Origin of the sequence: Streptomyces sp. NBC_00557 (assembly GCF_036345995.1) — a bacterium.
Taxonomy (GTDB): Bacteria; Actinomycetota; Actinomycetes; order Streptomycetales; family Streptomycetaceae; genus Streptomyces.
In genome coordinates this window covers 7858635-7915175 of the sequence record NZ_CP107796.1, presented here as the reverse complement: position 1 = coordinate 7915175, position 56541 = coordinate 7858635, and the positions used below count along the sequence as shown (strand labels likewise).

The window sequence follows — 56541 nt, the reverse complement described above, 5'->3', positions numbered from 1 at the left end:
CGACCGCCGCTCAGGTCCCCTCGGGGAAGGGAGCCTGAGAAGCGGTCAGCCGCACAGCCGTCGCACAGGCCCGCTCTGCCCGGCGGGAACCCTGCCACCGCCAAAGTCACCTCGCGGCTGGCCGCCTCTCACAAGCGCACTGACGCGAGGCTTCCCTGATGGCGACTCAGCGCCCGGCGACTCGCCCGGCCAAGCGCTGTCTCGTGACTCCCGCTCTCCGCGCGCGTGACCCGTGAGATGTCTGTCGCACCGGTGCAGCCCTCGGCGTGCGGTGACGGGGACGCCATGCCGCGGGCCGGCCGGGTCGACCTGTGGCATAGGCCCCTGGCCCATACGGCGATCTTGCGGGATCGCGCGTATGGTTGTGGATGCGGCACTGGTCTGCGCGCCCGGGTTCCCGGCAGCGACACCACTCGCCGCTTGACCATAGAAAGTCCCCAAGAACGATCTGCGCTCTGCTGAGCCGTGCCTCCGGCATGCTCGCGCCGGAATCCCACGTACTCGTGGCGGCGGCCCATGAGCGCACTCGATTCCCGCCCTTTCCCCCCAGCGTGATCAGGAAGCCGGCAGCAGGCCGGATCCGACGGATCCGCTTGAAAGGTGACGGAGTTCGGAAATGCCCGAGTCCCCCACGTCCGACATGCGCGCCCGCGCCGAACGGCCGTCCGGCGCTTCCCGAGCGCAGGCCGGCGCCCAGGCCTCCCGTCCCCCCGGGACGCGGTCGGTCTGCCGTCGCTCGTGCCGATCACGCACCGGGACATCTCGTCGATCATGCGCGGGAGACGGCCGGCGACGGTTTCGATTTCAGCGATCCTCGGCCGCCGGGTGACCCCTTCCTCGCCCGGCCTGGCAGAGGCGCGCCGACGTCCTCGGCGGTGGCCGTCACCGCCCGGACGGCCGCCGGTGAGGCCATTCTTGAGCGCCGCCTTTCAGCACAGCGACCACACGGAGCCCTCCGAGCGGTTCGACGGCACCGCCGGCCGCCGGTGCAGCGTGCGCAAGGCGCCGCGCCGCCCACCCGTCCGCCATGCAGCCAGGGCCGAGAGCCTCCGACGGTGACCGGCCGACTCGAACGCCGGCCGCCGCGCCCGTCCCGGCCCAGCCTGGCAGAGGAGGATTGACTGCCCCATGTACGAGAAGTTTCCCCAAGGGGCGGCGAAGCGCACCGACCCCGTGTCGGCGGCGGAGGACGTCTACGACGCCGTCATCGTCGGCGGCGGGATCTGCGGCGCTCTGATCGCCTTGCGGCTCAGCGAGGCGGGCAGGAGAGTGCTGATCCTGGAAGCGGGTCCGGCCGAAGACCTGACCCTGAGGGGCTACGAGGACTACCTGAACCGGTTCTACTCGGCCATCAGCAAGGACAACCAGGCTCCCTACCCGGCCGTCCCCAACGCCCCGATGCCCCGCGGCACCGACGTCCGGCGCATCACTCCGGGTGCGCCCGACGCCTCGTCCTACATCGTCCAGAGCGGGCCCTTCGCCACCGACACGACCTATACCCGAGTCCTCGGCGGCACCACCATGCACTGGGAGGGCAAGGCGCTGCGGATGCTGCCCGAGGACTTCCGCATGCGGACGCTCTACGGCCAGGGGGCGGACTGGCCGCTCACCTACGAGGACCTCGCCCCGTACTACAACGAGGCCGAACGCGAGATCGGCGTCTCGGCCGACGTGGAGGACCAGGCCTATCTCGGGATCACCTTCGACGAGGGCTATGTGTTCCCCATGAAGGGACTGCCCCTGTCCTTCCTGGACCAGACGGTCGCAAGGGATCTCGACGGGATGCCGGTCGAGCTCGACGGAGAGCGGCGGGAGCTGCGGGTGCGGCCGTTCCCACAGGGCCGCAACGGGATACCGAACCCTGCTTACGACGGCGGGAAGGGCTATGTGCCGCAAGGGGCGGTGAGCGCGTACCAGGTCGAGGTCGGCGAGCGGTGCCAGGGCAACAACAACTGCGTGCCCATCTGCCCCGTGCAGGCCAAGTACAACGCCGGCAAGACCCTCGCGGTGGCCCTGCGGAGCGGCCGGGTCGACCTGGTGGCACAGGCGGTGGCCCACAAGGTGCACATCGACGAGCACACACACCGGGTGACCGAGATCGAGTACCGCCGCTACGACCGGCCCGACCGTCCCGGCTTCACCACGATGAGAGCCCGCGGCCGGCTGTTCGTGCTCGCCGCGAACGCGGTGGAGAACCCGCGGCTGATGCTGGCCTCGGGACTGCGCGGTTCGAGCGGCCTGATGGGGCGGAACTTCATGGACCACGCCTATCTGCTGGCGTGGGGCCTGCTGCCGGAGGTGGCCGGCACCTTCCGCGGCACGATCTGCACGGGCGGCATCACCGACCTGCGCGGCGGCCGCTTCCGCAGCCACCAGGCGGCGTTCACCGTCGACATCCACAACGACGGCTGGGGCTGGGCGCGGGGCGCGCCGATGACGGATCTCCTCGAACTGGTCGACTCCGGTGGACGCTACGGCGAGTCCCTCCGCCAGGGCCTGGTGGACCGGGTGTCCCGCCAGCTGCAGCTGGCTTTCATGGTGGAGGTCCCCGCCGACCCGAGCAACCGGGTCACCGTCAGCCCGGACTTCACCGACGCGCTGGGGAACATGCGGCCCGTCCTCACCTACGACATCCCCGACTACACGATGCGCGGCGTGGCCTACGCCCGGCAGCTGTCGAAACGGATCTTCGCCCGCCTCGGCGCCGAGGACCATACGGCGTACAACCCGAACTTCTGGGGCTACGCCGTGCACGACGGCGAGGGGTACGAGATCCGCGGGGGCAACCATCTCGCCGGAACCCACGTGATGGGCCACGACCCGTCGGCCTCGGTGGTCAACGCCGATCAGCGGTGCTGGGACTACGAGAACCTGTACATGGTCGGCGGGGGAAGCATGCCCACCGTGGGCACGTCGAACGTGACGCTCACCGTCGCCGCCCTGTGCCTGCGCAGCGCCCGCGGCATGCTGGCCCAGCTCGACGACGAAACCGCGCCGTTCCACGTCACCTCCCACCCGCGCAACGCGGCGACCATGGAGGAGGTGGCCCGATGACCGCGACGACCATCGAGAACCGCGACGACCTCATCAGCTACCTGGACGCGGCGCTGGCGCTCGAGCACGCGACCATTCCCCCGTACCTGACGGCGTACTACTCCATACGCTCCACCACCAACTCGGACGCCGCCCACATCATCCGGGTGGCCGTGGTGGAGGAGATGCTGCATCTCACCCTCGTCGCCAACGTCATGAACGCCATCGGCGGGAAACCCGACCTGAGCCGCCCCGGCTTCGTGCCGTCCTATCCGGCCTACCTGCCCGACGGGGAGCAGGACTTCACCGTCGACCTGCGGCCCTTCTCCCCCGAGGCGGTGGAGACGTTCTGCAAGATCGAGCGGCCGGCCAGGGCCCCCAGCCCCGGCTCCCGGCTGACGAAGACACCGGACGGCGGTACGGGGCATCTGGTCGTCAGCCCCACGACCCAGGGGATGCGCTTCTACAGCATCGGCGAGTTCTACGAAGAGATCATCGAAGGGCTCGAAAAGGTGGCGGCCGACGATCCCGGGCTCTTCCGCGGAGATCCCGCCTCGCAGGTCGGGCCCGAGTACTTCTACTCCGGCGGCGGGGAGGCGATCATCGTCTCCGACCTGGACTCGGCCCAACGGGCGCTGCACTTCATCGCCGCCCAGGGCGAAGGCCTCGATTCGGGCATCTACGACGCGGACGGGGAGCTGGCCCACTACTACCGGTTCCGGCAACTGCAGCTCGGGCGCTACTACCAGCTGGGTGACGAGCCCGATGCGCCATCGGGGCCCGCGCTGAGCATTTCCTGGGGCGATGTGTACAACGTGAAGGTCAGCGCCCGGCTGACCGACTTCCCACCCGGATCGGAACTCGCCCGTGTCGTCCGGGACTTCAACGCCGAGTACGGCGCCCTCCTGGCCCTGCTCACCAAGGCGTTCAACGGGCGGCCGAGCCTGATGCAGGACGCCGTCTGCGCGATGTTCCGCCTGCGCGACGGGTTCAACCGGCTGGTGTGCAACCCTCTGCCGGGCAGTGACGGCCTGCACGCGACCCCCACCTTCGAGATCCCGGCCGCGGTCGGATCCGAGACGCCGACCTCGCCGGGCGCCGGTGCGAAGAGCCAGGCGGTGACACGATGACCGGCCCGTCGTTCGAGGAATTCATCTCCCTGTCGGTCGACCTGACCGCCTTCGCCGAGACCGATCTGCTCGGCACCGGCATGGCTGACGACTACCTGGCGAAAGTACGGTCTGCCTGCGGCGACGAGGTCGTCTCCGCCCTCCTGGACGCCCACCGGGCAGCCCGGGCCGACGCGGCCGTCGATGTCGCGAGCAACGCCCGAACCCCGATCGACGCGGCTCTGTTCGACCGGGCCCTGCGCCATCGGATCTTCAGCGACGACCGGCTCGGTCCGGTGGCCCGCAATGTGATCAAGCTCTGGTACGCCGGGATGTGGTACGCGCTGCCGCCCGAGTGGATCGACCGCTTCGGGACCGACACCGCGTCAGGCACCGCCACGGTCACCGCCGCTTCCTACCAGGAAGGGCTGCTGTGGCGAGCCATCGGCGCCAATCCGCAAGGTGCCAAGGCACCCGGATACGGCTCCTGGGCCCAGCCACCCCGCATCGCGGACCGGTACCTGAAAGGGGCGACGAGATGACGGATCTGGCCGACCGCCTCAGCCCGGAGAAGGTGAAGCTCGGCGTCTGCTGCACCCTGTGGTGGAACGACGACTTCCCCGCGATCGACGCCGGAATCTCCTTCGGCCAGGCCGTCAGCGAGATGGCACTGGCCGGCTTCCAGGGCTGCAGTATCGGACACAAGTACCCCTCGGACGCCGCCGAGCTCCAGGCCGCCCTCGCTCTGCGCGGCCTGAGTGTGTCCGAACCGTGGACGAGTACGTACTTCACGATCGGCAACATGCGGCAGAAGACGATCGCCGCGTTCGAGGAGACGCTGGCCCACATCAAGGCGCTGGGCGGCACTGAGCTGGTGGTGGCCGAGTTCGGCGCTTCGTCGCACCTGCTTCCCGTGGACGTGTTCGCCAATCGCCCGGTCTTCACCGACGCCCAGTGGGACGCCCTGACGTCCGGCCTGGACGAGCTCGGCAAGATCGCCGGCTCGGCCGGGATGAAGCTCAGCTACCACCACCACATGGGCACGGGCGTCATGACCCGGTCCGACATCGGCCGGCTGATGGCCTCGACCGATCCGGACCTGGTCCACCTGCTGCTCGACACCGGCCACCTGGCCTTCGCCGGCGACGACCCGCTGGAGGTGGCCCGGGCCTACGCCGACCGCATCGGCCACGTCCACCTGAAGAGCGTCCGGCCCGAAGTCGTCAGCCGGGTACGCGAAGAAGGCCTCTCGTTCCAGGACGCCATCGAGCTGGGCGTCTTCACCGTGCCCGGAGAGGGCGCGATCGACTTCCGGCCCATCCTCGAAGTGCTGGCAGACGCGCATTACCAGGGGTGGCTGGTCGTGGAAGCGGAGCAGGATCCGAACAAGGCCGTCCCGCTCGAGTACGCCAAGAAAGCCCGTGCCTACCTCGCAGATGTCCTGGGTTGGTGACGATGAACGCGGCACTCGGACGAGACGTCTACTTCAGCTTCTTCATGTTCACGGCCGATCTGCGCCCGCTGGACACCCAGTACACGCGGGTCCTGATCGATCACCTCGAGACCCTCACCGACATGGGCTACGACGGCTTCGACGTGCACATCGCCGCCCAGCCCACGACCGTCGATCACAAACTCAAGGTCGACCGCTACATCGGTCTCAAGAAGGAGTTCGACAAGGCGGGGCTGGGGGCGGTGAAGTTCACCACCAACGTCGGGACCACCCGGACCTTCGACCCGACATCGCCCTACGAGGAGCAGCGCAGGCAAGCCCTGTCGTACCTCAAGTCCCGCGTCGACATCACACGGGTCCTGGGCGGCGACTCGATCATGTCGGGGCCGTTCATCTATCCCTACGGGGTCTTCCCGGTCACGGACACCGATGAGCCGATCTGGAGCGACGCCCTGCAGGACTGGATCAAACCTCGTTTCGACGCAGCCCGTTCCGTTTTCGAAGAGCTGGTGGAGTACGCCGCGGCGCGCGAAGTGAGGCTCGCCGTCGAGCCCGTCAAGAGCTGGGAGACGCCGCCGCCCAACATGGTGTCGGAGGTACTGGACTTCCTCGAGGGCCTCGAGCATCCGCAAGGCGGCGTGACGATCGACACCGCGCAGGTCGTGATGGAAAGCCAGGGTCCCTCGGTCTTCAAGAAGAACGTCGCGCGAGCGATGCGGCAGAACCGGCTCTACTACGTCCACATATCCGCGCCCGACCGGGGAGCGGTGAAGGACAGCTGGATCCCGTGGGACATCATCTCGGACGAGATCGAGCCGGTGTACCGCGGGCCGTATCTGATCGAAGTGTTCAACGCGATCCCGCCGTTCGACAGCTCCATGCGCATGGCACGCCGGCGTTTCTGGCGGCCCGGCGAGGACGACCCCGTGCCCGGCAGGGACAGCGCCTACGACGTCGCGAAGGCCGCGTTGGAGGAACTGCGAGAGCGGACCACACAACCCCGAAGGGGCCTCGAATGCTAGCCCAGGTGTCAGATCCCATCGCCATGGTCGTGAAGCAGACGGACGATGTCCGCATCCACACCTTCGTCGCGTCCTTCGCGTACAGCAACATCGCGAACGCCACGCACATCATAGAAACCCGGAACCAGCTCGTCCTCGTCGACGGACAGTTCCTCGTCCCCTATGCGAGGGCGTTCAGGGACTACGCCGACAGCCTGGGCAAGCCGATCGAAAGGCTGTACCTCTCTCATCGGCACCCCGACCACTGGTTCGGCGTGGGGACTGCGTTCACCGACATCACGGTCTACGCGTTGTCCGAGACCATGACCTTCATCCAGGAGCACGGGGAAGAATCGAGGAGCGACCACTGGAAACTCGGCGACCTCGCCCCGGAGCGCATCGTCGTTCCCAAGGAAGTCGCCAGGCCCGGTGAAGAGACGATCGACGGGGTCAGGTACGTCTTCGACCGGGTGACGGACACCGAGATCGACTACCACCTCACCATCAGGCTTCCCGACACAGGCGTGTACTTCACTCAGGACCTGGTCTACAGCGGCACCCATCTGTACCTGACGAAGCACATGGACCACTGGATGCGCGTGCTGCAGAAGATGCTGGTGTCGGACTACGAGCTGTTCATGCCGGGCCACGGCCTGCCGGCCGACAAGAACGAAGTGGCGCGCAACATCGAGTACCTTGCTGCCGCCCGGCAGGCGATCGGCAATGGGCTGACGGACGACGCCTTCAAGAACTTCATGCTGCAGCGGTACCCGGAACGCAAGTGCCCGGGGATCTTCGACATTTACATGCCCCGGCTGTTCGGCGGCGCGAGCGACTACTGACCACGGAGGTGTCCCCACCATGAACGAGGGCTGCACTGTAGGACGGTACCTGGTGGACCGGCTCCGCCAACTCGGGTTGGACCACCTCTTCGCCATCGCGGGTGACTATTCCATCCAGTGGCTGAACCACTACGTCGCGCCGAGCGGCGTTCAGATCGTCGAGGAAGTCAACGAGGTGAACGCCGGCTACGCGGCGGACGGCTACGCGAGGCTGAAGGGAATCGGCGCGCTCTGCGTCACCTACTCGGCAGGCGCCTTGTGTGCGGTGAACGCGGTCGCCGGCGCTTATGTCGAGAAGGTGCCGCTCGTGCTGATCAACGGCACGCCGAGCGTGAAGAAGACCATCACCTTCGAGCAGACCGGCTACAGCGCGCACCACTTCATCAGCGGGCGCCAGACGGATCTTCAGTCGTTCGAGAACCTGACCGTGGCAGCCGTAAGGATCGACAATCCGGACCTGGCCCCGACGCTGATAGATTACGCGCTGACCCAGTGCATCACCGAACGGCGCCCGATCTATGTCGAGCTGCTCCAGGACATGGTCGACCTGGAGTGCGAGCCGCCGAGGGGCACGCTGAAGCCGGCCCGGACCCTGTCGGACGAGACCAGCCTGCAGCAGTCGGTCGCACGGATCTCCGCACAGCTCGAAAGCGCCGAGAACCCACTCATATGGCTCGGCGTGGAGATCGACCGGCTCGGCCTTCAGGACAAGGCCATGAGCCTGATCCAGCAACTGAACGTCCCGTTCGTCACGGAACTCCTCAGCAAGTCCGTCCTTTCCGAGGACGATGCGCTCTTCGTCGGCGTCCTCGACGGCCAGGCGTCATCGACCACCGTGACGGATCTGGCCGACGCCTCCGACTTCATACTGGCCCTCGGCGTGTGGCTGACGGACATCAACTCCCTGGGCTGGGATCCCGATTACGGCAAGACCGCGTTCGCGTCCTTCGACGCGGTCAAGTTCGGAACGTACTTCGGCGGCCAGGTCGCGCTTGAGCACCTGATCGACGGCATCCTGGCGGAGAAGATCGCGCCCAAGGAGCGCAAACTGCCGGAAAGGCCGGCTCGCAGTGTGCCGGCCGTGGGCGAGGCCGAAGCCATCACGTACCAGGGGTTCTACAACCACATCCAGCAGTACATCGACAGGAACACCATCGTCAGCGCCGACGCGAGCATGAACTACTTCGGGAGCCTGCTTCTCGACATCCCCAGCCCAGGAGGGTTCATCGTTCAGTCGTCCTACTCGTCGATCGGTTACAGCGGGCCCGCTGCGACGGGCATCTGCCTGGCAAAGGGTCCCGGCCACAAGGTGATGGTGTTTTCGGGGGACGGCGGTTTCCAGATGACCGCCCAGTGCCTCTCGACACAGACCCGGTTCGGGCTCGACCCGATCATCTTCGTCATCGACAACGGCGTGTACGCGGTGGAGCAGTGGCTGGCCGACGCGGCGGTGTTCCATTCCGAGGAGCCGTTCTACAAGCCCTGCCTGCTGCACCGGTGGGAGTACAGCAAGCTGGCCGACGTCTTCGGCTGCCAGGGATGGGAAGTCGGCACGTACAGGGAGCTGAGCGATGCCGTCGAGGGTGCGCTCGAGAACTCCGGCGGCCCGTCCATCATCCAGGTGCGAGTGCCTGACAAGACGATTCCGGACAATGCGAACTGGAAGGCCCACTGAAGGCTTGTCCTGCAACGAGAGGACCCTGCCTTCATTGCTTTCGCGGTAGTTCCACCGTGGCGCGAAGCCCGCCGGTGGCGCGCGGTGTGAGGGTGAGTGTCCCGTCGTGTGCGTGGGTGATGGTCCTGACGATCGCCAGGCCGAGGCCGACGCCCGCGTGGTCGGTGTGTACGCGCTCGGTGCCGCGCCGGAACGGTTCGGTGAACGTGGAGACCTGCTGCGGGGTGAGCTTCTCGCCGGTGTTCTCGACGGTGAGGACCACGGTCTCGGGGCGGACGCTGGTGGTGACCCACACGGTGCCCTGTTCCGGCAGGTTGTGGACGATCGCGTTGTGCACGAGGTTCGTGGTCAGCTGCAGCAGGAGCGCCTGCGATCCGGTCGCGGGGGCGATGTCTCCGCCGGTCTCGACGCGGACGCCGTGCTTTTCCGCGAGGGGGAGCAGTGTTTCGGCGGCCTCTTCCGCCATCAGGGACAGGTCGACGGGTTCCCTGGTGAAGGACCGCTGTTCTGCGCGGCTGAGCAGGAGCAGTGCCTCGGTGAGGTCGATCGCCCGGGCGTTGACGGTGTGGAGGCGGTCGATGACGTCCCCGGTGTCGCGGTCCGGATCGGTGCGGGCCACGTCGAGAAGCGCCTTGGAGATCGCCAGTGGTGTCCGCAGCTCGTGCGAGGCGTTGGCGGCGAATCTCTTCTGTTCGTCGACATGCGCTTCGAGCCGGGCGAGCATCGCGTCGAAGGCGTCGGCGAGTTCACGGAACTCGTCCTTGCGGCCGGGCAGCCGGATCCGGTGGGAGAGTGTTCCGTTCGTCGCCAGCCGGGTGGCATCCGTGATGCGGGTCAGGGGGGCCAGCATGCGGCCGGCGAGAATCCATCCGCCCAGCAGACCGAATGCCAGCAGGAATGCCAGGACTTCGGCTGCCCGCGGAGCGAAAACACGCAGGAGGTTGGACCGTACGGGAAAAACACCATGGGTCGGGGTGCCGGCGGACACGATGAGCGCGCGTTCGGGGACGTAACGCAGGAGAAAAACCCACACCGCCGCGAGCAGGAGAGCGCCGGCAAGCATGAGGAACCCGGCGTAGCTGAGGGTGAGTTTCGCGCGTACGCTCAACCCGGGTGCCCTATCCACGCCCGGCTCCCTCGTGTTCTGGCGGCGTTTCGATGCGGTAGCCGACGCCCGGCACGGTGGCGATGATCCACGGTTCACCGAGCCGCTTGCGCAGGGCCGAGACCGTGATGCGCACGGCGTTGGTGAACGGGTCGGCGTTCTCGTCCCACGCGCGTTCCAGGAGTTCCTCGGCGCTGACGACACCGCCCTCTGCGGCGACGAGGATTTCGAGCACCGCGAACTGCTTTCTGGTCAGCGGGACATAGCGACCGTCCCGGTAGACCTCTCTGCGGAACGGGTCCAGCCGCAGCCCTGCGATCTCCCGCACGGGAGGCCTGTGGTGGGCGCGTCGGCGGTCGAGTGCCCGGAGCCTGAGCGCGAGTTCACGGAGTTCGAAAGGCTTGGTGAGGTAGTCGTCGGCGCCGAGTTCGAACCCGGAGGCCTTGTCGTCGAGACGGTCGGCCGCGGTGAGCATGAGGATCGGCATGCCGCTTCGGGAGGCGACGATGCGTTTGGCGACCTCGTCTCCGGAAGGTCCGGGGATATCGCGGTCGAGTACGGCGATGTCGTAGGCGTTCGTGCTGAGCAGTTCCAGAGCGGTGTCGCCGTCTCCCGCGATATCGGCCGCGATCGCTTCCAGGCGCAGGCCGTCGCGAATGGCTTCTGCCATATAGGGTTCGTCCTCGACGATCAGCACACGCATGCAGGTGATGCTACAAGCCAACACATATCGTCGACGTATCGGAAAACGGATACTCCCCGGCAACGCCAGGCCGCGTTGACTTGCGGCATGCACCAAGCAGCGCCCTCAGGACGAACAACGCCCCACCGGATTCACCGGCTCCTTCCCACCGGGCGAAATGACGAACCGCGCCCGGAAGCGACGGTTCCCGGACGCTCGACCGGCAGGAAACCGACAGTGGCCAGCGGTGAGCGACGAGTGACGCAGGTGGACACGGCGGAGACGGGGCAGGGCGGCGCGTCGCGCCGGGTTACCGGCGCCGGCGCCTGGCGCGAGCGCGTCCGCCGGACCATGCGCGCCGCCTCCCGGCCGGGCCCCTGGAAACGGGGTCCGGTGCTCGCGGCGCTCGCGCTGCTGCTCGGGCTGCTCCTGCTGCTGCACGCGAAGATCCCGAACCAGGGGATCGGGAACGCCGGCAGTCTGGTGGAGACTTTCCTGCCGTGGTTCGGCCTGTTCATCCCCGTGCTGCTGGCCGGGGCGCTGTGGCGCCGCTCCGCCTCCGCGGTCGTCGCGCTCCTGCTGCCGGTGGCGGTCTGGCTGAACCTGTTCGGCGGGCTGCTCGGTGACAAGTCCCACCCGGGCAGCGACCTCACCGTGGCCGAACAGAACGTCGACGCCGACAACCCCGACCCGGTCCGCACCGCCCGCGATCTGGCCGCCTCCGGCACGGACCTGCTGGCCCTGGTGGAGCTGACCCCGCGGGCCACGGGCACGTACGAGAAGGAGCTGGCGAAGGCGTACCCCTATCACACGGTGCAGGGCACGATCGGGCTGTGGAGCAAGCTGCCGCTGTCGGACACCCGGCCGATCGACATCGTGGACTACGGACCGCTGGCGGCCACCAAAACGGCCGACGCCAAGATGGCCCCGAACCGGGCGCTGCGCACCACGGTCTCCACGAGCCACGGCCCGCTGACGGTGTATGTGGCCCACCTGGGATCCGTCCGGGTGACTCCGAGAACGGGTTATTGGACGGCCTCGCGGAACATGAGCGCGCAGACGCTCGGCAAGGCCGTCGCCGCCGACCCGAGCAAGCGGATGGTGCTCCTCGGCGACCTGAACGGCACCCTGGACGACCGCGCCTTGGCCGGCCTCACCTCGCACCTGCGCTCGACCCAGGACGCCGCCGGCAACGGTTTCGGCTTCACCTGGCCGGCACGGTTCCCGGTGGCCCGGATCGACCAGATCCTGGTCAAGGGCGTGCAGCCGAAGAGCTCCTGGCTGCTGCCGGCCACCGGGAGCGACCACCTGCCGGTGGCGGCCGGCATCAGCTGGTGAACACCGCCCAGGGGCGGATCCGTCCGGTGACGGTTGACGGCCTCGACGCGCAGCAGCCCGGCCGGCTTGGCGGCATGCCGGGACAGCTCACATGGCCGGCCGTACGCGCCTCCCGGCCGTGCAAGGCGCTTGCACTCGCTTGCCGTCGCTCCCGGCTGAGGGCCCACGCCTCGGTCGGCTCGCGTCAGCAACGGATCGTCGGGATCACCGGCTGGGATCAGCGCGCGTCCGTCTCCTCGCCCCGTCTCAGCCGGCGCGCCGGCCGACCCGCAAGACGCTGAGGTAGCGGCGCGGGACTCGGTCGCCCAGCCGGGTGCGGACGCGCTCGGCGATGGCGTCGAGCAGGGGCTCGCGGACGTCGCGGTCGAGCTTGCGGTACAGCGATGTCGACCGGAGGAGATCGGCGAAACCGTCTCCGTCGAACCACTGGACGGTGGGATACCAGCGCACGATCGTCGGGCCGAACAGTTCTCCGGGATCGTCGACCAGGCCCCAGCCCTCGCCGGTGGCGCGCACGTCGGCCTCCAGGGGCGGATGACCCCAGTCGGGGTTCCCGGGGCAGAAGCGCTCGTGCAGGTCGGCGGTCTCGGCGTAGACCTCCGGCTCTCCCGGCCGGCGGACGACGACGTTGCCGAGCAACGCCATCCAGCCTCCGGGATGGAGCACCTCGTGCGCCCGCTGCCAGCCGGTCGACGGGTCGACCCAGTGCCATGACGACGCGGCCGCGAGAACGCCGAAACGCCGCCCGCGGTCGTCCCACTCCTCGAACGTCGATGTCTCGATGCCGACGTTGGGGAAGGAGGCGACACGCCGACGGGCGAGTGCGGCCATCACCCGTCCCGGCTCTACGGCGGTCACCGAGCATCCCAGCGCCGCCAGGGAGCGCGTCGCCTGACCGGTACCGCAGCCGACCTCCAGCACCGACGATCTCTCGTCCAGGCCGGTGAGGGCGCACAGGTCCGCGAAGAGTTCGTCGGGGTGTCCCGGGCGGACGCGGTCGTAGAGCTCCGCCACCTCGTTGAACACCCGGCCGAGGCCGGGTCGTTTCGGGGGTGTCCTCGGATCGTCGGTCACGGACGCACAAGCTATGGGGCGCGTCCCTGGAGACGCCACTGGTTTGTCATCGGCCCGACGGCACGCTCCGGGGCGTACGCGTACGACCGGCCGCACGCGGGCGCCTGCAGCCGGAGACGCCGGCCGCCGACGTCGCCGTACCTCAGGCATGTGTCGCGCCCGGGTCGGCGTGGGCGGCGATCCAGTGGTCGACGCTCGTCCACTGGCCGAGCAGCCAGTCGCTGCGGGCGTCGTCGTCCGGGGGGACGCGGTGCGCGGGGATGCGCCACCAGCGGGCCCGCACGCTCTCGCGCAACGGCAGCCTGCTCCACACGGTGCGGGCCGAGTGGAGGACGTCGAGGCCGGTGTGGGCGACGAACACCACGTCGGCTGTGGGTGCGGCGGCGAGTGCGGCGAGGGCACCGGTGTCCTGGGGCGGCAGGACATGGTGCATCCGTTCGGCGCGGGACGCCCGGCGCGGCAGGCCCCGGCGGCGCAGCGAGGCGATCACGCGTCGGCGGCGGCGCGGTGTGAAGTTGCCGCCCTCCGGAAAGATCACCAGGGCGTCGCCCGGGCCGAGCCCGGCCGCCAGCTCGGCGATCGCCTCCTGCGCCGCCCGGCCGTGGCGGGGTGGGAGGAAGCAGTGCGGGACCCGTCCGATGAGGACGTCCAGAGCGGGGTCCGCGCGCAGGGTCCGCTTCAGGACGGTGTGGGGTCGCAGTCCGGCGTCGCTGAGCAAGGTCTGAAGCAGCAGGAAGGAGTCGCCGACCCCGGCGTGCCGCGCCAGGATCAGGACGGGCGCCGCCGTGTGTCCCTTCTCGCCCGGCAGCGGGGGTGTCACCTGGACCCGGAGTCCGAAGACCTGCTCGCCCGCGCGTCGCAGCAGCCGTAGCAGCCGCTCCAGCAGGGCGAACGCGTCCGCGGTGCGCCGCTGACGACGGTTGCGCCGGTCGGGCAGCCGCCGGAACCACAGACCGGCGGCTGCCACCAGCCCGGACAGGTCCACCAGGAGGTACAGGAGGACGAAGGCGGTGATGCGTACCGGTCTCCACGGGCCGCGCGTGGCGAGCGACACCGGCGCGCAGAGCACGCCCGCCGCGACCAGGAGCGCGGTCGCCGCGGGGACGAGCCCGAGCAGCAGCGCGGTGGTGGTCGTGCGGCGCAGTACGGTGACCGCGACGCCGGCCGGCCTCGTCGCGCGTCTTCGGTCCACGCCCGTCATGCTCATGGCGCGTCGTCGGCCGCGCTCAGCGCGGTCTCGAGGTACCGGGAGGAGGCAGCGTAGGCACGCTCGATGCGCTCGGCGGTCCGGCCGAAGGTGCGGTGGCGCAGCTGCCGGAGCGTGGTGCCCTCCTCGGGGGCCGAACCCGACGGCAGCACGCGGACCGTGACGCCGGGCGGCAGGTCGGCCATGTCGCGGGCGAACCGGTGCCTGCGAGCGATCTCGAACGCCACCAGTGCCACCTGCCAGGGAGCCCGCGGAGGGGAGAGGGCTCGCTCGACTCGGCCGACCTGCAGGACGTAGACCTCGGTCGCGCCCAGGGCCACCGCGCGGCCGACGGGGATGCTGTTGACCAGGCCGCCGTCGACGAAGTGCTCGCCGTCGAGCCGTACGGGCGGCAGCAGCCCGGGCACCGCGCACGAGGCCAGCACGGCGTCCACCAGCGGCCCGGCGGCGAACCAGTGCTCGGCGGCCCGCTCGATGTTCGCCGCGACGCACTGGAACGACAGGGCCAGATCCTCGATACGCGTGACCGGAAGGTGGGAGCAGAGCAGTTCCCGCAGCGGTGTGGGCTGGTACAGGTGGGTGCCGCTGCGCACGGCGGTGCCCAGCCGCCCGAGCAGCGATCCGGAGAACACGCCTGCGCGTCCCAGGCCGGTCCACAGGTCGGCGAGCCGGGTCACCGTCGCGGCCGAGGGGTCGGCCGCGACGGCGGCGCCGTTGATCGCGCCGACGGAGGTGCCGACGACGAGATCCGGGTGCACGCCGGCGGCGAAGAGCGCCTTCAGCATGCCGACCTCGTACGCCCCGAGCGCCCCACCGCCTCCCAGGACGAAGGCGAGGATCGGTGGGCGGGTCGGCCGGCTGTCCTCCATGGCCGAAGAGTGCCCCGGCACGGCGCCACCAACCGCCGCGGGACACCTCACCGACAGCAACGGCGGGCAGGACGGAGGCGCTGTCCTGGCTGATCTCTCCCAGGGCGATCTGCGGTCCGGGATGTGCCCGCGCGGGGCCTCGTGGGAGAGCTGGACGCCGGCCGAACCTGCCTCTACGACCCGGCGGTTGGCAGCTGTGTCACCACGGAATCGCTCCTTCGTCGTCGAAGAACCGGCCGGTCGGGCCGTCGTCGGGCAGAGTGGCGAGGCGGATCGCGATCGCCGCGCCCTGTTCGGGAGTGCGGACGCCGCGGAAGCCGTTGAGATCGGTGGCGCAGAAGCCGGGGCACGCCGCGTTGACCAGGATGTTCGTGTCGTGCAGTTCCTTGGCGTACTGCACGGTGACGGCGTTGAGGAACGTCTTCGACGGCGCGTAGGCGACGGCGATCGGGCCTGTCTCGGCGCCGGGTGTGGTCTGGAGAGTGAGGGACCCGACGCGGCTGGACATGTTCACGATCCGAGGCGACGCCGAGTGGCGCAGCAGCGGCAGCATCGCGTTGGTGACGCGGATGACTCCGATCACGTTCGTCTCCACGACGGCCTGCACTGTCGCGGTGGCCACCACGGTCGGTTCCTGTGGCGCGCCGCCGGTGATCGCGGCGTTGTTGACGAGGACGTCCAGGCGTCCGGCGCGTTCCTCGATCAGCTTGGCGGCCGCGGCCGCGCTCGCGTCGTCGGTCACGTCGAGCGGCACCTCGAAGGCGTCGGCACCGGCCGCGCGCAGCTTCGCCACGGCTGCCTCGCGACGCCGGTCGTCCCGGGCGCCGACGCCGACGCTCCAGCCGAGAGTGCCGAGCCCGGCTGCGATCTCATACCCGATGCCCTTGTTCGCGCCGGTCACCAGCGCGATCTTCTGTTCGCTCATGTGGTCGATCCTGTTCAAGGACCCCGGGGCGCCGCCAACACCGATTGGGTGGGCAGCAATACCGCACCGGTATCGCGCCTGGTCGGCTCTGGGTAAGGTGGCGGGATGGAGACGCGGGAGTTGCGGTACTTCGTCGCCGTCGCCGAGGAGTTGCACTTCGGGCGAGCCGCCCAGCGGCTCGGGATCGCGCAGCCCCCGCTGTCGCGGGCGATCCGCCGGCTCGAACGGCGCCTCGGGGCGACGCTGCTGGAACGCGGCAGCCGCGGGACGGCCCTCACCGAAGCCGGGTCGGTGCTCCTGCGGGAGGCCAGGGCGGCGCTGGAGGCGGTGGAAGCCGCCGAGCGCCGCACCCGCCGTGCCGCTCTCGCTGCCGCCGGGCATCCCGCCGTGGTCCTCGCGACGAAGGCGGGCGCGTCCAGCGAACTGCTGGCGAAACTGCTCGACGCCTACGCCGCCGAGCCGGACGCGGTCACCGTCGATGTGCTCCTCTGCGGGCCCGGTGAGCAGGAACGGCTGCTGCGCGACGGGCGGGCGGACGTGGCCCTGTTGCACCGGCCGTTCGATTCGACGGCCGGGTTCGACACCGAGGAGCTCTCCGTGGAGGGGCAGGTCGTCGTCCTGCCCGCCGGGCATTCCCTCACCGGCCGGAGCCATGTGCGGATGGCGGAGGTCACCGCGCTGCCGGGCCTGCCGATGCCGCGCTGGCCCGGCCCCGACGGCACATCCCCGGACGGCCCTGGTCCACAGGTCCGGGACCACACGCAACTGCTCCAGCTGATCGCGCTCGGCCGGGCCTGCGCCGTCCTGCCGGAGTCATCCCGAGCTCACCTGCGCGGCGAGCACGCCACCGTGCCGGTGCTGGACGCGCCGCCGGTCACGACGGTCATCGCCTGGCCGCCGCACAGCCGGTCCCGAGCCGTCGCCGCTCTCGTCCGAACCGCGACGGCTCTCTGACGACTCGTCAGGAGTTCTGCTGCCGAAGCGCGTTGGCCGGTGACGCCGCAGGACGGCCGGGCGGTGTGGGGGGCTGGGGAAGCTGTTCCCGCAATACGACCAGACAGGCCGTGGTCGTCATGACTGCCGGCCACCGGCCGCGCTGTGGCGAGCCACCGGCCGCGCTGTGGCGAGCCACCGGCCGCGCTGTGGCGAGCCTGCGGCCGGCGTCGACAGGGGCCTGGCCGGCCGGACCGCGCTTCCGACGAAGGCGGAACGGCTGACGGCGACGACTTCAGCGACGTCGCGCGGCGCGCACTCAGCGAGGTGCAGGCAGCCGGCGCCTCGCTGATACAGACGGAGCCGGTGCGGTGACCGGGAACACGCGGTGCCTGATGAGCGGGGCGTGGCCGGTCTCCCGGGGCGGAACAGCGAGCTCGACGGTTAGCCCGCAGGCGTGATTCAGCGGCTCCGCAGGGTGAACCGTGCGCGGTTGCTCCGCGTCAAGGACGGTCGCCGGTGCGCGGCCGTTAGCGTCGGCTCCTGTGCCGCTGAGCTATGCATTCGTGAACCTCAAGCCCGGGGTGGGGAAGACGACCAGTGCCGTCTGGCTGGCCCACGCGCTCCACGCATCGGGCCTGTCACCGCTGCTTGTGGACAGCGATCCCGCCTCATCCGCCCTGCGCTGGAGCGAACTGGCGGGCGGTTTTCCGTTCCCCGTGCTCGCCCTTCCGGTGAGCGACGTACACCGGCGCGTGAACGACTTCCTCGACCAGCGCCGGGCCGTGGTGTTCGACGCCCCGCAGCTGGAAGACCACGCCCGCATCGCCCGGGGCGTCATGCGGTACGCGAGCGAGTGGATCGTGCCCGTGACACCGGCCCCGATCGAGCTGGACCGCATGGCGTCCATCGACCGCGAAATGGACGACATGCAGTCCCTGCGCTCCCGCCCGGCCCGTGCCGCCGTCCTGTTGAACCGCACGAACCGGCCTGACGCCACGCGCACCGGTCCTGACGCCGACGCCCGCGAAGCCCTCACCGAGCGGGGCTTCGACGTGTTGTCCACCCACATCCCGCGGCTCGACCTGTACTCCCAGTCCTTCGGCAGCCCGGTCAAGGTGAAGGGCACGGCGTACATGGATCTCGCCGAGGAACTCATCAACCGTCAGGACGACGCATGAACCAGCGCAAGGACACCTATCGAGCCGCACTGCAGCGCCGGCCGGACGCGACAGCCCCCGGCGCCTCCTCCACCACCAAGATCACCCGGCTGGACACCCGCTACGTCAAGGTGCTGATCGAACTGGACCTCGGCTTCGCCCGTGACCTCACCGACTGGGCCGGACCACCGCTCTCCGCCCTCCTGCGCGCCGGTGAGGCAGTCCTGCGTCCGCTGCGGCAGGCCCGGTGAGGCAGCCTCACCTGTGGTGCCGCGAAGACATGACACCGAGTCTGGTCGCACGCTGCGGCGCCCCGGTCAGAGGTCCTGTGCGGGCAGGCGGGCCAGGCCGGTGTCGTGCATGATGCGGTCGACGGTCCGCTGCAGGGGGCTGTCGGCGCCGATGACGGTCTCGATGCCGCCGGGCAGCAGATCGCGCGGCCGGTACCAGTCGCGCAGTTGCGCCTCGTCGACATCATCGGCGATCGGCTTGGTGGCGTGCCGGGCGAGGGTCTCCTCGAAGGGCACGTCCAGGTAGTAGGCGTAGCTCGGACCGCGGTGGTCGGCGCGCAACTGCGCGAGCATGTCGCCGTAGCGGTCGGCGTAGAGGATGCCTTCCACCACGACGTGGTAACCGGCGTCCAGAGCGTAGCGGGCCGTCAGGTCGATCAGACCGATGTTCGCCGCTCCGGGCCGGTCGTGCTCGCGCAGCACGATGCGGCGCAGATTGTCCTGGCCGACCAGGGCCAGACCGCGGCCGAACCTCTCGCGAAGGCCGAGTGCGACGGACGACTTCCCCGAGGCGCTGTTGCCGCGCAGCACGACCAGCCGGGTTTCCTCAGTGCCCACCATCACGGCGGTCACGCTACCGACGGCGGCGAACGGCGTCCAAGCCGTCCGCCGCTCCCGGGCAGCGCCCACGGCTGACGGCCGCTCTCAGTCGGTGTCCGTCGCTGCCAGTACGGCTATCCGGCGGCGGTCCGGGGAGAGGGCGGCTATGCCGTAGTCGGAGCCGATGTCGTTGTGGAACCACTCTGCGTCGGCTTCGAAGTGGAACCAGGTGCTCTGCCGGGCCTGCTGCTCCACCTCCGCCGCGCCGGCGTCCGCCGGAGCGCCGCTGAGGCCCGCCATCGAGCGCCATGCCCACAGTCTGCCGTAGGCGCCGTGTACGCCCGCGGTGTGGCTGCCGCCCATGGAGGCGGTTTCGAAGAGCAGGTGCCAGATCTCGTCCATCGGGCGGGCCGCGACCTCGAAACGATCCGTCGGGCCGAGCCCCGCCACGCAGGCCATGGGCAGGGTCGGCAGCAGGGCGGGTACCTGCTCCGGCGTGAGGGCGTGGTCCAGCAGGAAGACCCAGGCCCCGCAGGCACCCCAGCCGCCTGCCTGCGGGGCAGCGACGATCGTCTCGTGGACGTCGACGGTGGCGACGTCCCGGAGGGCGGACGGCTGGGACGGGCGTGGTGTGGGCGGGTCCAGCCGGCCCGTGGCGGGCAGCTGGGAGGACACCCCGCTGGCGGAGCCGCGTACGGAACGGCTGGGGAATCTCGCGTCGGCTTCGAAGTCACGGCGGTGTGCCGGAAGCCAGGCCAGGGGGTGCCAGCCGGGTCGTACATGAGTCCAGTCCCGCAGAGGGCCGCGGGTGCCGGTGTCCGCGCCTCGGAGCAGCAGCTCGTGGAAGAGGCAGGCGCGCAGTTCGTCCAGCTTCTCCCACTCGCGTCGGTCGAAGACGGTGGCCACCAGGTCGGGGACCAGCTGGTGCTCCGCGAGGAGAGAGGCGATGAAGGACGTTCGCAGCCCGGGGTGCGTTCCGGCGGGGGGTGTGTCCTCCAGGAGCCGAAGCAGTTGCGTCAGGCTGTCGCGGCCAGGGGTGAGCGCGAGTATGCGTATGACGTGGGCGAGTTGGCGTTCGTAGTCCCGCGCCTGTTCCAGGGCGGCGGCATGCCGTCCGGCCAGCTGTGCTGCCAGTCCGCGTACGAACGACGGGTCACCGTGCGCGGCGCGCTGCTCTGCCTGGCCCCATACCAGCAGGGCCAGATCGTCCTCGGCCTCTTCCATGATCCTGGACTTTACCCGGACAAGGGCGCGCCTCCTGGACGGCCCGGGCGTCGTAGGCCTCACGTGCGCGGCGCGGCGTACCCTGCACGGCGGTCGGCGTCGAGGCCTCCGGATGGGTCAGTCCGGCGGGCGGGTGAGGGCCCCTGCCCGGGATGCTGGTATCACCGTGGTCTGCCTGGTTGCCCAGCCGACTCCTCCGTTGGCCGGCCCTCTATGCAGGGAAAATGGATGAGCCGAGAACCGACGTACGTAGCGGTCGTCTCCGACTGTCCGCTCCTTCTGCACGGCCTCACCCACGTCGTCGACAACGCACCGGAGCTGCAGCGGCTGCATGCGGCGGGCGGCAACGGCACACTGCCGCACGAGGTCGGCGAAGCGGAGGTGGTCCTGCTCAATCTGCGGGACCCGGTCCGCGAGGTCTGCGACATCGTGGCCCAGCTGCACCGGAAGGGCCGCAGGGTGATCGTGCTGTCAGCCGCCGCGACGCAGACGGACCTCGTCCTGCTCATCGAGGCGGGGGCCCGGGGATACGTGAGTCAGTGGGCGAGGGAAGAGGAGCTGCTGACCGCGCTGAGCACCGTGGCCTCCGGACGCTGCTATTTCTCCACGAGCTTTTTCGGCGACCGCGATGTTCACCACACCCCGCTGCGCATCACGGACCGTGAACGGCAGATTCTGCAACTCGTCGCGAACGGTGCCACCGACCGGGAAATCGCCGCCGAACTGAGCATCAGCGAGCACACCGTGCATTCCCATCTGGACCGGCTGTACAGCAAGACCGGTTACCGCCGCCGGGCGGATCTGACGCGTCTTGCGCTGAAAGACGGGATGACGGCCGCGGAGCCCGCCGAAAAGGGGTAGTTCTCCCCACACCGGCTGGGTCGTTCTGCCTCTGGTTCTCCCGTGGACCGCGCGCGACGCTCGAGTGTGTCCCCGCGTCGAGCGCGAACAGGAGTTTGGGTACATGAAGAACAAACTCAGGACAATCGGTGTCGCGGTGACGGCCTCCTCCTTTCTGGCGGCCGGCGCCTGGGGCATCTCAGCAGCAGACGCCGGTGCGGCCTCCAAAGCACCCGATCTCGCCCCTGGCGCGAAGGTCATCAAGTGCTACCGGACATACAAGGAACCGAAGAAGATCCGCTGCTACGAGGTGAGGCAGCGCCACGAGCACCACAACGGCCGCGACGTGATCGTGATCGCCCTCGTGCAGGTTCCCACGCCGAAGAATCCCCCGACCGTCATCGTCGTAACGTCGCTGCCGCAGCCGACCACGACGACATCGGGGCCGACCACGAGCCCGCCCGGCTCCTCGACGTCACCGGGCTCATCCCCGACCGGCAGCACATCGCCGACGGCGGGTTCCACTTCGCCGACGGAATCGCCGACCGGCTCGCCGACGGAATCGCCGACCGGCTCGCCGACGGAATCGCCGACGGAATCGCCGACTGGCTCACCGACCGCATCGGAGACCGGAGGCACGCAGACCGGGTCGCCGACGGCAACCGAGACCGGAGGAACCGACACCGGGTCGCCGTCAGCGACGGAGACCGGAGGAACCGACACCGGGTCGCCGTCAGCGACGGAGACCGGAGGAACCGACACCGGGTCGCCGTCTGCGATGGAGACCGGCGGAACCGACACCGGAGCCCCCAACGCCACGGAAACCGGCGGAACCGACACCGGAGCCCCCAACGCCCCGGAGACCGGTGGAACGGACAACGGAGGGACGGACAACGGAGGGACGGACAACGGAGGGACGGACAACGGAGCCCCCAGCGACGAAACGGGCGGCAGCTGACATCCCCGAAACCCTGCCCGGACCTGCTGCGGCTGCGCCCAGCAGGTCCGGGCAGCGGTGTGCCGCCGCGAGGCAATCCGTATTGCCGACCCGATCACCTGATGCGGCTACTCGGGATGAGCCGATGGGCCATTCCGGTGATACTGAGATCGAGTGGACCGAGAGGACGGAAAACTGTTGTGGGGCATATCTGGAAGGAGAGCCTCATGCGTTGTCTCGCGATCCCCGCCGCGGCCGCTCTTGTCCTGACCGGGACGGCCCTGACGGGCGCCAGTGGCCTAGGTCTCTCAGCCGCGCACAGCTCGGCACCACCGTCCAGCCGGACAAGGACGGTGGACTGCGGCAGAGGCTTCAACGACCTCTCTCTTCAGGTGGTCACAACCCACGCCCGCAAGTCGGCGTGTGCCACGGCCAAGCAGGTCTCCGACGCGTACGGCAAGGCGATCAGGGGCGGAAAGCAGCCGCCCGTCACGGTCCGCCTGCACGGCGCCTCCTGGAAGTGCGAGGAAAAGCAGCCCACCAATACGCCGAACCCGTACACCGAGTGCGCCAACAGCAAGCAGTCCGAGGAGCGGGTGCTGCTCGTCTCCTGAACCGAGCCGGTGTGGCACCAACGGCGCGGAAGGACGCTGCCCCCGCCACGGACGCCTCCCCCTCCCCCGCCACGTCCAGATCTGCGAGCAAGATCGATTGTCAGTGGTGGGTGAGAGGGTTGGAGCATCCAGTCGGAAAGAGGGGGAGCTGTCATGTCCGGTAGGCAGAACTACATCAACCACGTCGCCCTGGTGCTGGACGCCAGTTCGTCCATGTCTCATCTGAGTCGCAAGGTCATCGAGGTCGCCGACCAGCAGATCGCGTACCTGGCCCGCCGGTCGAGGGAGCTCGACCAGGAAACCCGCGTCACGGTGTACGTCTTCGCGGACACGGTGGAGTGCGTCATCTACGACAAGGACGTGCTGCGGATGCCGTCGCTGGAGCAGCTGTACCGGGTCGGTGGAATGACGGCCCTGCTGGCGGCAGCGCTGAAGTCGCAGCGCGAACTGGCGCAGACGGCTCAACTGTACGGCGACCACAGCTTCCTGACGTTCATACTCACCGACGGGCAGGAGAACGCAAGCCATCGCTGCCCGGACTCCCCCGCCAGGGATCCGCGTGAGCTGGTCGAGGCTGTGGCCAGGATGATCGAGACGCAGGAGGACAACTGGACCCTGGCCGTCCTCGTGCCGGACCAGGTCGGCAGGCGCGAGGCCATGCGGTGCGGTTTCCCGAGGGACAACATCGCCATCTGGGACGCCACGAGCACACAGGGGCTGGAGGAGGCCGGGCAGGTCATCCAGCAGGCCACCGAGAAGTTCATGGTGGGCCGCACCCGGGGCATCCGGGGCTCGCGCGCGGTGTTCTCCACGGGGGCCGAGGCGGTCAACAAGGACACCATCAAGGCGGCCGGCCTCACCCCGGCGGAGCCCTCGCGGTATGAGCTGATCCCGGTGACCCGTGACGCGGCGATCCGGGACTGGGTCGTCGAATGCGGGCACACCTACCGTACGGGGGGTGCCTTCTACCAGCTGAGCAAGTCGGAGAAGATCCAGGCGCGCAAGCAGATCGCGGTGCTGGAGAAGAAGACGGACCGGGTCTACACGGGACCGGAGGCCCGGGCCCTGCTGGGCCTGCCGGACGTGGAGGTTCGCGTCAAGCCGGACCACAACGACGACTTCACGATCTTCGTGCAGAGCACCAGCGTGAACCGGAAGCTCGTCCCGAACACACGGCTGTTGCTGATGCTCTGACCAAGTCCCTGCCGGCGGCACCCCCGGCCGTCCCCCGGCCCCTCCCCCACCATCAGCGCCTGGGATGCCCTTCCCTTCCCCTCCCGTTGCCCTTCTCCTCGCGTCCGGGCCCGAGGGTCACCAGTCGTGCATGGTGCCGTCCTCAAGCCGGCAGACGGGCAGGTACGCCTGCTGGTAGGGGAAGTGGGCCGCCGCATCGACGTCGAGGTCGACGCCCAGACCGGGTGTGTCGGACGGGTGCAGCAGACCCTGCTCGAAACGGTAGGAGGTGCGGAAGACCTCAAGGGTCCGGTCGGAGTGCCGCATGTACTCCTGGATGCCGAAGTTGTGCACGGCGAGGTCCAGATGGAGGGCGGCGGCCATGCCCACCGGGGAGATGTCGGTGGGGCCGTGCATCCCGGACCTGACGCCGTAGACGGCCGCGAGGTCGAGGAGCTTCTTCATCCCGGTGACGCCTCCGGTGTGGGTCACCGCGGATCGCACGTAGTCGATGAGCCGCTCGCTCAGCAGCGTCGTGTAGTCGTACGGCGAGTTGAAGACCTCGCCGATGGCCAGTGGTGTCGTGGTGTGCTGCCTGATCAGCCGCAGAGCCGCCTGGTCCTCCGCGGGGGTGGCGTCCTCCAGCCAGAACAGGTCGTACGGCTCCAGGGCCTTGCCCAGTCGTGCGGCCTGGATCGGCGTCATCCGGTGGTGCCCGTCGTGCAGCAGCGGCAGTTCGGGGCCGAACTCCGCCCGCACGGCCTCGAAGACGGCGGGCAGGTGCCGTAGGTAGGCGCGCGTGTCCCACCTCTCCACGGTGGGCCGGGACTGGCTGCCGGCGGTGCGGCGTGCGGGCTCGTAGTCGTACCGGTCGCCGCCGCCCGCGCTGGAGGCGGCCACGCCGTACACCGAGTCGAAGCCCGGTATGCCGGTCTGTATGCGGATGGCGCGGTATCCCAGCTCCTGGTGCGCGCGGATGGAGTCGAGCAGTTCGGGCACGTCGCGGCCGGAGGCGTGTCCGTAGGCGAGGGCGCCGGTGCGGGACGCACCGCCGAGCAACTGGTAGAGAGGCATGCCCGCGTACTTGGCCTTGATGTCCCACAGTGCGGTGTCCACGGCCGCGATGGCGGCCATGGTCACCGGGCCGCGCCGCCAGTAGGCGCCCCGGTAGAGGTACTGCCAGGTGTCCTCGATGCGGGAGGCGTCGCCGTCGATGAGCAGGGGTACGACGTGTTGGTCGAGGTAGGTCCGGACGGCGAGCTCGCGGCCGTTGAGCGTGGCGTCGCCGAGACCGACGGCACCGTCCTCGGTGGTGATGCGCAGGGTGACGAAGTTCCGTCCCGGACTGGTGACGATCACCTCGGCGGACACGATCTTCATGGGGGTTCCCCCTCTTTCGTTGTCGTCGTCGGCTCGGTCGTTCTCTTTCTCCGTCGGCACAGGCGTCGGGTCGTTCGGCCGGTGTGGCCGGTGTGAGTCAGCGGCCCCAGGTGTGGCGGGCCAGCTCGGTCTGGATCTCTGCGACGATGCGTTCGACCGGCAGGGTCGCGTCGACGGTCATCCCGGCTTCGTCGTCATCGAGTGGTTCGAGGTCCTCGAACTGCGAGGACACCAGCGAGGCAGGCATGTAGTGCGCCTCCCGGCGTGCCACGCGGGCGTCCGCCTCGTCCTGGTCGAGGCTCAGGTGCACGAAGAAGGCGTCGGGCCGGGCCACCCGCAGCAGCTCCCGGTAGATGCGTTTGAGGGCGGAGCAACTGATCACGAGCCCCTCCTCCGCGCCCGCCACCCGCATGCGGCCGGCTATGGCGGCCAGCCACGGACTGCGGCTGCGGTCGTCGAGAGGGATGTGGTTCGCCATCGATTCCACGTTGCGCAGGGGGTGGAAGTCGTCCCCCTCCTCGTACGGCACCCGGAGCGACTCGGCCAGGTACCGGCCCACGGTGGTCTTGCCGCATCCGCTGACCCCCATGAGGACAACGGGAGCGCGCCGAGCGCGGAACAGGGCGGTCATGGCGTCCTGGAAGCCTGCTCGATGAGCGGACGGCAGACCGCTGACGTTGAACTGGTCCAGGCCCGCCCGGAGTCGGTCGCGTACGTCGGCATCGTGCAGCCGGCCGCTTCTGATCTCGGCGAGCAGAGCCTCCGCGAAGGCTTCCGCCGCCGTGGCGAGGCCCTGGTCGATGGCGTAGGCCAGCCCCATGTGCAGCCACATGGCGATCGGTTCCGGCCGGGTGGGATATCTCTGGACGGTGTCGGCGCCGATGGCCGCCCGCGTGGGGGTGACCATCGCCTCGTCGTGGGCGCCGGCCCAGTCCCTGTCGATGCGGTGGTTGAGGGCCATGACGACCGGATAGGACAGCCGCACGAACAGCTCGTTGCGCGAGCCGGCGAGGAGAGTGCGGTGGAAGGCCGCGTCCACGTCCCGGAAGCGCCGGCGGAGCGCCGCGCCCTCCCGTGGCCGCGCGAAGTCCGGTTCCTCGCTCAAGGCGAGCAGGGTGCGGGCGAGGCTGGTGAGGTCGTGGCAGATCTCCGCCGAGCGGCTCAGGGCTGCCAGTCTCGCGGCGCGGGGTTCGATCACCTCGCGCAGTTCGGTCAGTGACCGCATCTGGCTGTCGGGGGCCACTTCCAGCCGCCACGCGATCACGTCGGGGTCCAGCAGGTCCCACCGCTCCAGCGCCTGGACGGTGGCCCCGACCCGCGGCTGCAGATTGACCAGGCCCTTCTGGTGCAGGGCCTGCAGGGCCTCGCGGGCCATGGGCCGGGTGATCCCGAACTCATGGGTGACGGCGTCCACGGTGAGGTGATGGTCGCGGGGCTTGCCCCCTTCCACGATCTGGCAGCCCAGTCGCTCCACCACCTTGGCGGTGGAGCCCCGTAGCGCCTCCTCGGAACCTTCGGGCGGATCGGCTTCGGGACCAGTCATGGCGGCGATGCTAAGTCAGAGTGGCTTCCTGGTCAGCTGTCCGAACGCCCTTGCAGGGAGCGCTGGATGCCTTTGAGGCGCACGCCGGAGCACGCTGCCGACCGCCCCCGCCCCCATGCGAACCCCGTTCCGACTGATGGCATATCAGAGGCCTTTTCTGACCTAGATCACACGGCTACGGTGGTCAGTCATCCGAAATGTTCCGCTGGTTGCCGTGGACCGGCAAGGCGTGGGGGCCGAGCCCTCACAACAGTCGGCATCGGCGCGCACGGCAGCCCATACGGGGCTGCTCCGATCCCCTTCTGACGCTGCCTCAGGAGAGCGCATGCCCGAACCGAGTTCACCCACACCGCCGCCGGAGCGGCTGTCCCTGCGCTGGGCGCTCATCCTCCTGGCCGCGGTGGTGGCGGGGCTGCTGGCCGGCCTGCTGACCTTCGCCCAGTCCCGCAACTGGTCGGCCGCGCTCCTGGCGGCCCTCGGGGCGAGTGGCGCCGCCCTCGTGAGCCTTCCGCTGCTGCTCTGAAACATCCGCGATGATGCGCAGACCTCATGGCTCGCGGCCGAGTCAGCACGGGCCATCGGCCATCTGAGGGAATCCGACGGTTGTGTCACTCATTCGGGCTAGCGGGCCTCACAAGCCCCAACACACCTTTGTTCCTTCGGCGTCGGTCGCCCCGGCGCCACAACGTGCGGTGGACTCGTCGGTCGATCGCCGGCCAGGTCTGTGCGGCTTCACCAGGTGACGGGCAGTTCGGCGAGGCAGTGGAAGACGGGGTGCTCGCGGAAGCGGAGCCGGGAAGGCTCGCAGGCCAGGCGGAGCGTGGGCAGCCTGGTGAAAAGGGAGCTGAGGGCGAGTGTCACCTCGAGTCGGCCCAGCGACGCGCCGAGGCAGAAGTGGGCGCCATGACCGAACAGCAGATGGGCGGAGGCATCCCGGTGGATGTCGAGGCGCTCGGGCTCGGGGAAGAGCGCGGGGTCGTGGTTGGCGGCGAGCAGGCTGATCATCACCGACTCGCCCGCGCTGATCAGCGTCTCGCCGATGAGGAGGTCCTCGGTGGCCTGACGCACGACACCGTCCTGGACGATCGTCCAGAAGCGCATCGACTCCTCCACGAACTGCGGCAGGAGCACGGCGTCTTCGGCGAGGACCTCGGTGCGCAGGCGGTCATCGGTCAGCAGACTCAGCGCGCTGACCGCGATCTGGGTTGCGGTCGACTCGTGGCCTGCGACGAGCAGCAGTTTGAGGACGCCCAGGAGGTCGGCGCTGTCCAGTTCGCCGGTGGCCACGTGGTCGACCATCAGACGGCTGACGAGATCGTCGCCCGGGTCGTGCTCCTTGGCGCGTGCTCGTTCGTCGAGGAAGGCGATGATCCGGTGGTGCGCCGCCAGGGACAGAGCCGGGTCACCGTCCGTGAGCAGGATCTGAGTCTGCTCCAGGAAGAACGCGGTGTGCTCGTCGGGGATCCCCATCAGCCCGGCGATCACGAGCGCCGACACCTTGGTGGCGAAGTCCCTGACAAGGTCGGCGGGTTGAGGCCCGGCTGCCAGCTCGTCGGCCGTCCGGTCGGTCAGCTCCTGGAGCCGGGGGCGCAGCGCGCGTACCCTGCGCACGGTGAACTCGGGTGCGACCATCCTGCGCAGCCGGCCGTGCTCCGGATCGTCCATCCGAAGGAAGCCGCTCGGCCGTGCGTCGCCGGGCACGGGAAAACGCAGCGGAAAGCCGGGCCGGGTCTCGTCGGCGCTCAGCCGGGGGTCCTTGAGTGCGGCCTTGACGTCCTCGTAGCGGGTGATCAACCAGACCAGCTGCTCCTCACCGGCGCCTGCCGGCAGCCGGACCAGCGTCGGCGGGCCGTCCCGCACCACACCGAGGGCCGGCGGCGGCGACATCGGACACACGCGGGCGAGCGGCCAGTCGAGCACACTGGAATCTGCACCGGGCATGGTCCTTCCCTTCATCGCGTACGGATACCCGCGCCGCCCGGCATCCCCGGCGGCGGCTGCCTCAACCGGACCACCCAAGCACCCGCTGCTGACCGATCGCTGACCCCGCCGACGGTCCCTTCGCAGCCGTCGGGCACGGATCGCCAGCCGTCGGCCACGGATCCCGGGGCCGACGGGCAAATCCGGCGCCGTCGACGGGCGCTCCGCCCCGGCCGCGTCCGACCGGTCGACCGCTGAGCCGACCGGACCGCTGACCGACCGGATACCGCTGAGCCGGCCGGCCGCCGTACCGGCCTGACACCGGGCATCACGCGGGCACGGAGCATGGCCACCCCGCCCGTCCCCGGGCCGCTCCGGAGAGTGGTCCGTGTGACCGCTGCGACGGGCGGGGACTCGGGATCAGGCAGACAATGGTTCTCATACGACGGCGGGGGCGTGGGCACGGGAGGTGGCCATGGGCATTCCTTTCGGGCCGCACCTGGCGGTGCCGGGACTGTCACCGGCGCGCGGTGTGGGTATCGAGGCCGGCAGGGCGGCCGTGCGGCTGGTGCAGCTGCCGCTCGACGTGGCTGCCGGGAGCGTCGGACAGCTGGCCGGGCGCCTGAGCTGGGCCCTGCCGAGGCGGAGGACCGGTCTGGAGGAGGCACCCCCACCACTGGTGACGGCTGCGGGAAACCCGGTGCTGCTGGTCCACGGGCTCTCCGACGGCGAGTGCGTCGTGTCGTCGTTGCAGCGTGGTCTGGACGGCGTCGGCGCGGGACCGTACTTCGAGGTGGGCTGCTCGGCGTTCACTCCGGACATTCGCGCGGCGGCTCAGAACCTGGGAGAGCGCGTGGAACGCGCGTGCGAAAGCCATGGCACCCGGAGCATCGTCGTCATCGGCTACAGCCTCGGAGGGCTGATCGCCCGCTACTACGTGCAGCGGCTGGGCGGCGACGCACGCGTGCCCCTGCTGATCACCCTGGCCACGCCGCACGGCGGGACCGCCACGGCCCTGCTGGCCCCGCCGCATCCGCTCCTGCGCCAGCTGCGTCCGGGCAGCGCTCTGCTGACCGAGCTCGCCGAGCCGGCCCCGGAATGCCGCACCCGGTTCGTGGCCTTCTACAGCGATCTGGACGAGGTCGTCATCCCCGCAGCCAGAGGCCGTATCGATCACCCCGACCTCATGGCACGCAATGTCCTCGTGCCCGGCGTCGGTCATCTGACCCTCCCCCTGCACCGGCCGGTCATCGACCACCTGCGCTCGCTGCTGACGGCGACCTGGCAGGCCTCGCCCGGCGTACGCCTGCAGCAGGGCCACGCCGTGCAGAGCGAGAAGCGGCCCCGCAGGCGGGCGTCGCCGGGTTCCCCGTGACAGGCGGGTCGGACCGGGGCACGCTGGGACGTAGCCGACAGGAACGTCGCATCCGCGTGGACGGACAGCATGGCCTCTTCGCCCAGCCCCGAGAGCCGGTCGACGGTACGTCCCTACCGTCCTGAGGACGAGTCCTCGGTACGCGACCTGATCGATGCCGACAGACTGCCGGGACAGCCTCACTGGGTCCCCGGGCAGCCGGCCGCACAGCGCAGCGGGGCCGCACCCCTGTGCGGGTGGGCGGCACCCGCGCGGCCGCGCATCAGCGTGCTCGCCGACGCCGGGGACCGCGCCCGGGGGATCGTCGCGTACCTGTGCTGGGCGGATGTGCGAACCGGGCTGATCTGCCGGCTCCACGCCCGTGAGAATCCGCCCGCCCTGCGGGCCCTGGTCTGCCACGCCCTCGGCGCCCTCGCCCACTGCCTGCGCGTCGAGGCGTTCGTGGGTGCTCCGGCCGATGCCTGGGGGCTGGTCGGACTGCCTCGTACTCGGCGCGCCGCCACCCACGGCGCCTTGGTGCAGTCGGGCTTCACGGGCCGCCGGCAGGGCTGCTACCTGCACCGTTCACTCCCTGCCGAAGTCCCGTCGGCGAAGGTCGTCGCCGACGTCCTCCCCTGCGAGATGCCGCCCGGACGCCGGCTGGTCATCCGCGAGGCCGCCGAACCCGTCGCCGAAGCCGTGGTCACCGTGGGACCCGATCGCACCGCGGCCATCCACTGGATCGAAACCCTGCCGTCCCGCCGCCGTCGCGGTCTGGCCCGCCTCCTGCTCGGACAGGCGCTGACGTTGCTGGCCGAGGAGGGGGTCACCGACGTCTCCGCCGTCCTCGACGACGCCCAGCAGCGCAGCCCCGGCACAGCTGCGGCTTCCCGGCTCTTCGATTCCTTCGGCTTCACGTTCGTGGACGACCTCTGGGGCTATCAGCACCAACGCCCCCGAGCCACGCGAGGGGACGCGTGAGCCCGGGGGCGCAACGGCCGGCCCGCTCCTCGCCGGCGCCTTCGGCGGATGTGCGGCGCGGCCCGACGGACGCAGAGCGGTTCCCGGCGGACGAGGGGGCGCGCCAGGGACGGCGTCGGATCAGGCGGGGACCCGTTCGGCAGCCGCGAGGACGGAGGCCCGTGCCTGATGGCGGCGCTCGTAGTCCAGGACCCGCCGGGTGACACGCTCGGTGGCCTCACCGATCCGCTTGACGATCTCGTCCTCGTGCATGCCGTCGTAGCCGGGCCACGGCTCGGGCCCGAGCAGGTCCGCGACTCGGCTCAGCACCGCGGGGCGGGCGGCGTGGGAACGCTCGTAGGCGCCCACCCTGGCCAGATCCGACTGGGACAGCTGCGGCAACCGCTCGAGAATCGCCCGTGCGCTCAGCCTGCGGTAGTCGGGGATCGGCAGATCCATCTCCGAGATGAGGGCGCCGTCCGGCATGCCCTGCAGCCGGTCCGCTCCCGGCATGCGCTCGGCCGTCTCCCGCAGCCAGGTGCTCCATTCACGCACCGCCTGGGTGGCCCGGCCGGCGCCCAGGCCGTCGCCGCACACGACCGTCGCCTCGGCGTGGTGCTCGAGGCTGTCGCCGAGTTCGATCAGTGTCTCCTCGCCGTCGCGGCGGATGGACCGCAGCAGATCCGTGGTGGCGCCGTCCTGCGCCTCCTGGGCGATCCGCTCGGCGGCCCGGCAGATCGCCACGGCGAAGGCAGTGCGCGCGTACTCGTCCTCGACGTTCTTGAGCAGCTGGTGTTCCGTGGCCGTCCCCGAGCTCCGCAGCAGGGCGTTCGGGACGACCTTGACCACGTCCAGGGGCAGCCGGAAGGCCTGCCTGGTGAGGTGCCAGACGTTCCCGGCGACGGCCTGGGCGAGGCCACGGGGCTTCAGCGAGGCCAGGCGCTCGTCGATGAGGTAGACGTGGCCGCGGGCGTCGCCGGCGCGGCGTTCCAGGACTTCCCGGTACTCGCCGGGAGGGGTGACCGCGAGATGGGCTTTGAAGCGGTCGGCGAGCGCTGCTTCGGCCTCTCGGACCTGACGCAGCGCGGGAACGAGCATGTCTGTGGCTACGGCCATCACGTTTCCTTCGGCTAGGGCGATGCTCGCATGACATCGGGCCAGAGCGGCCCCGCCCCCCTCGCCCCTTACCGTGCCCCGAAACGCCGGCTTCCGCATCTTTCCGGCGGCCGCATGGAGCAGGCGCCGGCCGGAGAGGAAGGACCGCCCGTCCTGCCGCGGCCGCGTCGGGCAGCCGGGCCGCGGGTCGGTGCGCGGGCGTGCGGTGGCCGGGAGACGGCAGGGGGCGTCACGGTGTGCCCACGGCGACGCCGAGCCGCCGGACACGGCCGGGATCGGTGTCGGGGCGGTCGAGTCGGTGATCGCCGAAGGGCGTGCCGTGCGGGGTGCCTGACCAGCGGCGGTGTGCCGGCGGCAGGCCCGAGTCGAGGCCTGTGAGGAGGCCGTCGCAGCCGAATGAGCTACGCGCCTCTGCCACGTCGTGTCAAATGATCCGATAGGCCCTTGATGTTCATACGCTTCCGGCGATCCATTCCCCCCCCCCGACCGGGAGACAGAGCATGCGCAAGACGGTACGCATCTGGAGTGCCGCAGCGGCGGTCGCAGCCGTGGCCGCAGGGTCCATCGGCACGGCGGTGGCCGTCACCTCACCCCCGTCCCCCAGGCCGAAGCCGGCCGTCACGACCCCGGCCGCGCCCACGGCCGAGGTCTCCGCCGCGGGCGTCCGCGCATGGCAGCCGTTCCGGATCCGCGGCACTCTGCCCGGTGTGCCCGCCGGCACCCGGGTCACCCTCCAGCAGCAGGTGGGCGCGCGTCCCTGGGTCAACCTGCCGGCGTCGATGCAGACCGACGCGCACGCGACGTACACCATGCGCGTCGTGCTCGGCATGAAGGGCCACAACAAACTGCGTCTCGTCGACAGCAGAATGCGCGTCGTCTCCCCGCTCATCGACGTCTGGGTGCGCTGACCCCGGGGCGGCTCCCGGCACATCGCGGGTGCCTCCCGCGGGTGGCACCCGCTGGGGTTCGCGGCACGATCCGGTGGGTGAGGCGTGGACCGTGCGTGAGCGCGGTCCACTTGTCGCAGACAGACGGCCGTCACCGGTCCCTTCGCGGCTGTCATGTGTCAGCTCGGCGACGTGGCGGGGCCCGGGAGTCGTATCCAGCTCCCGGGCCCCTGGGGATGCCACCCAATTGCGCACGCCGGCGGCGTTTAAGAGGTCGGATCAGTCATCATGCCGTCGTGTTCTTCCTTTGAACTACCGCACCGGGCTGAGAGGTGCAGGCGAGAGTCGAACTCGCATCCGACGGCGTTCGTCCGGCCTCGGTCGATCCGGCGATCGGCGGCGATGCTGAGACTGGAGCGAGAGTCTGAGACTGACCACGGCTGCCTCTGCCATGTTGGGCTACCCCGGCCCGTCGGTGGTGCTGTGCCGGGGGAAGGACTCGAACCTTCACTGTCACCGTGTCTTCAGGCTGAACTTCAGTGTCAGCTTGCGCTCATCGCGCGAACCGGTCCTCATCCCGGCCCGCGCCTGTGGCGCACCCCCGCGCTCGCACGCGGGGGCGATCGTGGATGCTACCCGTGGCGGCGTCAGCCGAGCAGGTAGCCGAACACCGCGTCGCCGACCCGCTGGTCGGTGACCTCGGCGCTGTTGGCCTCCTCGCGGGCGAACTTCACCGCCTGCTGCAGCTTCTCGACCCGGTCCACCAGCTCGTTCACCCGCCGCGCCGGGAGCGCTCCGGAGAACTTCACGGTCGTCCAGTACCCGATGGGCACGTCCTCGTAGTACACCTCGACCTGGGCCGGGTGCTTGTCGGTCGCCTCCGCCTTGACGTGGTTGCGGGGGACCTTCTTCGTCCGGATCGTGCGCACCGGGTCCGTCTTCCACCAGTCCGTGGACGGGTCGTGGGACCAGGACTCGGCGGCGTCGAGGGTGGGCAGCTTCTTGACGAACGGGTGCAGGTCGGTGAGCTGCTTCTCCAGGAAGAGGAGGTAGCTGACCGGGACGTCGGTGAGGATCGTCCGGCCGTCGACCGTGACGTCCGCTCGCGCCGTGCAGTTCGCCCAGTCCTTGGTGGCGGTCACGTCGAAGAGCCGGGTGAGCGACGCGGACATCTCCCGCAGTACATCCTCGGCCTGCACCTGTACCCGCGTGGACTCGGGCGGCAGCTGCTCGCCCTCCTCGTCCTTGGGCTGGTACGTGCGAGAGATGCCGGCCAGCAGGGCCGGCTTCTGCACCTTGTGGTGCGCGGCGGTGATGTCCTGGAGCGACTTGCTCTTGACACCCTTCTCGACAGCGATGATCTGGTTCAGTTTCGCCACTTCGGGTCCCCCTTCGAACGAGCGTCACCGTACTTCGCCAGCGCGAACGCCCGCACATGGTTTTCTCCGCGGCGCTGGGACGCGCACTCCCCCGCCGCCTCGTCGAGCCTCATCCGCCCACGAGGGCGACGAGCTTGATGAAGACCAGGTCGGGGTCGACGGTGAGGTCCACGAGTTCGTCGAGGTCGTCGACCTGGCGATCGCCGGCCAGGACGAAGAACCCGTTGGCCAGGAAGGCGCGTTCGGCGATCTCGGCCTGGCGCTGCCAGTCGATGCGGCGGGGCTCGCGCAGCCGGTAGCCGTTCAGCTCGGTCTCGGCGTCGTCGGGGCGGACGAGACCGTTGAAGCGGTCACCGGGACGGGCGTTGTGCCGGGCTACCTCTTCGCGGACCCGGAGCCTGATCAGGTCCCGCACGGTCATCCGGTCGGGCAGCCCGGCGACCTCCCACTCGGTGAGCGGCTTGCCGGTCGCGGTCTCGTCGCGGAACGTCACTGTGGCCATCAGGCGCCTCGCTTGATCTGCAGGAGAATGGTCTCGTCGGTGATCTTCGTGTCGGCGGCGAGCAGGAAGGCCTTGCTGAGGATCAGGGAGAGCCGGTCGTCCTCGAACGGCAGGAACACCGTGCCGGCGCCCTTGCCACGTGCCGGGACGATGCACAGGTAGCTGTCGTCCGGTTCCATCAGGATGTTGGCCGAGCCCAGATGGATCCTGTACGTCCGCAGATCCCCGCGGACGACCAGGAAGCGGCCGTCCAGCGTGCACCGGTCGGCGATCCTCAGGCGGGGCAGGATCCGTTCCAGGGCTTCGCGGCGGACCTCGGCGCTCGTCGTCAGCGCGCCGAACCCGGCCGTCCGCCAGTACGCGGCGTAGCGGTCCTCGCCCCGGTCGGTCCAGTCGGGATCGGCGGCGATCGAGGTCACGCCCACGAAGAGGTCGACGTCGCGCATCGCCTCGCTGAACACCAGCGGAGGCACCTGGTCCAGTGCGACCTCCTGCCAGCGCCGGCCCTGCCGCCGTTCGAAGCGGACCTGGTCCGTCGTGGCGTGCTCGGGCGCGTAGCCGTGGTCGTCGTCCGCGGCGGGCTCGTGGTGGAAGCAGGCCCGCCACTCGCCGTCGCCGAACTCGGCCCGGGCCCGCCCGTCGTAGCCGCCGTCGTAGCGGCCGAGGAAGTTCGCCTGCCAGCCGCGTTCCTTGAACAGGGCGTAGAGCTGCCGGTAGTGGACGATGTGGGCGGCGAACCGGTTGGAGTAGACCCCGGTCTCCTCCTCCGCCGGGGTGAGGAGATAGATCTCCCGGAAGGCCTGCTTGAACGGCTGCCGCAGCCGCTCGGCGACGAGCCGCTCGCGCCACGCCCTGATCTCGTCCGCCGAGGCCCGGATCGGATGCCACAGACGGACCCGTTCGGGCCGGCCGGGTGGCTCGGCCGCCGGCGCGACCGCGCGCCACTGGCCGTCCGCGTCCTGGAACTCCCAGATCAGGCCGCGGGTGAGGGCCCCGGTGACCGGATGGTCGCGGTAGTGGCGGCACCACTCGTCGTACGGCCACTCGCGTCCGGCGGACAACAGCGCCTCCACGCGGGCCCGTTCCCCCGACAGTGTGGCCCGCACCTCTTTGGCCAGGGCCTTCAACGCCCGCAGTTCCTCCGCGAAGCCGTCCTTCAGCGCGGCCGGAGCGGTGCGGGAGGTCGTTCCGTCGGGGTGTGTGAAAGTGAGCCGTACGGTGGCCGCCTCCTCGATCGCCAGCCGTATCCGGTATCCGCCCACCTCCCGTTCCAGGAACCCGTCCGGGGCCAGGCCGTGGTCCGGCACGCTGCGCTCGACGAGTTGCTGCGGCGTGATGCCCTGCTTTCCTGCCGCCGTGACCAGCGCGGTGCCGAGCTGCTTGCGCAGGGCCCGGTGCCGGATCCGGGACTGCAGCCGCCACAGGGCCTCCAGCGAGGCCGTGTCGTCCATCTCGGCCAGCGCGTTGATCGCCGCACCCGCGAGCTTGAGTTCTTCGATCACGTCGGTGCCCGGCGCGCCGGCACGTTCGGCCAGCGCGCCGAGGTGCCGCGCCTCGGCCGGGCCGCCGGTCAGCGCGGCCGCCCAGACGACGCCGCGCGCGAGGTCACCGTCGTTCTGGTGGACCAGGTAGTGGTAGTGGTAGCCGTCGCCGACCCAGCCAGTGTGCGCACCGCTTCCCCTGCTGCACAGCGGATCGCCCTCGGCCAGTGCCCGCAGGACACCGGTCACGGCATCCCGTGCCGATGCCGCGTCCATGAGGTCGAGGCAGGTTCGCCGCCAGCTCCGGGCGGGCCGTGGGCTCGACAGGCTCGCCAAGTGCCGTAGCAGCCTGGCCAGTTCCGGTGTGGGAGAGGAGTTGGCACGGTCGCGCAGCGGGGCTGCCCAGGCGGCGTGGGCGGGGATCAGGCCATCGGGGACGAGTGCCTCGTCGGCGCCGGCGAGCAGCGCGCGCAGACGCTGGGCGAGCGTCGCCCGCAGGCGCGCCCCGACCGTGGTGTCCATGAGGGTGGTGTGTGCGTGCCGCAGCCAGGGCAGGACCGCGCGGCGGCCGTCGGCGTCGAGCTGGTCGGCGGCGTCCAGCACCAGCCTCAGTGAGTTCGCGAACCAGAAGTCCATGTCGTACTCGGTGGCGCGCCGGAGCATCACCGCGACCTCGTCGGGCGTCCACCCCCGCACCCGGGAGATCAGGGACTGCAGCTCGGTGTCGTAGTGCCACAGGCTCGTGTCGTCGAAGCGGGCCGACAGCATGAGGCACAGGACGGCGGCCCTGCCCTCCTCGTCCGCGCAGGCGGCGAGCCGCCGGTCGATCTCCGCCTGGACCGCCGCGCCGGTCTCCCTGGCCCGCCGGTATTCGTGGCCCAGAGCCTGCCGGAACTCCGCGCGTTGGCGTTCCAGGAGATCCACGAGCCAGGGCACGCGGTGGAGCGCCGCAGACCGCACAGGGTCCAGCGCGTCGTTTCTGAGGGATTCGGTCACCAGGGCGTCGATCGGCATGACCCGGATCATGACAGGGGGCACTGACAATGCGATCAACTCGCCGTCGCGGGGAGGACGAATCGACCGCGACGACTGCCGGCTCTGCCGGTCACCGCTCGGCCTTCGCCCCGCTCATGCCGGAAAGTTCCCCACGGACGGTGTCAAAACGGCGTGCCACAACGGCGTGCCGAGGCCGTTGCCCAGCCCCGGTCTGCCCCCGCACGGGCCGGGTCCTGGCCCGTGCCGCGGCTGATACATCGCCATCTGACCCATCCGCGGGGATCAGTTGGCCCGGGCAGCGGTACGGTGTGCCCCTGACCGTCGCCGGGCCCCCGTGGCCCGTGATCAACAGGGGAGTTACATGCACCACCGCAGACCGCGTCACCACCGCAGACTCATAGCCCGAGCGGTCGGTACCGCCGGTGTGCTCGCCGTCGCTCTGGGTGCCGGGGTGACGCCGTCGATGGCCGCCGGGAAGTCGTCTTCCAATCCCACGGCCACCGGGTCGTCGCCCGACGAGGACGCTACGAACTGGGCGCCTGACAACGACAGCGCGGCTCTGCCCCAGGGCGCGCACCCCGCCGCCACGCTCGCCCGCGGCCGGGCCTCCACCGTCCAGCTCAAGCTTCCCGCGCCGAGCGGGCCCTACCAGGTGGGCACCTTCAGCCAGCACCTCGTCGACAAGTCCCGCACCGACCCGTACGTGCCGGGCAACCGCGCGCGCGAGCTGATGGTGACGTACTGGTACCCGGCCTCCTCCACCTCCGGGCACCCGGTGGCACCGTGGATGCCGTCGGCATCCGGCGCCCACTTCCTCCGCTCGCGGGGCCTGTCGCCGCAGCAGGTCTCGCTGCCGCAGACCTCCAGCCATGTGCTGGCCCCGGTCAGCACCAAGCTCGGCAAGCTGCCCGTGCTGCTGTACTCGACCGGGCTGCACTCGGACCGCGCGATGGGCACCGCCCTGGCCGAGGATCTCGCCAGCCGGGGCTACATCGTCATCGCCGTCGACCACACGCACGACGCGAACGAGGTGGAGTTCCCGGGCGGACGGCTCGAGGTCAACACCATGCCGTCGGGCGCGCACTCCTCCGACACGCTCAACGTGCGGGCTGCGGACATCAAGTTCGTCATCAACCAGCTCGGCACCATCGCCAAGGGCGGCAACCCGGACGTCGACCACGCCAAGCTCCCCTCCGGTCTGTCGAAGACCGTGGACACGTCCCGCATCGGGATGTTCGGCTGGTCGCTGGGCGGCGCCGCGGTCGACACGGCCATGCAGCTCGACCACCGCATCGCCGCCGGAGCCAACCTGGACGGCCAGTTCTTCGGCACCGCGCCGAGCAAGGACCTGAACCGCCCGTTCATGCTCTTCAGCTCCGGCACCCACAACCGCAACAACGACTCGTCGTGGCGCAAGCTGTGGCCGCACCTCAAGGGCTACCGGGTCGACATCCAGCTCCACGGCTCCAGGCACCTGTCGTTCAGCGACAACGAGTGGCTGGTGCCGCAGGTGGCGCCGCTGCTCGGCATGTCGCAGGACCAGGTGCGGCAGCAGTACGGCACGATCGACCCCAACCGGGCGATCAAGATCCAGCGCGTGTATCTCGCCGCCTTCTTCGACCAGGAGCTGCGCAAGAAGCACAGCACCCTGCTGGACGGGCCCTCCAAGAGCTACCCGGAGATCGCCTTCGTCCGCTGACCGGTCCACGGGGGACGGGCCCCGCCCGGGGCCCGTCATGCACCGGTCGGCACTCCGACCCCGTCGTCGTACGCACGGACCCGTCGTCGTACGCCCGGCCGGCTCGGGGCGTCCTGAGCCGGCCGGCGCCCGGTCGCCCGTACGGGCACGGCACAGGGACAGGCGTGTGATGGATGCGTGATCTCATGCGGCTAAAGTGTGCGCTTGGTCGAACATTCGAGCGCTCGTCGCCGGTCGAGAGAGAGGATCCGCTGTCCTGCCCACCGCTTGCCGGCGCCACGCCCCACCGCACGCCCCTTCCCCGCCACGCCGCCGCGCGTCCCGCTGCCCGGCGTTGCCGGCCGCGATCGCCTGCCGAAGCGGCGGGGGCCCGAGCCGCGACGGCCGGGCCCGCCACAGCTTCTTCCCCGGCGGTTCGCCCGCCGACGGCACGACCGGCAACGGTCTGTCCGGCTGCGTCCCGCCGGCCGGCGCGCAGCCGCCGTACCCGCGGCTTCCAGGGAGTACGCCGCCCAGGACCCGCCGCCGCTCCGCCTGACCACCGATCCGAGGACCTTCCGCCATGACCACCATGCCCACCGCCCAGAGCACCGGCCCGCAGGGCCGCCACCGGACATCGCGCCGCCGCGACGGCCGGCCGGAGGCTCTGGCATCCTGGGAGCGGCCCGCGCTGGCCGCGGTGCTGGTCGTCGCCGCGCTGCTGTACGGCTGGGGCATGGGACACGCCGCCATCCACCCCTACTACAGCGCGGCGATACGGTCGATGGCCTCCACCTGGCGGGCCTTCTTCTTCGGCGGACTCGACCCCAGCGGTTCGATCACACTCGACAAGCTGCCGGGGGCCTTCTGGCCGGAGGCCGTCTCCGTCTGGATCTTCGGCCCGCACACCTGGGCGGTCGCGCTGCCGCAGGTCGTCGAGGGTGTGCTCACCGTGTGGCTGCTGCACCGGATCGTACGGGTGTGGGCCGGGAAGCTCGCCGCGCTGATCGCCGCGCTGACGCTCACCCTCACTCCGGTGACCGTGGTGCTCAACCGGGCCACCATCCCGGACACGGCGCTCACCCTGCTGCTGGTGGCGGCCGCCGGAGCCCTGCAGAAGGCGCTCCGCACCGAGCGGCTCGCGCCGCTGATCACCTGTGGGGTCTGGGTCGGGCTCGCCTTCCAGACGAAGATGCTGCAGGCGTGGCTGGTGCTGCCGGTCTTCGCCGTCGTCTACCAACTCGCCGCGACCGGCACGCCGTTGCGACGGGCGCTGCGCCTGCTGCTGACCGGGGCGGTCGCGCTGGGCGTCTCCTGCTCCTGGGCACTGCTCGCCTGGATCACGCCCGCCGCACACCGCCCGTACGTGGACGGCACGTCCAACAACAACCCCTTCAGCCTGGTCTTCGGCTACAACGGCCTGAGCCGCTTCAGCGACGACGACACCGCGTTCGGGGCCGTGTCGGGAACCGCCGCCAGCCGGACCTCCGGCAACACCGGCTGGGGCATGCTGGTCAACCACACCGTCGGCCCGCAGATCGCCTGGTTCCTGCCGCTCGCCGTGCTCGCCGCCGTCCTGGGCGTGGTCTGGCAGGCCCGCGAACCGCGCACCGACCCGTTGCGCGCCGGTTTCCTCCTCTGGGGTGGCTGGCTGGCCGTGCACGCCGTGGTGTTCAGCGTCTCCAACGGCAACCACCCCTACTACACGGCCGTGATCGCGCCGGCCGTCGCCGCGCTCGCCGGCGGCGGGCTCGCCCTCTTCCGGTCCGTGTACGACACGGGCGGCCGGCGGCGCGTGTGGCTGCCGACGGCCCTCCTGCTGACGGTGCTGTGGGCGCTGGTGCTCGACGTGCCGACCCTGTTCGCCTCCTGGCTGCTGCTGCCGGCCGTGGGCCTCGCGGCGTGCAGCGTGGTGGGCCTGTGGACCGGAGGGTCACGCGTCACCAGCGGGATGTTCCAGGGCTCCGTGGCCGCCGGAATCGCGGCCACTCTGCTGCTGCCCGCCGGCTGGTCCGCCGCCGCCCTCGACCCGCTCTACGCGGGCGCCTCCACGTCGCCCACGGCCGGTCCGGTCGGCAAGGCCTACCGCAGCGCCGTGCACAACCGGTCCGCTCTGCGCCGGGTGGAGCTCGACCGGCCCAGCACCCGCGACACCACCCTGCTCGATTACCTCGCCGAGCACCGTCACGGCGAGAAGTACCTGGTCGCCACCCAGGCCGCCTACCCGGCGGAACGTCTGCTGCGCGCCCGGTCCGAGCCCATCCTCGTGATGGGCGGCTTCACCGGCAAGACGCCCTTCCCCACCGCCCAGCAGCTCGGCGCCCTGGTCGCCTCGCACCAGCTCCGTTACGCGCTGCTCACGCCGCTGCGCCCCACCACCCCGGCCACGACCTGGGTGAAGTCCCACTGCACCCGCATCCGCTCCGGGGCCTACGGCTGGCGCACCAGGGGCAGCTTCCTCCTCTACGACTGCCGCGTGCAGGCCTGACTCCCACTGCACCCGCATCCGCTCCGGGGCCTACGGCTGGCCCTGTCTCACCCGTTCGGCGGTAGGCAAGCGCCGGGAAGGCCTCGGGCGGTCGCGGCGCGGGTGGGGCATGCGACGGCGCGGGACTCGCCGGTGCGGCCCCGGGCGGACGGCCGGGGGGCGAGCGGGACGGCCTCCCGGACAGCGCGCGCGGTGAGGGGCGTACCGCTGTGCCACGGTGTGTGCCCGGCGCGTGGTGGCCGGACCATGGTCGAATGGGGCCCCGGCCCGATTCCGGCGGGCCGGGACCCCATCTTTCGCGGTGGCTTCGGAGTATCGGACTAGTAGTCCCAGTGGTTCACGACGCGGAAGCTGGCCACCACGCCGTTCTTGATGTCGATGCCCTGGACGTGGCCCGGCCGCAGGCCGTAGCTGGAGCTGTCGGGTCCGACGGTGGCGACCGGAGCGCCGTTGTCGCACACCACCCCCCGGAAGACCTCGACGGTCCTGTGGCTGTCGTTGCGGATGTTCAGGGTTCTGGCGCCCAGGCCGCTGATCACGGTGATGCAGTCGCCCGGGCGGGGCGAGTACGACCGCTCGTTGATCTGGATCCGGCCCTCGTAGCCCTCGTGGCGCCCGCTCCAGCCCTCGTAGCCCTCGTGGCGCCCGCTCCAGCCCTCGTTGCCTTTGCCCTGTCCGGAGTCGCCGCCGAGCGGCGCCGCCGCGGGGGCGGAGACGGCCGGGACGGACCGGGGCCTCGGAGCGGAAGCGGCCGACGCGTAGGTGATGCCGCTGGCGGCAAGCGCTGCCGCGGTGGCGACACCGGCGGTGACGACGGTGGAACGCTCGAGCTTCATGTCGCTTCTCCTGTCTCAGAGATGCCGGCCCGTCAGCCAGCTCGCGATCAGAAAATTACCCATAGCGGTCATACCAGTCATACTGGATTTCCGCCTGAGAGGGCCGTTCGAGCTATTCCCGACGCCGCCCGCCGCCCCCGCGGAGAACCGTGTCGGCCATCAAGTGCCTTGAAATAACAAATGATTGACCTACTTTTAGACTGTCCGAGTGATCTTCTGACGCATGGTCACCCAGCCCGTGCTGCGGCGTGTCGCTGTGGCAGGGGCCGGACGAGCCGTGTTAGCCGGCGGGTGGCACTCCGCACCCCCGATGTTCACCGGCCGGCCCCGGTCAGGACGCGGCGGATCTCGTCGAGCATGGGGGCCGGGATGAAGCCGGTCCGCTCGCAGAGTTCGGTGAGTTCCTTCCCCGTCCGCCGTTCGTCGCCGGGGTCCACGGTGAAGATGAGGATTCCGCCGTGGCCGTGGCCGTCGGTGATCAGGTCGTGGCAGGTGACGAGGTCGACGCGGGCCCGGAGTTGGGCGAGCAGCGCGGGGTGGGGTTCGCCGTGAGGCACTCGATCGCGAAGCGTTCGGCCGGGGCGCCGGCGCTGGTCGGCCAGGCGCCGGCCAGGATGTCGAGGAGGGCGACTAGGTGTTGAGTCCGGTGGCGGCGAGCGACCGGGTGGTGGCGCCGCCGAGCCGGGGGTTGACCTCCAGGACGTGGTGGACGGCGTCGGTGTGGATCATGTCGACGTGCACGGACCCTTCGACCCCGAGCTGTGTGCACAGGTCCACGAGGCGCCGCGCGGTGGGCCCGAAGTCGTCGTTCCGTGCGGGGGGCGACGTAGCGCAGGTCGTCGAACGTGAAGGCGGGAGGGCCGCTCGCCGTGCCGGTCCGGATCAGCGGCATGACAGTGTAGTGGCCGCCCGCGCCGACGATGTCGACCGAACAGAGCCGTCCGCTGACGCACTTCTCCAGGACCGCGTGCGCCGCGGGGTGTGCGGCCAGGTGGCGGACGAGGGCGGCCGGGTCCGCGAGGAACTCGATGCCCATGCTGGTCGAGTCCCACAACGGCTTTGCCGGCAGCGGGTATCCGATGTCCCGCGCGGCGAGGCGGACGGCGTGGGGGTAGGCCGGCAGGGGCAGCGTACGGCCGTTGAGGAGTGGACCGTCGCCGACGTGGGCGGTGAGAAAGCGCGTCACGCACGCTCCGCCGCGGGCTCGGCCGCCGTACGGGAGCGCTTCGGTGAGCAGCGTCTTCCTCACGCCGCGCAGTACACCGCAGTCGCCGCGTCACGACCACGAACGTAACGACCGGACATGTGTGGCGAGTTCGCGCGGACGGTTTTAGCAACCTCCAGCCGTGGCCGAGACCCGGGGTGGAGGGGGCGGCTGCCTCAGGACCGGTGCTGCTCCACGGGAGCGAGGTGGGCCAGGCACAGTGAGGGCTCGACGAAGGGTTCCAGGCGGTCGACGCTCAGGGGGGCGCGGACCTCCTTCAGGACGCCCCGCATGAGGCCCAGGTGGAGGGAGCACACCACCTCGCGGTGCTCCTCGGCGACCTCCCGGAACGGGCAGTGCCGCAGCGCGATGGCCTTGTCCGGCCGGCTCCCGGCGGGGCCGGGAGAGAAACCGACGTCCGCGAGGACCCGGGTCAGCCGCCGGACGGCCTCCTCGGCGTCGATGCGCTGGACGGGCGAGGGCGTGTCGGCGAGGTAACGCCCCCATGCCTCACCGGCGTCCACGGCGGCCTGTGCCGGGTGCGGAAGCGTCTCGCTGACGATTCCGGTCAGCATCTGGGCCAGCAGCTGGTAGCTGCGGCGGCCGGCCGGTACCCGGGAGGGGGCGGCGGCGCGCTAGACGGGGCGGGGCCTGCCGGGCCGGCCGCGCCCCTCCGTGCGGGACTCGGCGAGCCCCTCCTTGACCAGTGCGTCGAGGTGGAACCGGACGGTGTTGGGGTGCAGGCCGGTCTGTTCGGCGATGTCCCGTACGCCCGCTCCATCGGGCGCGGCGCGCAGTACGTCGAGTACGCGGGTCCGGCTCTCGCCCCCGGCGGAGGAGCCGACCGGATCCTGCAACGTCTGCCTGTCCACCCCGGCATTTTGCCCGGGCACGTCGTACAAACGCGGGAAACCGTCCGCCTCCGAGCAGCGAGTGCCGACCCATCCCGGGTGATCAGGCCGATCAGGCCCTCACAGGTGATCAGGTTCTTACGAAGGCACTGTGAAAACCCGGGCGCGGGTACGGCCGTCCCTCACCTGTGCTCGTTCAGCCAGTCGGCGAGGACGGCGGCCTGGCTGTGGTCCACGTCCTTCGTGGCGGTCAGCAGCATCACCCTGTCGTGCGCCGCCAGGTCACGCAGGTGTTCGGCCGCCTCGCGGTGTTCGCTGTCCCGCAGTTCCGCCAGGTAGCGGCGGCGGAACTCGGTGAAGCGCTGGGGGTCATGGCCGTACCACTTGCGCAGTTCGCTCGACGGAGCGACGTCGCGCAGCCACTCGTCGAGATGCGCGTCCTCCTTGCGCATGCCCCGGGGCCAGACCCGGTCCACCAGCACACGCTTGCCGTCCCGCGGTGAGGTGTCCTCGTAGACTCGGCGGTAGGTGATCCGTTCGGCCATGACGGTGCCCCTCCGGATGAGTCGGTCGCCACGCCTTGCGCATGCGGGACCGCACCGTCCCTCGCTGCGCCGCAGGCACTCCCGCCTCCCCATTTTACGGTCGCGTCCGGGGCCCGGACCGGACGGTCGCGGGCAGTGGCGTTCGCAGGCGCGCGGACGCGGCCTCCTTGATCCACCGTGACGGATCCCTCACGTTCTGCCTGCGGCAAAGGGTGGACCCGCCTCTTCGGCAGGTCCGATCGTGGGCAGCATGAACGATCACCGCGACGAGGTCCGTGAGGTCCGGCGATTCTGGGCAGGGCTCGGGCTTCCCGGGCTGGTCGACGTGCACACCCACTTCATGCCCGAGCGTGTCCTGCACAAGGTCTGGGACTACTTCGACACCAACGGACCGCTGATCGGCGGGCTTCACTGGCCGATCACCTATCGGCGGGAGGAGGCCGAACGCACCGCTCTTCTCCGGGAGTTCGGCGTCCGGGCCTTCACCGCCATGCTCTACCCGCACAAGCCCGGCATGGCCCGGTGGCTCAACGGCTGGGCGGCCGGATTCGCCCGCCGCACCCCCGACTGTCTGCACACCGCCACCCTCTACCCCGAACCGGGCGTCGAGACCTACGTCCGCGAGGCCGTCGAAGCGGGCGCCCGGGTGTTCAAGGCGCACGTCCAGGTGGGGGCGTACGACCCGGCGGACGCGCTTCTCCGGCCGGCATGGGGGCTGCTGGCCGAGGCGCGCATCCCCGTGGTGATCCACTGCGGCTCCGGGCCGGCGCCGGGCAAGCACACCGGCCCCGAGCCCGTCGCCCGGGTGCTGGCACGGCATCCGCGCCTGCGGCTGGTCATCGCCCACCTGGGTATGCCCGAGTACGAGGAGTTCCTCGGCCTCGCCGAGCGGTACCACGAGGTGCGGCTGGACACGACGATGGTGTTCACCGACTTCGCCGAGGAACTGATGCCGTTCCCGCGCCGGGCCCTGCCGCGGCTGGCCGGCCTCGGCGACCGCATCCTGCTGGGTTCCGACTTCCCCAACATCCCCTATCCGTACGCGCACCAGCTCCACGCCCTGGAGCGGCTCGGTCTCGGAGACGACTGGCTCCGGGCCGTGTGCCACGACAACGGGGCACGGCTGTTCGGACGGTGAGCGGAAGCGGCCCGCGCCGTGCGGACGCCACACCCGGTGCTTCGGCGGGCCCCCCTTCGCTCCCCCGGTCGCCGATGTGGTCCTGTCGGACGCCTGCCGGTTTGGCCACCGGGACGCCCGGGATACCCATGGCGCATGATTCCCCCGCGCGTCGACGAGATGCTGCCGGAGCTGGCGCCGTTCGTGCACGCCGTACAGGCACGGCGGCCCGACGACGGCACGTGGTGCGAGGCCTGGACGGTCCGGGACGTCCTGGTCCACCAGACGGGCAACGCGGAGGAACTGGCGCGGGTGCTCGAGGCGTACCTCGCGGGTACGCCGGTGGAGACCAGGGGCTTCGACCGCGAGGCCCCGTTCCGCCGGATGTCCGACGCCGAGCTGTGGGCGACGTTCCTGAACCGCTGCGAACGGCTCACCGAGATCGCCTCGGCCGCCGCGCAGGACGCGTCGCCGGAGGCGGAGGTGATCTGGACCGGCCGCACGGTGAAGGTCCCCTTCTTCGCCGAGCACATGCGGGAGGAGCTGATCCTGCACCGCTGGGACCTGACCGGCGACGACCGGACGGCGGTGCGGGCGCTCAACGAACCGTGGATGACGGAGCACAGTGTGGTGTCGGTCGGCCGGCCCCTGCTGGCGCGCGGCCGGGCGGCCCTGGACCTGGGCCCGACGGGCGGTTCGAAGGCCGGCTGCGCACCCCGGGCGCGGACGACGTCGTGGTGACGGCGGACGCCGGCGGTGGCGGCATCCGGCTCGCCGCCCCCGAGGGCCACGCCACGATCGAGAGCGACGCGGCGGTGCGGGTCCTGCTGCTGTGGGGACGCCGTCCCGGCGATCCCACGCGGTGGCACAGTTCCGCCGGTCCGGAGACCCTGCGGAAGCTGCGGACCCTGCTGGGCGGCTACTGACAAGCGCGGTTGCGGTCGGTGCCGTCCCCGCACCGGCGTTCCCCGCGGTCACGGCTCCGCGTGCGCGGCGACCGGCTCCGCCGTCCCGACCGAGGCGACGGAGTCGTCCAGTTCGGCCCAGACGGTCTTGCCGTGGCGGGCGTGGCGGGTCCCCCAGTGCCGGGCGAGCTGGGCCACCAGGAGCAGCCCGCGTCCGCCTTCGTCGAAGACACGGGCCCGGCGCAGATGGGGGGTGGTGCTGCTGTCGTCGGCCACCTCGCACAGGAGGGTACGGTCGTGGATCAGGCGCAGCCGGATGGGCGGCCGGCCGTAGCGGATGGCGTTGGTGACCAGCTCGCTGACCACCAGTTCGGCGATGAAGTCCAGCTCCTCCAGGCCCCAGGCCGACAGCTGCCGGGAGACGCGCGAGCGGGCCCGGGGGACCGCGCTGGGATCCGCCTCCAGCTCCCAGGTGACCACCTGGCGGTCCCCGAGGCTGTGGGTGCGGGCCAGGAGGAGCGCGACGTCGTCGTCCGGCCGGTCCGGCAGCAGCGTGTCGAGCACGCTGTCGCAGGTGGCCTCGAGGGAGTCGGAGCGCTGGGCGAGGGCGTGGCGCAGCCTGTCGAGGCCGGCCTCGATGTCGTCGCCGTGGGCGGCGAGCAGGCCGTCGGTGTACAGGGCGAGGAGGCTGCCGTCGGGCAGGTCGATCTCCGCCGCCTCGAAGGGCAGGCCGCCCAGGCCCAGCGGCGGGCCGGGAGGCAGGTCGAGGATGTCGACGGCGCCGTCCCGGGACACCAGGGCGGGCAGGATGTGCCCGGCGCGGGCGAGGGTGCAGCGGTGGGACACGGGGTCGTAGACGGCGTACAGGCATGTGGCGCCGATGTCCTGGTGGCCGCTGCCTTCCGGTCCCTCGCCCTGCCCGCACAGCCCGTCGCACCCCCCGTCCGCGGCGGCGCCGGCCTCGGCGGACAGGCGGATGACGATGTCGTCGAGGTGGGTGAGCAGTTCGTCGGGCGGCAGGTCGATGTCGGCGAGCGTGTGGACCGCGGTGCGCAGCCGTCCCATGGTGGCGGCGGCGTGGATGCCGTGGCCGACGACATCGCCCACCACCAGGGCGACCCGGGCCCCGGACAGCGGGATCACGTCGTACCAGTCGCCGCCCACGCCCAGCTCGGCGCCGGCCGGAAGATAGCGGCACGCGACCTCCACGGCGGACTGCCCCGGCGTGTGCCGCGGGAGGAGGTCGCGCTGCAGGGCGAGCGCGGTGGCACGCATGTGCGTGTAGCGCAGGGCGTTGTCGATGGCGACCGCCGCTCGGGCGGCGATGTCCTGCAGGAAGAGCAGGTCCCTGTCGTCGAAGCGTTCCGGGTTGCGGTGCCGGAAGAACTGGGCCACGCCCAGGACGGCTCCGCGGGTGCGCAGCGGTACGACCAGGCAGGAGTGGACCGGGGCCTCGCCCGGCGCGGAGCCGGGTTCCGCGGCCGGTGGCCGGCTGTCCGTGTCGGTGTCGGGGTGGTGCCGGGAGGGCTGCCCCGTGGTGAGCGCACGGTCCTGTGCGGATCCGAGCGGGTAGGTGTGCAGCTCGTGCCAGGCGACGGCCGGCTCCGGCGCCTCGTCGCCCGCCGCGCTCCGGGCGATCCGGCGCAGCAGGCGCACGCCCCTGGCCGGAGTGCCGCGTTCGCGGAGCACGGAGTCGAGCAGGTCGACGGTGGCGAGGTCGGCGATCTGCTCGGTGGCGAAGTCGGCCAGCTCCTGGGCGGTGCGGACGGTGTCAAGGGTGGTCCCGATGCGTACGCTCGCCTCGTTCACCGCCGACAGCCTGCGGCGCAGCCGGCCCTCGTACTCCTCCTGGAAGGCGGCGACGCCCCGCTCGGAGGTGCGGTCCACGTAGTCGGTCGCCACCTCCATCAGCCTGCGTGCCGCCTCGCTGACCAGCCGGGGGTCGTCCGTCAGCCGCGGCAGCTCCGCGAGCAGCCGGTCGACGACGACGGCCTGCCCCAGGCGGAAGGCCCGCAGCATGGCGGTGACAGGCTTGGCGTCCCTGGCCAGCCGGCGCGCCCGGGCCGCTTCGCCGGCCGGCGGTTCGAGCTCGCCGCCGTCCGGCCCGCGTGCGAGGCCGTACACCACGGTGGCGACGTGCTCGGCGATGTTCGAGGCCATGACGTCCGAGTCTTCCCACAGCTCGGGAACGTCCCGCCGCACGGCCTGTTCGACCTCTTGCGTCAGTGCGTCCAACTCCGGGCTGAGCTCTTGGGCCGCACGGCCCAGAAGACCGTCCGCGGTGAAGTCCACGTCTATGACGTTACGCCGCGCAGGCGCTCTCGCATGCCGGTGCGGTCACCCCCGGGTGTACGGCACATCGGGGAGGCGTGCGGGGTTGAGCCCGCGCGCAGCACATGACAGGCTCATGCCCATGATCGGCGACGGCGCGAAGGAGTACCTGCACAGCGATCTGCGGGCGCTGCGCGAGGCGATGCTCGGCAAGCTCGACGGGCTCGGCGAGTACGACGTCCGGCGCCCGCTGACCTCGACGGGCACCAACCTTCTCGGCCTGGTCAAGCACCTGTCGGTCTGGGAGGCCAGGTACTTCGGCGAGGTCTTCGGCCGGCCGTTCCCCGAGCCGCTGCACCGGTGGGACGACGCCGGTACGCGCGAAACCGACATGTGGGCGGCCGAGCACGAGACGCGTGAGGAGGTCATCGGCCGCTACCGGCGTGCGGCGCGGCACTCGGACGCGACGATCGCCGCTCTCGCCATCGACTCCCCCGGCCATGTGCCCTGGTGGCCGCGGCCCGACGTGAAGCTGTTCAACGTCCTGGTGCACATGCTCACCGAGACCAGCCGGCACGCCGGACACGCCGACATCCTGCGCGAGCAGCTCGACGGCCGGACGGGGACGGCAGCCGGGTACGCGACGGATGAGCGCGACGCGGCTTTCTGGCAGGCCCGGCGCGCGACGATCGAGCGAGCGGCCCGGGCAGCGGCCGGCGAGCCCGACGGAGCCGGTCGCACCCGCACGCCGGGGTACTGATCTTGCGCTCCGAGCCTTCGGCCCCCCTCCTTCAGGGATACCCCTACGGGGTATAAACTGGGTGCTTGTCGACGCCGGCCCACGGCGAAGGGGGTGCAGGCATGCACGCGCTCGGCCGCGCACTGTCCATCGCGGGATCGATGACCTGGGAGATCACCTGGGCCTTGATCCTCGGCTTCACCCTGTCGGCCGTCGTCCAGGCCGTGGTGCGCCGCGAGACGGTCGTCCGGCTGCTGGGGGACGACCGGCCCCGTACGCTCGCCCTGTCCGCGGGGCTCGGCGCCGCCTCGTCGTCCTGCTCGTACGCGGCCGTCGCGCTCGCGCGCTCGCTGTTCCGGAAGGGGGCGGACTTCACGGCCGCGATGGCCTTCGAGATCGCCTCGACCAACCTGGTGATCGAACTGGGCGTGATCCTGGCGCTGTTGATGGGGTGGCAGTTCACCGCAGCGGAGTTCGTCGGCGGTCCCGTCATGATCGTGGTCCTCGCGGTGCTGTTCCGGCTCCTCCTGCGGCAGCGGTTGCTGCGGCAGGCTCGGGAGCAGGCCGAGCGGGGACTCGCCGGGTCGATGGAGGGGCACGCGGCGATGGACATGTCCGTGCGCGGCGAGGGCGGGTTCCTGCGCCGGCTGCTCTCCCGCGACGGCCTCACCTCCGTCTCGCACATCTTCGTCATGGAGTGGGCGGCGATCCTGCGCGACCTGGTGGCGGGACTGCTGATCGCCGGGGCGATCGCCGCATGGGTGCCGGACGACTTCTGGCGCGGGTTCTTCCTCGCGGACCATCCGCTGGCGGCCGAACTGATCGGTCCGCTGGTCGGCCCGGTGGTGGCGATCGCGACGTTCGTCTGCTCGATCGGCAACGTGCCGCTGGCCGTGGTGCTGTGGAAGGGCGGCATCAGCTTCGGCGGCGTCATCGCCTTCATCTACGCCGACCTGCTGATCCTGCCGATCCTGAACATCTACCGGAAGTACTACGGCGCCCGGACGGCCGCCTTCCTGCTGGGCACGTTCTTCACGGCGACGGCGGTGGCCGGCTACGTCGTGGAGTTCGCCTTCGGGGGGCTGGGCCTCGTCCCCGACCAGGCCACCGCGAAGATCCCCGAGGGCGGCGTCGGCTGGAACTACACGACCTGGCTCAACATCGCCTTCCTGATCCTCGCCGCGGCCATCGTGGTCCGGTTCCTGCGCACCGGCGGCCCGGCGATGCTGCGGATGATGGGCGGCTCACCGGACCACGGGGAGCACGGACACGACCACGCACACGCCCGGGACGGACACGGCCCCTCCTGAAGCGCACGTTCGCCCGCCGGCCGTCCGACGTGCGGTGCCGGCCGTCCGACATGCGGGGTCACTGCCGCTGCGGAAGTATCGGAAGGGGCGCCGGACGCCCTGCTGACGCGCCGGTTTCTCCCGGCGGCCGGTGAGCGGATGCCCTTCGAGGCCGGCCGTCAACGCCTGTTTTCGGCGTACACACCGGAGTTTTCCCATGGCGAAGCGCAACACGGAAGGGCCTTCGACCTTCACGCGGCAGCCGGCACAGCGGGCGCCTGCGGAGCGGGTGACCGCCGGCGACTTCGGCCTGCTGCTCCTCAGGCTGACGTTCGGGCTGCTGATGGCCGGGCACGGCTCGCAGAAGCTCTTCGGGCTCTTCGGAGGCCGGGGTCTGGCGGCCACCGGCAGGGGATTCGAGTCCCTGGGTTACCGCCCGGGGAAGGTCTACGCGGTGATCGGCGGGCTGTCGGAGTTCCTCGGTGGCCTGGGCCTGGCCGTCGGGCTGCTCACGCCGCTCGCGGCCGCCGCCCTGATCGGCGTGATGATCAACGCGATGGCGACCGTCACCGGCGCCCACGGCCTGTGGGAGACGGACGGTGGCGTGGAGTACAGCGTCGGGATCGCCGTCGTCGCCCTGGCCGTCGCCGCGGTCGGCCCCGGCCGGCTGGCGCTCGACCGGTTCCTCCCCTGGGGCACCGGCGGCTGGGCGGAAGCCGCCTGCGCCCTCGGTGTGGGAGGCGCCGCCGCGGCGGTCACGCTGGCCCTGTGAACACCGTGCGGACGGGGCACCACCCGCCCAGCCTGCCGCCCGCACGGCATCACCGGGTGAGGGCGGTCAGCGCCCCGCGGTCGCCCGGCGCCTGGAGCGCAGGTACCAGGCCGCCGCGGCGGCGGTCAGCCCACCGCCCGCACCGAGGGCCGCCACGCTCATGGTGCTGCCGCCGCCGGCGGCACCCGTGGCGACGCCGGCATGCACGGCCGTGGAGGCGCCGGGCGTGTGGCAGGTTCCGCCGCTCACCATGGCCAGGTGCATCTTGACCACGGGCCGCGTGGCCTTGGCGGCGGCGACGGCCGCGGAGCTGGAGCCCCTGGAGATCTCCCGGTCGATCATGGCCAGCGTCTCGGTGTGCGCGGCGGACTGCAGCTTGAGCCACGCCGCGTCGTATCCGGAGGTGCCCGCCTTGCGCTGTACGGCGGCGAGCGACCGGCGCTGCGCGGCGCTCGGGCCGCTGGGCAGCGAGACGTTCAGCTTGCGCGCCAGCGCCCGGACGTCCGAGTCGAGCTTGGTGTGGTCGGTGACGAACTTCGCGGCGACCTGGCGCACACAGGCGGTGGTGGCGTGGTTCGCGGCGTCCTTGCCCGCGGCGATCTCCGCGAGGTTGCCCTGGTGGGCGGCGCGCACGAACGACGTGTCCTGCGTGCTCGGGCCGGCGGCGAACGCGGGCGCGGCGGCCGGCAAGACGCCGCAGAGCGCGGTCAGGGTGAGCGCGGCCGAGGTCCTTGTCCGGTGCATCAGGGAGTGCTCCTTCCGACCAGTGCGCGGACGACGCCCCGCGCCGGTCCAGCTCGGAATGCGGGCGACCGGTACGGTGCCCGACCTCGCATGCCTTCCACGGACCGTGCCCAAAGGAAGGCGACACGCCGCACTGTCACCCGATCGGCCCGGATAATCACCCCTTCAGCCGACATGGGGTGAAGCGCAGGGAGTAGGTGCGGCCCTCGACGCCCCACTCCCCGGCCGGTGGCCGCAGGCCGGCGTCGATGGCCCGCAGGGTGGGGCGGCCGATATGGGCGTAGACGAGGCGTCGTACTCCGTGCCGTGCCGCCCACTCCCCCACCGCCTGCACGCCGGCGTGGCCGCCCACACCGCCCCGGAACCGTATGGGCCGGTCCCAGGCGGCGGCCTCGGCGAACATCAGGTCCGCCCCCGCGGCCCAGGCCGGGCACTCCCAGAACTCCGGTGCCCACACCGCCGTCACGTCCCCGGCGCGGATGAGGTAGCCGTACGCCGGGTGGGAGGTGTGGGCCACCGGGCAGCGGCGCACCTCGACCTCACCGGCCTGGAAGTCGCCCGCGCGGACGCGGACATCGCGCAGGGCCGCCCGTTGCCGCAGGGCGGACCGCAGTTCGGAGCTCTCGTCGGTGACCAGCCACGCGTCCAGGCGTCCGGGCGGCGGTTCGGCCCCGGGGCCGCCGTCGAAGGCCACCCGGTGTCCCGGGCAGCGCAGCAGCAGGCCCGCCGGGGCGAACCGCGGCGAGTTCATCGCTCCGACGCCGAGGAGCGTCAGCCGCAGCCAGTGATGCATGGGACCGAGCCGGTGGTTCATGCGACCGGGGTGTGGTCCGGACGGTTGTGCCTCACTCGCCGGACGTGATCCCGGCACTGCGGTTCCCGGCGGTCCGGGTCTTGGGAATCCTGACGGTCAGCACGCCGTCCCGGAGCGTCGCCTCGATGTGGTCGCCGTCGGCCTCGCCGGGCAGCGGCATCCGGTACTCGAAGCGGCCCGTACGCCTCATGGCCTGGTGGATGGTGCCGGTCTGCTCCCGTTGCCTGATCTCGCCGCTGATGATCAGCTCGCGGTCGCCCAGCTCGATGTCGATGTCCTCCCGCTGCACACCGGGCAGGTCGATCTCGAACAGGTAGGCGTCGTCCGTCTCGGAGAAGTCGGCCGGCGGGGACCAGGGCATGCCCGCGGCCACGGGTGTCCAGGGCGGCGCGCCCGGGGTGGCGGGCACCCTGCCGAGCGTGGACTCCAGCAGCGACCCCATGCGGTTGACCAGGGCGTGGAACTCGGCCAGCGGGTCCCTCATCCAGCCGGGGAACGGCCGCTCGGCAAGCCTGCCGGAGGGGCGTCGTGCAGGCAGAGCCATGGCAGTGCGTCTCCTTGTGCGAGTGGTTTCGGACCGCCGGCGCCGCGTTCTCACCCGGCGCAGGTCAGGGCGCCGTTCTCAGGCCCGCGCCCGGTGGTGCCGCCGAGGAGAGCCAGGTGAGGACGCGGCTGACGTCCGAGCTGCTGACGATGCCCACGAGGCGGCCCTCCGCCAGCACCAGCGCGCGGCGCGCCGGGCTCGTGTCCAGGGCCGGCAGGAGCTGGACCAGGGGATCGTCGGGGCAGGCGGTCGGGATGTCGCCGACCGGGATCATCACGGTGTCGACCGTGGCCGAGCCCCGGTCCTCCACCGGCACCCGTCCCGCGCTCCGCACGCCGACCAGCCCGAGCGGACGGCCCGTCTCGTCGGTGACCGGGAAGGCGGAGTGCCGGTAGCGCCACGGCGGGCCGCCGAGGAAGTCCCGGACGGTCGTGCCGGCCGGAACGGTCACGGGGTCCGCGGTCATGGCCTGCCGGACCGGCACGGAGCGCAGCAGCTCGCGCAGACCGGCCTGGCTGCCCTCCATCGTCGCCATGGCCACCATGAACCAGCCGATCAGCATCAGCCACAGGCCGCCCCCGAACCCGCCCTGCAGCACCTCGTAGAGCCCGACGGCCACCAGGATCCAGCCCAGGACGCGTCCGGCGCCGGTGGCGATCCCGGTGGCCCGCAGGCGGTTGCCGGTGCGCCACCACACCAGCGCCCGCAGCAGCCGGCCACCGTCGAGGGGCGCGGCGGGCAGCACGTTGAACACCGCCAGCAGGACGTTGATGCCGGCGAGCCAGCCCAGCGCCTCCACCAGCAGCACCGGGCCGCGCAGCGCGTGGGCCCACCAGGTGAGCAGGACGAACACGCCGCCCAGCAGCAGGCTGACCAGCGGCCCGACTCCCGCGATGCGCAGTTCCGCCACGGGGGTGGGCGCCTCGCTGTGCAGGCGTGCCGCCCCGCCCAGCAGCCACAGCGTGATCTCGTCACCGCCGACGCCGTGGCGACGGGCCACCAGCATGTGGCTGATCTCGTGGGCCAGCAGGGACAGCAGGAACACCACGGCGGTCGCCAGTCCCGTGAGCCAGTACGCCCAGCCCGGCTCGCCCGGGTGGGCACGGGGAAGGCGCCCCTGCGCCAGACCGAAGGCGATCAGGGCGAAGATGATCAGCACGCTCCAGTGGATGCCGACGCGGATGCCGGCGATCCGGCCGAGTGTGAAGGTCGCGCCCACGGCCGCCACCTCCTTCGTGCCCTGGGTACCCAGCGGGCGGGTGACTACGTGACCGCCCGGCAGCGGCTGCGGTCAGCGTTCCCCGGTGTCGCGTGGGGCCGGCGGACGTGCCGTGCCCGCGAGGGAACCGGTGTGCCGGGTGCGGGTCTCGGGCCCGGCGGGGCGGGTGGCCGGGCCGGCGAGGTCGGTGCGCCGGTTGTTCTTCGGCGCCGGGGTACGGCCGTCCGCGGCGCGGGCGCCCGCCGACGGGGCACGGGGTGGCCGCAGCTGCTCGTGCAGCGGCGGTGGCTGTTCGGCCCAGATGGTCTTGCCGTCGGGCGTGTGCCGGGTGCCCCAGCGCTCGGCGAGCTGGCCCACCAGGTACAGGCCGCGCCCGCCCTCGTCCAGTTCGCGGGCCCGGCGCAGGTGCGGGGTCGTACTGCTGGCGTCCGAGACCTCGCAGATCAGGGCGGCGTCGTGGATCAGGCGCAGCTGGATCGGCGGGCGGGCGTGGCGGATGGCGTTGGTGACCAGCTCGCTGACGATCAGCTCGGTGGTGGCGCTGGCGTCCTGCAGTCCCCAGGCGGTGAGCTGGCCCGCGGCCTGCCGGCGTGCGTCGACGACCACCGCCGGATCGGCCGGCAGGTTCCACGAGGCCACATGGGACTCGCCCATGATGTGGGTGCGTGCGACGAGCAGGGCGGCGTCGTCGTCGGGCCGGCCGGGCAGCAGCGCCTCGACGAGGCGGTCGCAGGTCGCCTCCAGCGAGGGCGCGGGCCGGGACAGGACGTCCAGCAGGGCCCGCTGCCCGGAGCCGATGTCCCGGTGGCGGGTCTCGACCAGGCCGTCGGTGAACAGCACGAGCAGACTGTCCTCGGGCACTCCGGTCTCGGCGGCTTCGAACGGCAGGCCGCCCACGCCCAGCGGCGGCCCCGGCACCACGCTCAGGAAGCGCGCGCTGCCGTCGGGGGTGACGAGCGCTGGGGCGGGATGGCCCGCGCTGG

Annotated in this window: 53 protein-coding genes and 1 pseudogene (1 of these 54 cut by a window edge); 27 read left to right on the top strand and 27 right to left on the bottom strand. The window is 71.0% G+C overall.

The window, feature by feature from the left end; translation table 11 throughout:
- Window positions 1-1128 precede the first annotated feature (1128 nt).
- The 7 genes from OG956_RS35240 to OG956_RS35210 are packed head-to-tail and all read left to right on the top strand — an operon-like array spanning window position 1129 to window position 9113.
- Window positions 1129-3054 (top strand): GMC family oxidoreductase, encoded by a 1926-nt coding sequence (locus OG956_RS35240; RefSeq protein WP_330342080.1) that lies wholly within the window; start codon window positions 1129-1131, stop codon window positions 3052-3054.
- Complete coding sequence (locus tag OG956_RS35235; RefSeq protein ID WP_330342079.1) at window positions 3051-4163, top strand: ferritin-like domain-containing protein; 1113 nt, start codon at window positions 3051-3053, stop codon at window positions 4161-4163. The genes OG956_RS35240 and OG956_RS35235 overlap by 4 nt, the downstream gene beginning before the upstream one ends.
- A complete protein-coding gene (locus tag OG956_RS35230; RefSeq protein WP_330342078.1) occupies window positions 4160-4684 on the top strand; it encodes a hypothetical protein in 525 nt (174 codons plus the stop codon). The genes OG956_RS35235 and OG956_RS35230 overlap by 4 nt, the downstream gene beginning before the upstream one ends.
- On the top strand, window positions 4681-5595 hold the full coding sequence (gene iolE / locus OG956_RS35225; protein WP_330342077.1) for a myo-inosose-2 dehydratase: 915 nt from the start codon (window positions 4681-4683) through the stop codon (window positions 5593-5595). Before OG956_RS35230 ends, iolE begins: the two co-directional genes overlap by 4 nt.
- Window positions 5596-5597: 2 nt before the next feature.
- Window positions 5598-6617 (top strand): sugar phosphate isomerase/epimerase family protein, encoded by a 1020-nt coding sequence (locus OG956_RS35220; RefSeq protein ID WP_330343033.1) that lies wholly within the window; start codon window positions 5598-5600, stop codon window positions 6615-6617.
- Between the two features lie 5 nt (window positions 6618-6622).
- The gene (locus OG956_RS35215; RefSeq protein WP_330342076.1) at window positions 6623-7438 is read left to right on the top strand and encodes an MBL fold metallo-hydrolase; all 816 of its coding nucleotides are present in this window, start codon (window positions 6623-6625) and stop codon (window positions 7436-7438) included.
- 19 nt (window positions 7439-7457) lie between these two features.
- A complete protein-coding gene (locus OG956_RS35210) occupies window positions 7458-9113 on the top strand; it encodes an alpha-keto acid decarboxylase family protein (RefSeq protein WP_330342075.1) in 1656 nt (551 codons plus the stop codon).
- 31 nt (window positions 9114-9144) lie between these two features.
- Here the strand turns inward: OG956_RS35210 and OG956_RS35205 are convergent, their stop codons facing one another.
- Both OG956_RS35205 and OG956_RS35200 read right to left on the bottom strand, forming a co-directional pair.
- Window positions 9145-10239 (bottom strand): sensor histidine kinase, encoded by a 1095-nt coding sequence (locus OG956_RS35205; RefSeq protein WP_330342074.1) that lies wholly within the window; start codon window positions 10237-10239, stop codon window positions 9145-9147.
- Complete coding sequence (locus OG956_RS35200; protein WP_330342073.1) at window positions 10232-10921, bottom strand: response regulator transcription factor; 690 nt, start codon at window positions 10919-10921, stop codon at window positions 10232-10234. The genes OG956_RS35205 and OG956_RS35200 overlap by 8 nt, the downstream gene beginning before the upstream one ends.
- Window positions 10922-11251: 330 nt before the next feature.
- Between OG956_RS35200 and OG956_RS35195 the strand changes: the two genes are divergently transcribed.
- Entirely contained in the window at window positions 11252-12238 is a 987-nt protein-coding gene (locus tag OG956_RS35195; protein ID WP_330343032.1) for an endonuclease/exonuclease/phosphatase family protein, read from the top strand.
- 246 nt (window positions 12239-12484) lie between these two features.
- Here OG956_RS35195 and OG956_RS35190 read toward each other — a convergent pair whose 3' ends face one another.
- From OG956_RS35190 to OG956_RS35175, 4 genes are all read right to left on the bottom strand, one after another.
- Window positions 12485-13312 carry a class I SAM-dependent methyltransferase gene (locus OG956_RS35190; protein ID WP_330342072.1) on the bottom strand — a complete coding sequence of 276 codons (828 nt, stop codon included), beginning with the start codon at window positions 13310-13312 and terminating at the stop codon, window positions 12485-12487.
- 142 nt (window positions 13313-13454) lie between these two features.
- Complete coding sequence (locus tag OG956_RS35185) at window positions 13455-14513, bottom strand: 1-acyl-sn-glycerol-3-phosphate acyltransferase (RefSeq protein ID WP_330343031.1); 1059 nt, start codon at window positions 14511-14513, stop codon at window positions 13455-13457.
- Between the two features lie 2 nt (window positions 14514-14515).
- Window positions 14516-15388, bottom strand: a complete 873-nt coding sequence (locus tag OG956_RS35180) for a patatin-like phospholipase family protein (protein ID WP_330342071.1) — start codon at window positions 15386-15388, stop codon at window positions 14516-14518.
- A gap of 199 nt (window positions 15389-15587) precedes the next feature.
- Entirely contained in the window at window positions 15588-16313 is a 726-nt protein-coding gene (locus OG956_RS35175) for an SDR family oxidoreductase (protein ID WP_330342070.1), read from the bottom strand.
- A 105-nt stretch (window positions 16314-16418) separates the two neighbouring features.
- Between OG956_RS35175 and OG956_RS35170 the strand changes: the two genes are divergently transcribed.
- The 3 genes from OG956_RS35170 (at window position 16419) to OG956_RS35160 (ending at window position 18657) form a co-directional block, all read left to right on the top strand.
- On the top strand, window positions 16419-17267 hold the full coding sequence (locus OG956_RS35170) for a LysR family transcriptional regulator (protein ID WP_330342069.1): 849 nt from the start codon (window positions 16419-16421) through the stop codon (window positions 17265-17267).
- A 524-nt stretch (window positions 17268-17791) separates the two neighbouring features.
- Window positions 17792-18427: a ParA family protein gene (locus tag OG956_RS35165; protein WP_330342068.1), complete on the top strand. Its 636-nt coding sequence runs from the start codon at window positions 17792-17794 to the stop codon at window positions 18425-18427.
- Window positions 18424-18657: a hypothetical protein gene (locus OG956_RS35160; RefSeq protein ID WP_330342067.1), complete on the top strand. Its 234-nt coding sequence runs from the start codon at window positions 18424-18426 to the stop codon at window positions 18655-18657. Before OG956_RS35165 ends, OG956_RS35160 begins: the two co-directional genes overlap by 4 nt.
- 66 nt (window positions 18658-18723) lie before the next feature.
- On the opposite strand, the gene OG956_RS35155 is transcribed toward OG956_RS35160, so the two are convergent.
- Window positions 18724-19257 (bottom strand): AAA family ATPase, encoded by a 534-nt coding sequence (locus OG956_RS35155; protein ID WP_330343030.1) that lies wholly within the window; start codon window positions 19255-19257, stop codon window positions 18724-18726.
- A gap of 84 nt (window positions 19258-19341) precedes the next feature.
- Complete coding sequence (locus tag OG956_RS35150) at window positions 19342-20460, bottom strand: DUF6183 family protein (RefSeq protein WP_330342066.1); 1119 nt, start codon at window positions 20458-20460, stop codon at window positions 19342-19344.
- Window positions 20461-20688: 228 nt separating this feature from the next.
- Here OG956_RS35150 and OG956_RS35145 point away from each other — a divergent pair, with 228 nt between their 5' ends.
- The 4 genes from OG956_RS35145 to OG956_RS35130 all read left to right on the top strand — a co-directional run bounded on the left by OG956_RS35145 (window position 20689) and on the right by OG956_RS35130 (window position 24045).
- Window positions 20689-21321, top strand: a complete 633-nt coding sequence (locus OG956_RS35145; protein WP_330342065.1) for a response regulator transcription factor — start codon at window positions 20689-20691, stop codon at window positions 21319-21321.
- A 103-nt stretch (window positions 21322-21424) separates the two neighbouring features.
- Window positions 21425-22258, top strand: coding sequence for a hypothetical protein (locus OG956_RS35140; protein WP_330342064.1), 834 nt, complete (start codon window positions 21425-21427; stop codon window positions 22256-22258).
- Between the two features lie 332 nt (window positions 22259-22590).
- A complete protein-coding gene (locus OG956_RS35135) occupies window positions 22591-22851 on the top strand; it encodes a hypothetical protein (protein WP_330342063.1) in 261 nt (86 codons plus the stop codon).
- A gap of 153 nt (window positions 22852-23004) precedes the next feature.
- Complete coding sequence (locus OG956_RS35130; protein ID WP_330342062.1) at window positions 23005-24045, top strand: vWA domain-containing protein; 1041 nt, start codon at window positions 23005-23007, stop codon at window positions 24043-24045.
- 117 nt (window positions 24046-24162) lie between these two features.
- Here OG956_RS35130 and manD read toward each other — a convergent pair whose 3' ends face one another.
- Together manD and OG956_RS35120 are read right to left on the bottom strand one after the other, a co-directional pair.
- Entirely contained in the window at window positions 24163-25404 is a 1242-nt protein-coding gene (gene manD, locus OG956_RS35125; protein WP_330342061.1) for a D-mannonate dehydratase ManD, read from the bottom strand.
- 97 nt (window positions 25405-25501) lie between these two features.
- A complete protein-coding gene (locus OG956_RS35120; RefSeq protein ID WP_330342060.1) occupies window positions 25502-26947 on the bottom strand; it encodes a gluconokinase, GntK/IdnK-type in 1446 nt (481 codons plus the stop codon).
- Between the two features lie 325 nt (window positions 26948-27272).
- On the opposite strand from OG956_RS35120, the gene OG956_RS35115 reads away from it, so the two are divergent.
- On the top strand, window positions 27273-27470 hold the full coding sequence (locus tag OG956_RS35115; RefSeq protein ID WP_330342059.1) for a hypothetical protein: 198 nt from the start codon (window positions 27273-27275) through the stop codon (window positions 27468-27470).
- Between the two features lie 209 nt (window positions 27471-27679).
- Here the strand turns inward: OG956_RS35115 and OG956_RS35110 are convergent, their stop codons facing one another.
- On the bottom strand, window positions 27680-28888 hold the full coding sequence (locus OG956_RS35110) for a cytochrome P450 (RefSeq protein ID WP_330342058.1): 1209 nt from the start codon (window positions 28886-28888) through the stop codon (window positions 27680-27682).
- 454 nt (window positions 28889-29342) lie between these two features.
- On the opposite strand from OG956_RS35110, the gene OG956_RS35105 reads away from it, so the two are divergent.
- Both OG956_RS35105 and OG956_RS35100 read left to right on the top strand, forming a co-directional pair.
- Window positions 29343-30242, top strand: a complete 900-nt coding sequence (locus OG956_RS35105) for an alpha/beta fold hydrolase (RefSeq protein ID WP_330342057.1) — start codon at window positions 29343-29345, stop codon at window positions 30240-30242.
- Between the two features lie 69 nt (window positions 30243-30311).
- Window positions 30312-31202 (top strand): GNAT family N-acetyltransferase, encoded by an 891-nt coding sequence (locus tag OG956_RS35100; RefSeq protein WP_330342056.1) that lies wholly within the window; start codon window positions 30312-30314, stop codon window positions 31200-31202.
- Window positions 31203-31322: 120 nt separating this feature from the next.
- Here the strand turns inward: OG956_RS35100 and OG956_RS35095 are convergent, their stop codons facing one another.
- On the bottom strand, window positions 31323-32297 hold the full coding sequence (locus tag OG956_RS35095) for a hypothetical protein (RefSeq protein ID WP_330342055.1): 975 nt from the start codon (window positions 32295-32297) through the stop codon (window positions 31323-31325).
- 500 nt (window positions 32298-32797) lie between these two features.
- Between OG956_RS35095 and OG956_RS35090 the strand changes: the two genes are divergently transcribed.
- Window positions 32798-33205, top strand: coding sequence for a hypothetical protein (locus tag OG956_RS35090; protein WP_330342054.1), 408 nt, complete (start codon window positions 32798-32800; stop codon window positions 33203-33205).
- Window positions 33206-33831: 626 nt separating this feature from the next.
- Here the strand turns inward: OG956_RS35090 and OG956_RS35085 are convergent.
- The 3 genes from OG956_RS35085 to OG956_RS35075 all read right to left on the bottom strand — a co-directional run bounded on the left by OG956_RS35085 (window position 33832) and on the right by OG956_RS35075 (window position 37560).
- On the bottom strand, window positions 33832-34563 hold the full coding sequence (locus OG956_RS35085; protein ID WP_330342053.1) for a DUF7873 family protein: 732 nt from the start codon (window positions 34561-34563) through the stop codon (window positions 33832-33834).
- 109 nt (window positions 34564-34672) lie between these two features.
- Window positions 34673-35065 (bottom strand): hypothetical protein, encoded by a 393-nt coding sequence (locus OG956_RS35080; protein WP_330342052.1) that lies wholly within the window; start codon window positions 35063-35065, stop codon window positions 34673-34675.
- Window positions 35065-37560 (bottom strand): DUF4132 domain-containing protein, encoded by a 2496-nt coding sequence (locus OG956_RS35075; protein ID WP_330342051.1) that lies wholly within the window; start codon window positions 37558-37560, stop codon window positions 35065-35067. Before OG956_RS35075 ends, OG956_RS35080 begins: the two co-directional genes overlap by 1 nt.
- Window positions 37561-37903: 343 nt before the next feature.
- Between OG956_RS35075 and OG956_RS35070 the strand changes: the two genes are divergently transcribed.
- Together OG956_RS35070 and OG956_RS35065 are read left to right on the top strand one after the other, a co-directional pair.
- On the top strand, window positions 37904-39241 hold the full coding sequence (locus tag OG956_RS35070; protein ID WP_330342050.1) for an alpha/beta hydrolase family protein: 1338 nt from the start codon (window positions 37904-37906) through the stop codon (window positions 39239-39241).
- 562 nt (window positions 39242-39803) lie between these two features.
- Window positions 39804-41708, top strand: coding sequence for an ArnT family glycosyltransferase (locus tag OG956_RS35065; RefSeq protein WP_330342049.1), 1905 nt, complete (start codon window positions 39804-39806; stop codon window positions 41706-41708).
- A gap of 320 nt (window positions 41709-42028) precedes the next feature.
- Here OG956_RS35065 and OG956_RS35060 read toward each other — a convergent pair whose 3' ends face one another.
- From OG956_RS35060 to OG956_RS35035, 6 genes are all read right to left on the bottom strand, one after another.
- Window positions 42029-42544 carry a hypothetical protein gene (locus tag OG956_RS35060; RefSeq protein WP_330342048.1) on the bottom strand — a complete coding sequence of 172 codons (516 nt, stop codon included), beginning with the start codon at window positions 42542-42544 and terminating at the stop codon, window positions 42029-42031.
- A 314-nt stretch (window positions 42545-42858) separates the two neighbouring features.
- A complete protein-coding gene (locus tag OG956_RS35055; protein WP_330342047.1) occupies window positions 42859-43101 on the bottom strand; it encodes a hypothetical protein in 243 nt (80 codons plus the stop codon).
- Window positions 43102-43174: 73 nt separating this feature from the next.
- On the bottom strand, window positions 43175-43321 hold the full coding sequence (locus OG956_RS35050) for an ATP-grasp domain-containing protein (protein ID WP_330342046.1): 147 nt from the start codon (window positions 43319-43321) through the stop codon (window positions 43175-43177).
- Window positions 43322-43924: 603 nt separating this feature from the next.
- On the bottom strand, window positions 43925-44323 hold the full coding sequence (locus tag OG956_RS35045; RefSeq protein ID WP_330342045.1) for a hypothetical protein: 399 nt from the start codon (window positions 44321-44323) through the stop codon (window positions 43925-43927).
- 60 nt (window positions 44324-44383) lie between these two features.
- Complete coding sequence (locus OG956_RS35040) at window positions 44384-44620, bottom strand: helix-turn-helix domain-containing protein (RefSeq protein ID WP_330342044.1); 237 nt, start codon at window positions 44618-44620, stop codon at window positions 44384-44386.
- 161 nt (window positions 44621-44781) lie between these two features.
- A complete protein-coding gene (locus OG956_RS35035) occupies window positions 44782-45144 on the bottom strand; it encodes a DUF488 domain-containing protein (protein ID WP_330342043.1) in 363 nt (120 codons plus the stop codon).
- Between the two features lie 250 nt (window positions 45145-45394).
- On the opposite strand from OG956_RS35035, the gene OG956_RS35030 reads away from it, so the two are divergent.
- The 3 genes from OG956_RS35030 to OG956_RS35020 all read left to right on the top strand — a co-directional run bounded on the left by OG956_RS35030 (window position 45395) and on the right by OG956_RS35020 (window position 47187).
- Complete coding sequence (locus OG956_RS35030) at window positions 45395-46282, top strand: amidohydrolase family protein (RefSeq protein ID WP_330342042.1); 888 nt, start codon at window positions 45395-45397, stop codon at window positions 46280-46282.
- Between the two features lie 135 nt (window positions 46283-46417).
- Window positions 46418-47002, top strand: a complete 585-nt coding sequence (locus tag OG956_RS35025; protein WP_330342041.1) for a maleylpyruvate isomerase N-terminal domain-containing protein — start codon at window positions 46418-46420, stop codon at window positions 47000-47002.
- Window positions 46996-47187, top strand: a complete 192-nt coding sequence (locus OG956_RS35020; RefSeq protein WP_330342040.1) for a hypothetical protein — start codon at window positions 46996-46998, stop codon at window positions 47185-47187. The genes OG956_RS35025 and OG956_RS35020 overlap by 7 nt, the downstream gene beginning before the upstream one ends.
- Before the next feature lie 48 nt (window positions 47188-47235).
- Here the strand turns inward: OG956_RS35020 and OG956_RS35015 are convergent, their stop codons facing one another.
- On the bottom strand, window positions 47236-49458 hold the full coding sequence (locus tag OG956_RS35015) for an ATP-binding SpoIIE family protein phosphatase (RefSeq protein WP_330342039.1): 2223 nt from the start codon (window positions 49456-49458) through the stop codon (window positions 47236-47238).
- A gap of 121 nt (window positions 49459-49579) precedes the next feature.
- Here OG956_RS35015 and OG956_RS35010 point away from each other — a divergent pair, with 121 nt between their 5' ends.
- The 3 genes from OG956_RS35010 (at window position 49580) to OG956_RS35000 (ending at window position 52237) form a co-directional block, all read left to right on the top strand.
- Window positions 49580-50197: a DinB family protein gene (locus tag OG956_RS35010; RefSeq protein WP_330342038.1), complete on the top strand. Its 618-nt coding sequence runs from the start codon at window positions 49580-49582 to the stop codon at window positions 50195-50197.
- 101 nt (window positions 50198-50298) lie between these two features.
- Entirely contained in the window at window positions 50299-51486 is a 1188-nt protein-coding gene (locus OG956_RS35005) for a permease (protein WP_330342037.1), read from the top strand.
- A gap of 196 nt (window positions 51487-51682) precedes the next feature.
- Window positions 51683-52237, top strand: coding sequence for a DoxX family membrane protein (locus OG956_RS35000; RefSeq protein ID WP_330342036.1), 555 nt, complete (start codon window positions 51683-51685; stop codon window positions 52235-52237).
- A gap of 66 nt (window positions 52238-52303) precedes the next feature.
- Here the strand turns inward: OG956_RS35000 and OG956_RS34995 are convergent, their stop codons facing one another.
- From OG956_RS34995 to OG956_RS34975, 5 genes and pseudogenes are all read right to left on the bottom strand, one after another.
- Window positions 52304-52981, bottom strand: coding sequence for a DUF4142 domain-containing protein (locus tag OG956_RS34995; protein ID WP_330342035.1), 678 nt, complete (start codon window positions 52979-52981; stop codon window positions 52304-52306).
- A 157-nt stretch (window positions 52982-53138) separates the two neighbouring features.
- Window positions 53139-53774 carry an MBL fold metallo-hydrolase gene (locus OG956_RS34990; protein WP_330342034.1) on the bottom strand — a complete coding sequence of 212 codons (636 nt, stop codon included), beginning with the start codon at window positions 53772-53774 and terminating at the stop codon, window positions 53139-53141.
- 52 nt (window positions 53775-53826) lie between these two features.
- Window positions 53827-54339: an Hsp20/alpha crystallin family protein gene (locus OG956_RS34985; RefSeq protein WP_330342033.1), complete on the bottom strand. Its 513-nt coding sequence runs from the start codon at window positions 54337-54339 to the stop codon at window positions 53827-53829.
- A 64-nt stretch (window positions 54340-54403) separates the two neighbouring features.
- Complete coding sequence (locus OG956_RS34980; protein WP_330342032.1) at window positions 54404-55558, bottom strand: site-2 protease family protein; 1155 nt, start codon at window positions 55556-55558, stop codon at window positions 54404-54406.
- 279 nt (window positions 55559-55837) lie between these two features.
- A pseudogene (locus OG956_RS34975) lies at window positions 55838-56541 on the bottom strand (SpoIIE family protein phosphatase); its annotated part runs 721 nt beyond the window's last position; the annotation flags it as partial.

Coding starts and splice junctions, on each gene's coding strand:
- OG956_RS35230 (WP_330342078.1), top strand. CDS start 4,160: ATGACCGGCCCGTCGTTCGAGGAATTCATCTCCCTGTCGGTCGACCTG.
- OG956_RS35145 (WP_330342065.1), top strand. CDS start 20,689: ATGAGCCGAGAACCGACGTACGTAGCGGTCGTCTCCGACTGTCCGCTC.
- OG956_RS35175 (WP_330342070.1), bottom strand. CDS start 16,313: ATGAGCGAACAGAAGATCGCGCTGGTGACCGGCGCGAACAAGGGCATC.
- OG956_RS35130 (WP_330342062.1), top strand. CDS start 23,005: ATGTCCGGTAGGCAGAACTACATCAACCACGTCGCCCTGGTGCTGGAC.
- OG956_RS35095 (WP_330342055.1), bottom strand. CDS start 32,297: ATGGCCGTAGCCACAGACATGCTCGTTCCCGCGCTGCGTCAGGTCCGA.
- OG956_RS35080 (WP_330342052.1), bottom strand. CDS start 35,065: ATGGCCACAGTGACGTTCCGCGACGAGACCGCGACCGGCAAGCCGCTC.
- OG956_RS35030 (WP_330342042.1), top strand. CDS start 45,395: ATGAACGATCACCGCGACGAGGTCCGTGAGGTCCGGCGATTCTGGGCA.
- OG956_RS35005 (WP_330342037.1), top strand. CDS start 50,299: ATGCACGCGCTCGGCCGCGCACTGTCCATCGCGGGATCGATGACCTGG.
- iolE (WP_330342077.1), top strand. CDS start 4,681: ATGACGGATCTGGCCGACCGCCTCAGCCCGGAGAAGGTGAAGCTCGGC.
- OG956_RS35070 (WP_330342050.1), top strand. CDS start 37,904: ATGCACCACCGCAGACCGCGTCACCACCGCAGACTCATAGCCCGAGCG.
- OG956_RS35035 (WP_330342043.1), bottom strand. CDS start 45,144: ATGGCCGAACGGATCACCTACCGCCGAGTCTACGAGGACACCTCACCG.
- OG956_RS35185 (WP_330343031.1), bottom strand. CDS start 14,513: ATGACGGGCGTGGACCGAAGACGCGCGACGAGGCCGGCCGGCGTCGCG.
- OG956_RS35010 (WP_330342038.1), top strand. CDS start 49,580: ATGATCGGCGACGGCGCGAAGGAGTACCTGCACAGCGATCTGCGGGCG.
- OG956_RS35180 (WP_330342071.1), bottom strand. CDS start 15,388: ATGGAGGACAGCCGGCCGACCCGCCCACCGATCCTCGCCTTCGTCCTG.
- OG956_RS35025 (WP_330342041.1), top strand. CDS start 46,418: ATGATTCCCCCGCGCGTCGACGAGATGCTGCCGGAGCTGGCGCCGTTC.
- OG956_RS35140 (WP_330342064.1), top strand. CDS start 21,425: ATGAAGAACAAACTCAGGACAATCGGTGTCGCGGTGACGGCCTCCTCC.
- OG956_RS35060 (WP_330342048.1), bottom strand. CDS start 42,544: ATGAAGCTCGAGCGTTCCACCGTCGTCACCGCCGGTGTCGCCACCGCG.
- OG956_RS35155 (WP_330343030.1), bottom strand. CDS start 19,257: ATGGTGGGCACTGAGGAAACCCGGCTGGTCGTGCTGCGCGGCAACAGC.
- OG956_RS35235 (WP_330342079.1), top strand. CDS start 3,051: ATGACCGCGACGACCATCGAGAACCGCGACGACCTCATCAGCTACCTG.
- manD (WP_330342061.1), bottom strand. CDS start 25,404: ATGAAGATCGTGTCCGCCGAGGTGATCGTCACCAGTCCGGGACGGAAC.
- OG956_RS35200 (WP_330342073.1), bottom strand. CDS start 10,921: ATGCGTGTGCTGATCGTCGAGGACGAACCCTATATGGCAGAAGCCATT.
- OG956_RS35150 (WP_330342066.1), bottom strand. CDS start 20,460: ATGGAAGAGGCCGAGGACGATCTGGCCCTGCTGGTATGGGGCCAGGCA.
- OG956_RS35000 (WP_330342036.1), top strand. CDS start 51,683: ATGGCGAAGCGCAACACGGAAGGGCCTTCGACCTTCACGCGGCAGCCG.
- OG956_RS34985 (WP_330342033.1), bottom strand. CDS start 54,339: ATGGCTCTGCCTGCACGACGCCCCTCCGGCAGGCTTGCCGAGCGGCCG.
- OG956_RS35195 (WP_330343032.1), top strand. CDS start 11,252: ATGCGCGCCGCCTCCCGGCCGGGCCCCTGGAAACGGGGTCCGGTGCTC.
- OG956_RS35210 (WP_330342075.1), top strand. CDS start 7,458: ATGAACGAGGGCTGCACTGTAGGACGGTACCTGGTGGACCGGCTCCGC.
- OG956_RS35170 (WP_330342069.1), top strand. CDS start 16,419: ATGGAGACGCGGGAGTTGCGGTACTTCGTCGCCGTCGCCGAGGAGTTG.
- OG956_RS35045 (WP_330342045.1), bottom strand. CDS start 44,323: ATGCTGACCGGAATCGTCAGCGAGACGCTTCCGCACCCGGCACAGGCC.
- OG956_RS35120 (WP_330342060.1), bottom strand. CDS start 26,947: ATGACTGGTCCCGAAGCCGATCCGCCCGAAGGTTCCGAGGAGGCGCTA.
- OG956_RS35110 (WP_330342058.1), bottom strand. CDS start 28,888: ATGCCCGGTGCAGATTCCAGTGTGCTCGACTGGCCGCTCGCCCGCGTG.
- OG956_RS35075 (WP_330342051.1), bottom strand. CDS start 37,560: ATGCCGATCGACGCCCTGGTGACCGAATCCCTCAGAAACGACGCGCTG.
- OG956_RS35160 (WP_330342067.1), top strand. CDS start 18,424: ATGAACCAGCGCAAGGACACCTATCGAGCCGCACTGCAGCGCCGGCCG.
- OG956_RS35065 (WP_330342049.1), top strand. CDS start 39,804: ATGACCACCATGCCCACCGCCCAGAGCACCGGCCCGCAGGGCCGCCAC.
- OG956_RS35220 (WP_330343033.1), top strand. CDS start 5,598: ATGAACGCGGCACTCGGACGAGACGTCTACTTCAGCTTCTTCATGTTC.
- OG956_RS35100 (WP_330342056.1), top strand. CDS start 30,312: ATGGCCTCTTCGCCCAGCCCCGAGAGCCGGTCGACGGTACGTCCCTAC.
- OG956_RS35115 (WP_330342059.1), top strand. CDS start 27,273: ATGCCCGAACCGAGTTCACCCACACCGCCGCCGGAGCGGCTGTCCCTG.
- OG956_RS35240 (WP_330342080.1), top strand. CDS start 1,129: ATGTACGAGAAGTTTCCCCAAGGGGCGGCGAAGCGCACCGACCCCGTG.
- OG956_RS35090 (WP_330342054.1), top strand. CDS start 32,798: ATGCGCAAGACGGTACGCATCTGGAGTGCCGCAGCGGCGGTCGCAGCC.
- OG956_RS34995 (WP_330342035.1), bottom strand. CDS start 52,981: ATGCACCGGACAAGGACCTCGGCCGCGCTCACCCTGACCGCGCTCTGC.
- OG956_RS35105 (WP_330342057.1), top strand. CDS start 29,343: ATGGGCATTCCTTTCGGGCCGCACCTGGCGGTGCCGGGACTGTCACCG.
- OG956_RS34990 (WP_330342034.1), bottom strand. CDS start 53,774: ATGCATCACTGGCTGCGGCTGACGCTCCTCGGCGTCGGAGCGATGAAC.